The organism is Yoonia sp. (assembly GCF_030731595.1).
Taxonomy (GTDB): Bacteria; Pseudomonadota; Alphaproteobacteria; order Rhodobacterales; family Rhodobacteraceae; genus Yoonia.
The window spans coordinates 1-56,813 of the sequence record NZ_JANQTS010000008.1 but is presented as its reverse complement, the minus strand read 5'-3'; the positions used below and the strand labels follow the sequence as shown (position 1 = coordinate 56,813).

Below are 56,813 nucleotides of genomic sequence, written 5' to 3'. Positions count from 1 at the left end.
CAGGTCCATCGCGCCAAAGCGGCGGGCATCATTAAAGGTAATCCGTGCGCCACCCTCCATGTGAAAGACGACGTGATCATGTTTGGCAGGAGCCGGATGGGGGTGGTGGAATTCTCCGATCATTTGCCCAGAGATGAGCATGCGGCCCGACATGCCCAGATGGATCAAGAGGGTTTCAGCACTATCAAGATCAACAAGAATATATTTGGACCGCCGCCGCAGCCCCAGCACACGCTTGCCGGTCAGCCTTTCTGCCATGCGTTCCGGGAAGGGCCAGCGCAGATCGGGGCGGTTTACATCCGCGCGCGCGATGACATGGCCTTGCATGACTGGGGCAATGCCTGATTTGACAGTTTCAACTTCGGGCAGTTCGGGCATTATTGGCTTTCGTTGCGGGCGATGCTGGTTTGCACGGTTTCCACAAACCCTTCAATCCCCACCAAGTGTTTGGGGACATAGGCCTTGGCCCGCCTCTTCATACGGATCTCATAGAAGTATGCGTTGTCATCCCTAATAGAACGAATTTCTGACCAATGAAATTCCCGCCGCTGGTAAAACCAATTGCGATGGGCAAAACGGTCTCTGTCATAACGTAACTCATAGGTGTTGGTGTAAACGAGGACATGCACCATCACAGCCAAAATGCCGCCATTCATGGCAAGATCTACAGCCGGGAATGCCAAGTCGCCCGTCGTCCTTGTTTGCGCCAGGAAATAAATCGCCAGAGCAGGGATACCCAGCGTGATCAGCCGCAAGCCCCACGTCGGGCGCAAGAACTTTTCACCCAATGTTTCATGAGCCGGACCTCCGGCACCCGCGCCTGCAAGCAGGCTTAATTCAGGGGCGATGCCCCCTGACAGATTGCCTGTGGCTGTCGTCTTTACCAGGTCAGACGGATTAACTTGCCCACGCACGGTGCGGCGAAATCTCAGAACGACCAGAATTACAAAAGCCACGAATGTTGGCGCAAGAGCCCATACAATGATCCGATAAATATCAGACTGTGTGATTGGTTCGAAAGGGAGCGTCTCCATGTAGCGCCTCCGTGGCAGAATGACGGTTTGTCACTTGGTTCAGATCGGTATAACTCCTTCTGGGAAAGTATTCAGGCGAAAGCATGGCATGACCGACAAGTCCGACACCACCACCCACTTCGGGTTCGAAACCGTCCGTGAGGACGAAAAGGCCGGCCGCGTCCAAGGCGTGTTTTCTTCGGTCGCGAGCAAATACGATATCATGAATGACGTGATGTCAGTCGGTATTCACCGGATCTGGAAGGATGCGATGATGGACTGGCTGGCCCCGCGCCCCGGCCAGCGGTTGTTGGATGTGGCAGGTGGGACCGGCGACATTTCCTTTCGGTTCCTCAAGCGGGCCGGTCGGGGCCATGCGACAGTTCTTGATATTACCGAATCGATGCTGGTCGAAGGACGGAAACGGGCCGAAGCTGCACAGATGTCAGACAGTCTTGATTGGGTTGTGGGCGACGCGATGGCGCTGCCGTTCGAGGCCAATACCTTTGACGTCTACACGATCAGCTTTGGCATCCGGAACGTGACCCGCCCGCAAGAGGCTTTGAACGAAGCTTACCGCGTTCTGAAACCTGGTGGGCGTTTGATGGTTCTGGAATTCAGCCAATTGCCGAACCCGATGATGCAGGCCGCCTATGACGCCTATTCCTTCAACGTGATTCCGCGCATGGGGCAATTGATTGCGGGGGATCGTGACAGCTATCAGTATCTGGTCGAATCCATCCGCAAGTTTCCTGATCAGGACACGTTTTTGGGCATGGTACGCGATGCAGGCTTTGGCAATGCAAAGTACCGCAACCTGACGATGGGTGTGGCAGCATTGCATTCGGGGTGGAAACTCTAAGGTGCGCGGCCCTCACAACATTATTCGCCTGATCCGCACAGGTGCCACTTTTGAACGTACAGGCGCGATGAAGGTCGTGCTGGACGCATTCGACGCAGGCCCATTGCTGCGGATCACGTTCCGCACATTGGTCTGGCCCTTTCAATGGCTGGGATACAAAGGCGATGTGAGCACGCCACCTGCGGTCCGCGCTTTGACGGCACTGGGCCCTGCCTACATCAAGTTCGGGCAAATTCTTTCGACGCGCCCTGATGTGGTGGGCGATGAACTGGCGGTACAGTTGCGCGTTTTGCAGGACAAATTGCCGCCGTTTTCGATGCGTGAAGCAAAAGAAGCGATCCAGAAAGAGCTGGGACAATCGTTCGATCAACTGTTTACGTCCTTCTCCGAACCGGTCGCTGCCGCCTCGCTTGCGCAGGTGCACAAGGCGCATCTGGCCGAGAATGGCGATGCGGTCGCGGTCAAGATCCTGCGCCCCGGGATCGAAAAAGCCTTTCGCAAGGACATTGACGCCTTTTACTTTGCGGCTCGCGCGATCGAGTTTCTGTCACCCTCTTCGCGGCGCCTGCGGCCGATGGACGTGATCACCCACTTCGAAGGCGTTGTGATGGGCGAGTTGGACTTGCGGCTCGAAAGCTCTGCTGCGGCCGAGTTTGCCGCAAACACAGAGACCGATACCGGCTTTCAGGTGCCAAAGGTGCGCTGGCATCTGTCCGGTCGGCGCGTCATGACCCTTGATTGGGCCGAGGGCACAAATATCGGCGTGAATGATGCGCTGGATGCGGCGGGTCATGATCGTAAGGCGCTGGCGACACGGGTTTTGCAGCTGTTTCTCAACCATGCGCTCCGCGATGGCTATTTTCATGGTGACATGCACCAAGGCAATCTGAAGGTCGCGGCCAATGGTGATATCATTGCCTTTGACTTCGGGATCATGGGCCGGATCGACGAATATACCCGCCGCGTCTATGCCGAGATCCTCTTTGGTTTTATCCGCAAGGATTATCAGCGGGTCGCCGAGGTGCATTTCGAGGCGGGCTATGTGCCTGCCGATCAGGACGTTGATGAATTTGCCCGCGCCTTGCGCGCGGTCGGCGAGCCGATTTTCGGGATGGATGCGAGCCGGATTTCGATGGCGCGGCTTCTGAGCTATCTTTTCGAGGTGACGGAACGCTTTGGCATGGAAACCCGCACCGAGCTGATCTTGTTGCAGCGCACTATGGTTGTGGTGGAAGGGGTGGCCCGCTCGCTTGATCCACGCATGAACATCTGGGAGGTCGCCAAGCCCGTTGTGGAAGACTACATCAAGCAAAGCATCGGGCCAAAAGCGCTCTTGCGCGATCTGGCGAAAACCGCCCGCATCCTCGCGCGGTTTGGTCCACAATTGCCGCGGATCGCAGAAGAGGCGCTGATCCGGCAGAACAATCCTGCACCGCCACCCAAGCCGCAGCGGCGGATTGCACGACTGTCTTGGATGGCTCTAGGTGGTGTACTTGTTGGTGGCGCCGTCTGGATCAACAGCCTGTTTTAGGTTGCGGCACCTCGAATTGCTGTCACCTCCCCACTGGGGACGGATGCCCCGCCTTGCAAGATCAATAGCGTTTGCGCACCTTCCAGCCGGACTTCGGTCACTTTGCTGTAAACCTCGACAGGCGTCTGCGCGATAACCTGCTGATTGGATTTACTAATCAACTCAAAACTATAAAGCCCCGCAGGCATAGGTGCCCCTTCAGCCCCGACACCTGCCCAAACGGCAGACTCTGCGGTTGGCGGAATCACGATGCGCTGGACTTCGCTGCCCGTGGCATCGCGGACAATGATTTCAGCTGAATCCGCCAGAACAGTGTTTTTTGGGAACAGTGTGATGGGTTCGCCGTCGAAATACGCCGGTGCTGCGACCCGCGCCTCTTTGCCGACCCAGGCCGCCATATCGGTCAACCCGTTCACGCTCATTTGTGCGCCAAGTGACTTGAGCAAATCATTTGTCAAAACCGCCTGCTCGACCCCCGAAAAAGTGGCCAATTGCGTTGCATAATCGGTAGAATCAACAGGGTTCAAAGGGTCCTGATACCGCATCTGTGCCGTTAGCATTTTCAAGAACATCTCGAAATCCGAGTTGACCTGCGCTGTGTCAGCATTGACGTCATTGGCGGGTGGGGGCGCCGTTACGGTCGGCGTCATTGTTTGCAAAATATCCATTTTCAGTTCCTCAGATACGTAAATCCAACCCGGACACCGGCCCCGGGTGCGGGCGAAAGACGGGCGTGTTTGCTTCATGTGGTTCGGCAATCTTTTCTTCGCGATGGAAGTCTTGATCTGCCCGGTCTCCGGACTGGCCTTCATGGCCGAACGAGAATGAGATCGTGCCATAGCCCAAGGCCCGGAATTCTTGCGCAAGCACGTCCATGTGACGGCGCAACAGATCCTGCGTCTCGGGCCTTTCTGCGAGTACGGCGAGGGTAATCACACCATCTGCTGCCGTCAGACTGAGGCGGACGCGCCCAAGCTCTTCGGGGTTCAGCGCAATCTCGGTCGCTTTGCCGGGGGTGTTCATGACAGAGACAGCAATCTGTTGTGCGACATGCCGCGCTGTTTCTGTGGTCGCCGTTGCAGGGGTTCCAGTCACCGATTGCGTGCTTGAAAGACCGCGTTCAATCCCGCCCAGACCAATCGACACCTCTGCATCCAGGGATTTTGTCACAATCTCAGCTTGGCCCCCCTGCATAAAGGACGCTACCGCAGTAGCCGTGAGTGGCTGGGTGCTGTGTCCTACTCCCAAAAGCGGCACGAAAGCAGTACTCGCCTTTGCCTGTCTGCCTTCGATTTTCACGTCCTCGGCGGGCTGCGCCTTTGCGCGCTTGTCAGCCACGGGTGTTGCGCCTTGGGCCTCAACCATTGCTACAGGCGCCAAACCGGTTTGAGCCGGTGCAGGCTGCGCAATGGTTATGGCAGCTTTGGCGGGTTCAACCTTGCCTGCTGTATCTGGTGCTGATTTGCGCACATCCACTTCGGACGTTTGCGCTGCAGAAGGGGCGACCGGCAACCGCCCTTCGACAACGGATTGCGCGACAGACGACCGCGGCGCGCTCATCTTTTCCATTGGACCTGCCGGGACATCTGGATCGGTCGGCAACACTGTTCGATTAGCCGCAGGTTGGTCCGGTTCAATATCTTGGCCAGCAACAACCGGGACCTGTTTGTCTTGCAGCAGCAGAGGCGGCCCATCTGCGGCCGACACATTTGGGCTGATCGGGGGTTTTACCGCACGCGGTTCTTCTGCCATTGCAAAAGCCAATTCCGGGCTGTCATCAGCCGTACCAAGAAGGGGCTGGACGGCTTCAGCCTCTTCCGTTTCAGCCGATCCAAAGACGTCACCAAAAGTCTGCGTGGTTTCCGCCTCAGCCTCTTGGGTAGGTTTTGAATTTCTGGCGCTGGTCCCGCCACCGGTATCTGTCAGAATCGAGGGTATCATCGGTGCTCCGATATCATCTGCGTTCCTCTTCTTCTGACCCGAAAAACTTACTGAATGTTTAGGACTATCGGTCAATCTGCAAAAAAATCACGACGGAGAACCCGATGAACATTATCCCGGTCTTGCCTGCGCCGCGGCCTGTGGCGCAACTCCCTGACTATATAAATGCCGACAGTGAATTGCGCGCCGCAGCACAGAAACTGGAGGCGACTTTTCTGGCAGAGATGCTCAAATCTGCGGGGCTTGGCGCGCCACGTGATTCCTTTGGTGGCGGTCACGGGGAGGACCAGTTTGCGTCTTTCCTGCGCGAGGCTCAGGCCGAAGAAATGGCGAAAACTGGTGGTATCGGGCTGGCCGAGGCGCTTTTTGAAGCGATGAAGGTCAGGTTGCATGCAGGCTGAAGTGATCGACTCTTTGCACCGGACTTTGGACGCCGAGAAAGCGGCGATCCTCGATGCCGACTATGATGCTCTAGGGCCGATCGAAATCACCAAGAAGCGATTGCTGGAAGCGTTGTCGATTTCTTCGGGTCAGGCTGGAACGCTGGCCGAGATCAAGACGAAGGTTGAGACCAACCAGGCACTGTTGCGCGCTGCAATCAACGGCTTGCAAGCAGCAAGGGCGCGTGTGACGGCACTCCAAGAAGTGCGCGATGGGTTGAGTGTTTACGATCAATCCGGGCGCATTGAAAACGTGGCAAACCGTCGTGGTGGTTTGGAAAAGAAGGCCTGATTTCGCTCAAATGCTTTGTATTTGCGATGAGGGAATTAAGGAATTGTTCAACCTGCATTGGTTTAGACGAGGGTAACGCCAAAACGGCGGGCCGTGACATCAAGGATCGGCCAGTTCCGTCAGAAAGACGCTTCAACTCGCAGAAGATCTGCGAATTCCCGAACCAACCCGGTGCAAAGCACCACATCCAAAGGACCAAAACGAATAGCCACTTTCCATGCGCCACCATGATGCCCGCCGCCCGCGATGATCTTTTTGCGTTTGATGATTGTTGGTGCGTTTGTTCCCGTGCTCATCCTACTACCTCGTGTCTTCACCCATGGGCGGTGATAAATACGAAGACGTGAAAGTAGGCTTAACGAGACAATTCGATGAAAATAGTATCTGAGTTCCTGCGCTAGATCACCTGATCAAGCGCGCTTTGTTGATCCGAAACAATCGCAAGATCCAAGACGCGCTGCAGCGCGGCACCGCGGGCAAAGTCGGGCGCAACTTGCCGGCCCGCGCGAATGGCTGCGACAAAGCGGTGATAGTTGGGGATAACCGGTTTTGGTACAACATCAACCCAAGTAGCACTTTGTTTGTTGGGCCCGGCGCAAACAGACAGGTGGCTTTTTGCATTCTCAAAGCGGACGTCCAAACCGCCTTCGGTCCCGAAAAGACGCAAGCGCAAATCGTTGACATGACCCGTGGCAAAGCGGCTGGCGTGAATGACGCCGATCGCCCCGTTGCGTAGCGACAGATGCATCGCCATGCTGTCGTTGGCATCGAGCGTATAGTCTCCGATGCGGTTATCCTTTGCCTTGTCGAAGGTCTTGAGACGGCACGACACGCGGTCAGGCTCTGATCCTGCGGCAAAGCTGGCAAAATCGACGATATGTACACCCACATCCCCCAGCACACCCGTGGACCCATGCGCAGAGGACAAACGCCATAGCCATTGATCCTCTGTCCTCCAGTCACCCCATGCAGCTTGGGTGAGCCAGCTTTGCAGATAGGAGGCTTCAAAATGGCGTACTTCGCCGATCACACCATCCGCGACCATCTGTGCGGCTTGCATGAGGGCAGGGACATTCCGGTAGGTCAGATTGACCATATTCACGACGCCCGCCGCATGTGCGGCCTGGGCCATCTGACTGGCTTCGGCCTCGTTCTGGGCGAGCGGTTTTTCACACAGCACATGTTTGCCAGCGGCGAGCAGCGGCATTGTCGTGCGAAAGTGGACAGAATCGGGGGTGACGTTCGACGCGGCGTCAAATTCTCCCCAGGCCAGCGCATCGGCAACGCTGGTAAAAGTATGGGTCACACCAAAGGCTGCCTTGAAAGCTGCAAGATTGTCCGGGTTCGGGTCCACACCCCCCACCAGCGTGACACCGTCCATCTGGGCATAGGCTTCAGCGTGGCTATTGGCCATGCCGCCGGTTCCGACGATCAGAACGCGGATCAACGATAGCCCTCCTCGCCATCGGCATGCAGACGCGCACCACGTTGCTGGATTGGCTCAAGCGCCTGCTCGACCGGCACATTGGGTGCATCGTTCACGCCAACCACACGCGGGGCGGGGTTATAGGCCCAGCGCACGGCGTTGCGCAGAACGGTCTGGACGTTGGGATCGTGGTAGGTCGGATAAGTTTCGTGTCCCGGACGAAAATAGAACACATTGCCCGCGCCGCGCTTGTAGGTCAGGCCAGAGCGGAACACTTCGCCCCCTTGAAACCAACTGATGAAAACGGTTTCCAAGGGTTCCGGCACACCGAAGGGTTCGCCGTACATCTCTTCGTTTTCCAGTTCGAAATGGTCGGGCAGGCCAGCGGCGATGGGATGATTGCGGGACGTGACCCACAGGCGTTCACGCTCGCCCGCCTCGCGCCACGTCAGGTTGCAGGGAGTGCCCATCAGACGTTTGAATATCTTGGCAAAATGGGCCGAGTGCAGCAGGATCAGGCCCATGCCCGCATTCACATGATCCGCGACGCGCTCTACCACCTCGTCCGCGACGTCGCCATGTGCGGCATGGCCCCACCACAAAAGCACATCCGTCTGGGCAAGGCGGGCTTCGGGCAGGCCATGTTCAGGCTCTTGCAAGGTTGCTGTTGTCGCATCAATTCCATCGGCGCAAAGCGCCTCTGCAATCGCAGCATGCATCCCCTCGGGGTATAGATCGGCTACGACTTTGTTGGTCTGTTCATGGACGTTTTCGCCCCATACAACCGCACGTATTGGCATGACTACCCCTTCCCAAAGCGCTTTGGAATAGCTCTGCATGATCCGACAAACCGTGGCAATAGTGGAAATGTAGATTGGCGAACGGCGAATGAAACCAAGGGAAATCTGCTGATCCACAGTCATCCATTAACAGGTGACAAGATGGCGCAGTGTCAACACACGTTTACACTTGCCCAAAGGCAATGTGTCATCTTAAACTGACACTATGAGTGTAACAGATAACTTACATGCCCAAGCAGACATGCGGCGCTGGCCAGAGCCGCGCGCTATGCTGCGTTTGATCAAACCGGTCACGTGGTTTCCACCCATGTGGGCCTATCTGTGCGGTGTTGTCTCTTCTGGCGTAAGCCCTTCTGGCCAATGGTTTTTTGTCATCCTTGGGGTGGTGCTTGCGGGGCCGATTGTCTGCGGGATGTCGCAGGCGGCCAATGACTGGTGCGACAGACACGTCGACGCGATCAACGAACCTGACAGGCCGATTCCATCAGGGCGCATTCCGGGGCGCTGGGGCCTCTATATTGCCCTTGCGATGACAGTCTTGGGCTTGGCGGTCGGTTATCAACTGGGGCCTTGGGGCTTTGGGGCGACGATTCTGGCCGTTGCCGCCGCCTGGGCCTATTCGGCTGAACCGTTCCGGGCAAAAAAATCCGGTATCTGGGGGCCAGGGCTTTGCGGGCTTGCTTACGAGACATTGCCCTGGATCACCGGCGCTGCCGTCGTTGCAGCAGGCGCACCCACGGCGCAAAACATCCTGATCGCGGTCCTTTACGGGCTGGGCGCGCATGGCATCATGACGTTGAATGACTTCAAGGCTATCGAAGGCGACCGGCAAATGGGGCTGCGGTCCTTGCCAGTTGTGCTTGGGGCAGATCGGGCCGCGCGGGTTGCCTGCTGGGTCATGGCCATTCCGCAGGTCGTTGTGATTGGATTGCTGTTCTTTTGGGACAAGCCGTTTCATGCGCTGGGCGTGACTGTCTTGCTGGCTGTGCAGGTCGCAGCGATGCGGGTTCTGTTGCGTGACCCCGAAGGCAAGACACCATGGTATCAGGGCGTCGGAATCCTGTGTTATATCAGCGGGATGATGATCGCCGCCGTCGCATTACGCAGTATCGGAGGGTGACATGACACTTTCATGGTTCCAGATCGTTCGACTTGGCTTTGTGCAGATGGCGCTGGGGGCGATTGTCGTTCTGACAACATCAACCCTGAACCGGCTGATGGTGGTCGAACTGTCACTGCCTGCCCTGCTTCCCGGCCTATTGGTCGGACTGCATTATAGTATTCAGCTGACGCGGCCGCACTGGGGTTTCTATTCAGACGCGGGCGGACACCGGACGCGCTGGATCATTGGCGGCATGGTGGTACTTGGGCTTGGCGCCTTTACCGCAACCTGCGCATTGCTGGCCTTCCCACAGTCTTTTGCACTTGGTCTGACAATTTCGATCATTGCCTACACAATGATCGGGCTTGGCGTTGGGGCATCCGGCACATCGCTGCTGGCGCTACTGGCCACGACGACGGCACCACATAGACGCGCTGCTGCTGCGACGATCACTTGGCTGATGATGATCTTCGGGATTGCAATGACTGCGGGCATCGTCGGTCAGTTGATTGATCCATATTCCCCCCAGCTTTTGATCGAGATCGTCGGCATCGTCGTGACGATCGCGGTTGCAGTGACCTGCCTTGCCGTTTGGCGGGTCGAGCGCAACCTGATCGCTGTGCGCGAACCCGATCCGACACCTTTCCGCGAAGGTCTGCGCGAGGTTTGGCAAGAGCGCAAAGCGCGCAACTTTACTCTTTTCGTGTTCCTTTCGATGACCGCCTATTTCATGCAGGAACTTATCCTTGAACCCTACGCGGGGCTGGTCTTTGGCTTTACCCCCGGACAGTCCACATCACTGTCCGGCGCGCAGAATGGCGGCGTTTTTGTCGGCATGCTGACCGTTGGGATCATGGCGACCGGCCTTAAAATCGGAGCCTTGCGCAATTGGGTCATGGCGGGCTGCATGGGTTCGGCGGCTGCTTTGGCGCTGATCACTTTCCTTGGTCCGATGGGACCAGGCGCACCGCTCGTACCCGCAGTCGTCCTGCTGGGTTTCTTCAACGGCATGTTCGCGGTCGCAGCCATCGGTTCCATGATGGCGCTCGCCGCCCAAGGGAAAGAGCGCCGCGAAGGCACACGTATGGGCCTTTGGGGTGCAGCCCAAGCCATCGCCGCTGGGTTTGGCGGTTTGATCGGCGCGGGCATGGTCGATCTGTTGCGCGTCAGCCTGACCGACACCCAAGCCTTCGGCACAGTCTTTATCGGCGAAGCCGCTCTTTTCATCGCTGCCACAGCCATGGCCGCCAAAATCATGGATCGCAAAATGCCGTCCGCCACACTCGTACCGGGAGAGTAACACATGCAATATGATGTCGTCGTCGTCGGCGCAGGCCCATCCGGGGCCACAGCCGCAGAAGACCTTGCAAGATCCGGCCATAAGGTCGCTTTCATTGACCGCGACGGGCGGATCAAGCCCTGCGGCGGCGCGATCCCGCCAAGGCTGATCGAAGATTTCTTTATCCCTGACGAACAGATCGTTGCGAAAGTCACGACGGCGCGGATGATCTCGCCCTCTGGACGGCATGTGGATATCCCGATTGAGAACGGCTTTGTCGGCATGGTTGACCGTGAATCTTTTGATCCCTTCTTGCGGGATCGGGCCGTCAAGGCCGGGGCGCACCGTTATACAGGGACGTTCACCAAGATCACCCGCGATGCCGAAGGGACCCACGTCCTTTACCGCGACAAAATCAGCGGCAATGAACTGAAACTGGACACCAAGATGGTGATCGGGGCAGACGGCGCGCGATCAAACGTAGCGCGCCAATGTGTGCCGGGGGGTGACAAAATCCCCTATGTGATCGCCTATCATGAAATTATCGAAGCGCCCGAACGCACGGAATCTTACGATCCCGCGCGATGCGACGTGATCTATGACGGTCGCATTTCCCCCGATTTCTACGGCTGGATTTTCCCGCACGGCGGTCAGGCCAGTATCGGCATGGGATCACTTGTCAAATCGGTGGACGTGAAACAGGCAACCGCCGATCTGCGGGCCAGCGCAGGACTGACCGATTGCAAAACAATCAGGCGCGAAGGCGCACCCATCCCGCTGCAACCGCTGGAACGCTGGGACAACGGGCGCGACGTTGTGCTGGCTGGCGATGCCGCGGGTGTTGTGGCACCATCATCAGGCGAAGGCATCTATTATGCCATGATCGGTGGGCGTGTCGCGGCAACCGCTGTGGCTGCAAAGCTCAAGACAGGCCGGATCAAGGATTTGCAATTGGCGCGCAAACTCTTCATGCGAGAACACAAACAGGTATTCAGGGTTCTCGGCGCCATGCAAAATGCCTATTACCGCAGTGACGAACGGCGCGAACGGTTTGTGTCGCTCTGTCACGATGTGGATGTCCAGAAACTGACCTTCGAGGCCTACATGAACAAAAAGCTGGTCGCGGCCCGCCCGATGGCGCACCTGAAGATTGGGGTGAAAAACCTTGCACATTTGACACGGTTGGTGTCTCCCCTTCGGACATGACGATCATGATCCCGGCCTGGGAAAACGGCATCCTCAAACCTGTTGAAAAGCTGGAAGCGCATCAGCGCGGCCTGAAGCACAAAGCCGTCAGTGTCTTTGTGATAAACCGCGGTCGCGTGCTGATCCAACAACGCGCGATGGGCAAGTATCACACACCGGGCCTTTGGGCGAACACCTGCTGTACGCACCCCGAATGGGACGAAGACGCTACAGATTGCGCAGTGCGGCGCTTGGAAGAAGAGCTGGGCATTTCCGGTGTCTATCCGACGCATCGCGACCAGATCGAATATCGTGCGGATGTGGGTGGTGGCCTGATCGAACATGAGGTTGTCGAAGTCTTTGTGGCAGATGCACCCAATGGCCTTCGGATCGCGCCAAATCCTGACGAGGTCATGAACACCCGCTGGGTCGATTTTTATGATCTGACAGCAGAGGTGGCGCGGCACCCGATGCAGTACACACCTTGGCTCCGGATTTATCTGCAAGACCATACCGCGACGATCTTTGGAGATCTGATAAGCGCCGGCTGACCCCTTTTCGTTTTGTCGATTCCAGTGTTTATGGACACTTGGCAAAAGGGGACAACAGCATGGCGTTTTGGGTTTTTGGATATGGGTCACTCTTGTGGAACCCCGGATTCACACCAAAACAGACGGTCAGAGCGCGCCTGCACGATTACCATCGCAGCTTTTGCATGCTCTCGATTCATCATCGTGGCTCGGAAGAAGATCCGGGCTTGGTGCTGGCACTTGATGCACAAAAGGGCGGGCAATGTACCGGTGTTGCTTTTGAAGTCGCCGAAGACGAAGAGGACGCAGTTCTTACCATGCTGCGCGAACGCGAGCTGATCTCTTCGGCCTACTACGAAGATACGGTCAACCTCATCAGCGATGAGGGGGAAACGATTCCCGCGCTGGCCTACATTATCAACCGCGACCACGTGCAATATTGCCAGTTTGACCTCGAAAAGCAGGCGCAGATCATCGCTTTTGCCGTCGGCGGGCGAGGACCAAATACCGAGTACCTGTTCAATACCGCCGATCACCTGACGCAATTGGGCATCCATGACGCGGATATGGATTGGCTTGTGCAGCGCGTGCGTGCCTTGACTGCAACATAAGCCGAGGCTGATTTTATTTGGGTTTGCGGCAGCGCAGCTATATGATGCTATGCGAGCATAATAGTCACACAATATGAGGACTCCCATCCGTGTCGGACAAACGGGAACCCAAGGCACCGCCACAGTTTTCACAGCCTATCCGCCAACTTCTGTTCATGTTGATCGTGATCGGTTTGGTTGGTGCTGGGTTTTACCTCGGGCTGGAGCAGATCACCGCGATCTACCAATCGAACCCATATTTGAACGGGGTCATCCTGGGCGTCTTCGTTCTGGGGGTGCTGTCCTGCTTCAATCAAGTCTTCTTGCTGATGAACTCGGTGCGCTGGATCGAGCGGTTCGCGAAAGACTCAGGCGGGCATTCCTACAGTACTGCACCATCATTGCTGGCACCTTTGGCGACATTGCTCCGCTCGCGCGGCGCACGCACGCAGATCTCATCTTCGTCCGGCAGATCAATTCTTGATTCGGTGGCGCAACGGATCGACGAAGACCGCGAGATCACACGGTACATCGGCAACGTGCTCATTTTTCTTGGTCTGTTGGGGACGTTCTATGGCCTTGCAACCACAGTACCCGCACTCGTCGAGACGATCCGCTCACTCAATCCAGCCGAAGGCGAATCCGGTGCAGATATCTTTGCGCGCCTGCAATCCGGCCTTGAGGCCCAGCTTGGCGGCATGGGAACGGCCTTTTCAAGCTCTTTGCTGGGGCTAGCTGGATCGCTGATCGTCGGCCTGCTGGAGCTCTTTGCCGGGCATGGCCAAAACCGTTTTTACCGGGAGCTGGAAGAATGGATGTCAACGATCACTCGGGTCGGTATCGACGGTGAAGAGGGCAGCGGCGCTGATATGGGTGTCATGGGTGCCTTCGTCGACCAGCTTGGCGAATTGATGGATACGATCCAGATGATGATGGGCCAGACCGACGCCGACCGCGAAGACAACGACCGCCGGTTCGGCGCGCTCGCAACCGCGATCGAAAAAATGACCCAGTCAAATACCGCGAATGCCAGCACCGCAATGCTTGAACGCGTGGCAATCGGCCAAGAAGCCTTGATCAAGAAGCTGGATGACAGCGGCATGGAAGGGATCGATGCCGAAAGCCGGATGCGGCTGCGGTCGATTGATGTGCAACTGCTGCGTATCCTCGAAGAGATGTCTGCGGGCCGGCAGGAAAGCATTGGCGACCTGCGCGGCGACATCGCAAACCTGACGAGCGCGATCAAGGATAGAGGCTGATCCATGGCGCTGAGCCGCAGATCATCGAACAGGTTCCAAAACGCGATCTGGCCCGGCTTCGTGGATGCGATGACAGGCCTCTTGCTGGTTCTGATGTTTGTCCTGACGATCTTTATGGTGATCCAGTTTGTCCTGCGCGAACAAATCACCGGACAGGAAACAGAACTGGACGCGCTGAGCGGTCAGTTAGCCGCCCTCACAACGACACTCGGTCTTGAAAGGGATCGGACTGCCGCGCTCACGACCGACCTTGAAGATGCAAATGCGCAGGCTGAACTGCAAGCAGGGCGGATCGCCGCACTGATTGCTGAGCGCGAAGCGCAGGATCAGGCGCTTGCAAGGGCCCAAAGCGAGATTACGCAATTCGAGGCGCAGGTCGCAGGGTTATTGACCGAACGCAGCGAAGCCCGCGCCAGCATCGCGGGTTTGGAAGCCGAACAGGAACGGCTTTTGACCCAGCAAGAGGCGCTGAACCTCGCACTCGCCCAAGCCCGAACCGAAATTGATGCAGGTGCCGAAGCGGCACGGCTCGCGGCAGCGCGCCGTGAGGCCTTGGAAGCGCTTATCGCTGATCTCGAGATCGAGAATGACGCGAACGCAGCGCAGATTACAGCGCTGGAGGCGGACCAGTTGACCAGCGCCGCCGCCGCTGAAGCCTTGCGCGAGCGTTTGGCGAACGCAGATACTGAACTGACCGCAATGACCCTCAATCTGGAACGGCAGCGCCAAGAGGCAGAGGATACGCTGACGCTTCTGGCGGCTGCACGTGCCGCGCAAGGCAACATCGAAACCGAGGCCGAACGGCAAGCGGCCCTGCTTGCAGTCGCCAATGAACAGTTGGCCGCAGAACAAGCACTTTCGGCCGAAAGCCAAAGGCAAGTAGCATTGTTGAACGAGCAGATTGCGGCCCTGCGTATGCAGGTCGGCAATCTCCAGTCCCTGCTGAATCTTGCCGAAGAAGCAGACCGTGAAGCGCAGGTGCAAATCGAAACGCTCGGCGCGCAGTTGAACACGGCCCTTGCCCGCGTTGTGGCGGAAGAACGCCAGCGGCGCTTGCTGGAAGAAGCTGAACGGCAGCGCCTCGAGGCCGAAACCGCCCGACTGGAAGAAGAGGCCGAACGCCTTGCAGCAGAGGCAGAGGACCTGTCTCGGTTCAAATCCACCTTCTTTGGTGAACTGCGCCAGATCCTCGAAGGTCAGGACCGGATTCGCATCGAAGGCGACCGGTTCATCTTTAACTCCGAGGTCCTGTTTCAGCCGGGGAGTGCCACCCTGTCACCCGCAGGCGAAGACGAGATCGCAAACATCGCGGATATCTTGCGCAGTATCGCAGATGATATCCCTGACGGCATCGATTGGGTGATCCGAGTTGACGGACATACCGACAATATCCCTGTCAATTCCGGCGGACGTTTCGCTGACAACTGGGAGCTAAGCCAAGCGCGGGCACTTTCGGTTGTGCGCTTCATGTCGAATGACCTCGGTATTGATCCGCAAAGGCTGGCTGCAAACGGATTTGGCGAATTCCAGCCCCTCAATCCGGCAGATACACCAGAGGCCCGCGCCCAGAACCGCCGGATCGAATTGAAGCTGACCGAAAGGTAGCAAGCGCGACATGTGCTTTGCGACACCCTGTTGAAAACGGGCGCGCCAAGGGTGTCATATGCAGATAGGCTTAGGCTGGGATAGCCGCCGCATTTGTATATTTCCCAAGATACCCCGACAGGTCGACCTGCGCGCCCAATAGGCTCGCCAGCAAAAATATCCCGCCAAACTTGCGCTGCAGAAGCAGCACGTCAATCGGTAAAGGTGGCGGCACAAAACCGTCTTCGGCCAAGGCAATGCCCGCGGCCTGCATCGCACGCGGCAGGGTCTTATCGGTAAAGTCAAACGGTCCGTTCTGCCGCAAGGCATCAAAGGCCATCTCCATCATGTGCATGATCGCGTCACGATGGCGCGGCGCTGTATCTGCCCCGACAAATCCCATCTCGATCGCGATCTTTGCCAGTGTTTGCTGGTCATCCGCCAAGCCGGCGGCAAGCAAGCGGCGGTATTGGTCCACGATGACCGGATCAAGGGCGCGGGTTGCGCCGAAATCAAGCAAGATGATCTTTCCCGTATTTGGATCATAGCGGTAGTTGGCAAAATTCGGGTCTGTCTGCATCAAACCATAGTCGAACAACTCTTTCAGGGTCAGGCCAATCAGCGCGTCCGCAATCCGGTGCCGCTCGGCTTGCGATTGGTTGTTTACCGCTTCGATCGGGACACCTTCGACAAAAGACATCGTCAGAATCTGGCCCGTGCTCCATTCCGGTTGATAGGTTGGAACGACAAAATCAGACTGACCCGCCAAAAGCGCGCCAAATCGCGCAAGGCTCTCGCCCTCCAGTGCATAGTCGGTTTCCTGATGCAATTGCTTGCGCGCTTCCTCCAGATAGGGGGCCAATTCAAACCCTTTGGGCAGCAAGCCGGACATCCGCATCAGCACGCCCACATTGGCAACATCACTGTCGATGCTCTTGGCCACCCCGGGATACTGCACTTTGATGGCAAGATCAGTGCCGTCTTTCAGTTGCGCGCGGTGCACTTGCCCGATGGAGGCCGCCGCAATGGGCCGCACATCAAATTTCTGAAAAGAGCGCAACCAGTTCTCGGGCCAGTTGGCATTTAACACCTGCTTAAGCTGGGCAGGCGGCATGAAATGCGCATCGTCGCGCAAGCGGGCCATGATCTGTGCCATCTCGGGGGGCAGAAACTCGCCCGTATCCATCGACACCAACTGCCCGATCTTCATTGCGGCACCGCGCATCTGGGCAAGCTTTTCCGTGATCCGCGCGATATTGCGCGGTGTCACCAGCAAATCGCGCATTGCAGGCTTTTGGCCTTGCGCCAACTGCGCAAGACCGTTGATCGCCATGTTACCGGCAACCCCTGCCGTCATCGTGCCAAGCCCGCTAAACCGGGAAAACCGGCTGGCGGGCACTGCAAGTGCGCGGGCGTCTTTGTGTTTCTGGTTCATCGACTACAGATAGACGCGCCAAGCCGCAGGGCCAGCTTTTTATCAGGCGCGTTTACTTATAGTTTTCGCGGCGATCCCCAAAATCGCGGACCCGCTTGCGCCAAGCACGGTAGCTGCCGGTTTTCAGCGTCTGACGCATTAACGCTTTCACGTCTTTTTCCGCCATCCCGTATTCACGGCGGATGTCGTGAAAGCTCACATGATCCGACAATGCCATCTGAACGATGTCACTCACATATTCGGGCGAGAGTGCAGGGGTCTTGGTCATGCGACGTAAACTAGCTGTGACCAGCCCCAAGGCAATGCGGAACGCACATCCTGAGGCGATTCCATTCTTCCATGCCTTTATGACAAGATGCGCCACGCCCCTTTGCCAGGCGTTCACGAAGCGGCAATACTTTAGGCATCTGCCCAAATCAATGGCGTTGAATTGAGCGCTTCAGGCCGCACCCCAGTCCAAAGGCGGTCTGGTCTGGCACATCTTCGTCCAGTGAAGCCAACTGTGTTTGCCGCACTTCGGCATAAACGCCGCGCGAAGGGCCATCCTGCAAGATTGCACCCTCCACGCGACTACAACATCACTGTTGCGGGCCCTGCTTAGAGAGTTGGCTCACGGTTTTAAAGGGGCACAAACGTCCCCCAAACCGCCCGCAGCGACAACGGGGACCAAAGACTTATGAAAATGAAAACCTCTGCTCTTGCATTGACTGCCCTCTTGGGCACCACTGGCATGGCTGCCGCCCAATGTGCCGACCCGATCAAGGTTGGCGTGCTGCACTCTTTGTCCGGCACCATGGCGATTTCCGAAACAACCTTGAAGGACACAGTCGAGCTGCTGATCGAAAACCAGAACGCCGCAGGCGGTCTTTTGGGCTGCCAGATCGAGGCAGTTGTCGTTGACCCTGCTTCCGACTGGCCGCTCTTTGCCGAAAAGGCCCGCGAACTGCTGACCGTCAGCGAAGTTGACGTGATCTTTGGCAGCTGGACATCGGTCAGCCGTAAATCCGCGCTGCCTGTTCTGGAAGAACTCAACGGCCTGATGTTCTACCCTGTGCAGTACGAAGGCGAAGAAAGCTCCAGAAACGTATTCTACACCGGTGCTGCGCCAAACCAGCAGGCCATTCCTGCAACGGACTACTTCCTTGAAGAGCTTGGCGTCGAAAAGTTCGCCCTGCTTGGCACCGACTATGTCTATCCACGGACAACCAACAACATCCTCGAGGCCTATCTGATCTCCAAGGGCATCGCGCCTGAAGATATCTTTGTGAACTACACCCCATTCGGTCATTCCGACTGGGCCACAATTGTTGCTGACGTTGTCGCCCTTGGCGCCGACGGCAAGCAGGTTGGTGTGATCTCGACCATCAACGGCGATGCAAACATCGGCTTCTACAAGGAACTTGCGGCCGCTGGCGTATCCGCCGACGATCTGCCTGTCATCGCCTTCTCGGTGGGTGAAGAAGAGCTTTCCGGCCTCGACACTTCCGACCTTGTCGGTCACTTGGCCGCTTGGAACTACTTCCAGTCTGCCGAATCCGAGTTGAACGACGCATGGGTCGCCGCTTGGAAAGCCAAAATGGGCGAAGATCGTGTGACCAACGACCCAATGGAAGCCCACTATATCGGCTTCAACATGTGGGTGAACGCAGTCACCGAAGCAGGCACAACTGATGTCGATGCTGTGCGCGCAGCCATGTACGGGCAGGAATTCCCGAACCTGACAGGCGGGACAGCGGTCATGCTGCCGAACCACCACTTGGCCAAGCCAGTGTTGATTGGCGAAATCACAGCAGATGGCCAGTTTGACATCGTCAGCCAGACAGCAGAAGTCCCGGGCGACGCATGGACAGACTATCTGCCTGAATCGGCTGTTTTGATGTCTGACTGGGAAACGCTGGGTTGCGGTATGTATAACACCGAAACGCAGACCTGTGTTCAGCTGACATCGAACTACTAAGACACTGACGGCACGGGGCTTTCTGTCCCGTGCCATTCCTCTGTCTGACAGATTGGCCCCCTTTACATGTTCCGACTGCTTTCATTGGCCCTTACCCTGTGGCTGACCATCCCTGCCGTGGCAGTGGCACAGTCTTTGCAGGACATCCTGCAAACCCACAACGAAGAGGTTCTCAACCCCGGCCGTCAAAGCGTCAGCGTTGTTCTGGACGATCTGATTGCCAGCGGGTTGCCCCAGGCTTTGCCGTTTCTTGAAGCATGGCGCGACCGCGAAATCGTGCAACGCAGTACGGATGGCCTGTTCTTTCGCGCAGCCGAAGCGGGCGGCACAATCACGTTGACAGATTTGGATACAGCCGAAGTCGTCGGCACATCCGTTAGCGCGGAGCTGACTGAATCCCGCCCCAATGGTGGTGTCCGCCGCGCGATTGGCGATGCTTTGGTTCAGTTCCAACTGTCTGACCCTGACATCTCAAGACGCCAGGCAGCCGTTGATGCGATTGCACGCAGTATGGACGCCAGCCAGCTTGCCCCCCTCGCGGCCTCTATCGCGGCGGAACCTGACCCCGATCTGAAAGAGGTCAAGACCCGCCTGGCCGGTATGCTTGGCGCGCTGTTCGCCGAGACGCAAGAGGCGCGCATCGCAGCGATTGAAGCGCTCTCCGGTGATCTTTCGGTTGATGTGCGCGCGGTCCTGAATACGATCCTTGCAACATCTCCCGGCGTTGCCGTCAGCGTCCCTGAGGGCGCAAATATCGCCCAAGTGCTGGTCGTCGGCACAGACCTGAGCGCGACTGACGCTTACACCCGTCTTGTCGCGGCGGAACTGGCCCCCGCGCTCATCCCGAACAACGCTATCCGCGATGCACTGGTCGCCAATATCGACGGCGGCATGGTTGGCGGTCTGCCTGTTGCAAGCCTTGATACCGACGCGGCACGCGCAACAGCCTATGACACGCTGGCGGCTGCCGGTACCGTGGCTCCAAGGGTGACAGCGGAACAACAGGCAGAAGCCGTCGCTGCCCATACTTTCTATCTGCAATATGCCGAACCTGATCCGGTCATCACCGATGCGGCACGCTTTGCACTGGATGCGATCGAGACCAAAGTCGCCCTCAGCCAGACCGTTGATCTGGGGCTGGACGCGCTTTCGCTCGCGTCGATCTATTTTCTGGCTGCCATCGGACTTGCCATTACCTTTGGCGTGATGGGCGTGATCAATATGGCCCATGGCGAATTTATCATGATGGGGGCCTATACCGGCTTTGTCGTGCAGCAGTTTGTGCCCGATTACACGCTGTCGATCATCATCGCCCTGCCGTTGGCCTTTGCGATCACCTTTGGCGCAGGGGTCACGATGGAGCGACTTGTCATTCGCCACCTCTATCACCGCCCACTGGAAACCTTGCTGGCGACTTTCGGCATCTCGATTGCGCTACAGCAGTTGGCCAAGAATATCTTTGGCACCCAAGCCCGCCCGCTGACATCGCCAGAGTGGTTGGACGGGGCGCTGGTGTTCAACGATGTCATCGCGATCAGCTATATCCGCATTGCGATTTTCGTGCTCGCGCTGTTGTTTCTGGCACTCATCCTCTTTGTGCTCAAGCGCACCCGTCTGGGGCTGGAGGTGCGTGCCGTGACCCAAAACCCCGGCATGGCGGCCTCGATGGGGATCAACCCCGACCGGATCAACATGCTCACCTTTGGTCTTGGGTCCGGGATCGCGGGGATCGCAGGGGTCGCCATTGGCCTTTATGCCAAGGTCACCTCGGAAATGGGGGCCGATTACATCGTGCAAAGCTTCATGACCGTGGTTGTGGGCGGTGTGGGCAACGTCTGGGGTACGCTGGCCGGTGCCTCGCTGATCGGTTTCCTGCAAAAAGGGATCGAGTGGTTGAACCCGTCAAATACACTTGCCGCGCAGACCTATATGATCCTTTTCATCATTCTGTTCATCCAATTCCGGCCCAAGGGCATCGTCGCCCTCAAGGGTCGGGCGGCGGCGGACTAAGCGATGCGCAAAACTTTTATCTCTCAAAACCCTTCGGTGCTCTGGTTCATTCTGGCGCTGGCGATCTTTACGGTCGTGGTCACCATCCTCTCCGAAGTCACGGGTATCGGTCTTATCTCAACCTCTTTCGTCAAGACGCTGGGCAAGACGCTCTGCCTGTGTCTGGTAGCCATCGCGATGGATGTTGTCTGGGGCTATTGCGGGATCCTGTCGCTGGGGCATTTCGCATTTTTCGGGATCGGCGGATATGCCGTGGGCATGTGGCTGATGTATGCCCGCACCGAAGGTATCGTGATCGAAAGCTTGGCAGGGCAGCCGCTCCCGCCCACACCGCAAGAGATATCGGATGCCATCGGAAACCAGATTTTCGGGGTTGTCGGCAGTTCGGAGTTTCCGCTGATCTGGGGCTTTGCCGACAGTCTTTTCCTGCAACTGCTGATGGTGATCCTGGTACCCGGCTTGCTGGCGCTGGTCTTTGGCTGGCTGGCTTTCCGAAGCCGTGTAACAGGGGTCTACTTGTCGATCCTGACGCAGGCGATGACGCTCGCATTGGCGCTTTATCTCTTCCAGAACGACAGCGGGCTGCGCGGCAACAATGGTCTTTCGGGGCTTCAGAACATCCCCGGCTATGAGGATACATCGCAGGCGGTGATCTCGATTGTCTTCTTTATCGCCTCGGCCATCGCGTTGGCGGCAGGATATATTTTCTTTGCCTGGATCGTGTCGGGCAAAATGGGCAGCGTCGTCAAAGGCATTCGCGATAACGAAGCGCGGGTGCGGTTTCTGGGCTATCATGTGGAAAGCTACAAACTGTTCATTTTCACAACGACCGCGGTCGTCGCGGGGATTGCGGGCGCCCTCTACTATCCGCAGGCAGGCATTATCAACCCCGGTGAAATCGCTCCGATCGCGTCGATCTATCTGGCGGTCTGGGTCGCCATCGGCGGGCGCGGGCGGCTTTACGGCGCAGCCATCGGGGCGGCTTTCGTCTCGCTTCTGTCCAGCTGGTTCACGGGGGGCGGTGCGCCGAACATCAACCTTGGTTTCTACGTTATCCAATGGACAGACTGGTGGCTCGTCCTGCTGGGGTTTTCCTTTGTTGCGGTCACGCTCTTCTTTCCCAAAGGGATCGGCGGGCTGTTTGATCTGCTGGTCAGGAAACAACAATGAGTATGCTGCTTGAAGTCTCTGGCGTGACAGTCACCTTTGACGGGTTCCGCGCCATCAACAACCTATCGATCAATTTCGCCAAAACCGAATTGCGGGCCATCATCGGCCCCAATGGAGCGGGCAAGACGACTTTCATGGACATCGTGACCGGCAAGACCAAACCGGACGAGGGCCGCGTTATCTGGGGCGACAAGAACATCTCGCTGCTTGGCATGTCCGAAAGCCAGATTGCGCGCGAAGGGATTGGGCGGAAATTCCAAAAGCCAACGGTGTTCGAGGCGCAGACCGTGCGCCAAAACCTCGCGATGGCGCTGAAAACCCCGCGTGGGCCCTTTGCGGTGCTGATGCACAAGAAAACCAAGACCAATGCCGAAAGGATCGAGGCCGTCGCCGAACAGATCGGCCTGACAGATAGCCTGACCCGTGTCGCGGGAGAGCTGAGCCACGGGCAAAAGCAATGGCTGGAAATCGGTATGCTCTTGGCGCAGGAACCGCGGCTGATGCTGGTGGATGAACCCGCAGCGGGGATGACACCGGAAGAGCGTGAAAAGACGACAGATATCCTCAAGGAAGCCGCGAAAACCCGCGCGGTCGTTGTTGTCGAACATGATATGGAATTTGTGCGGCGGTTGGATTGCAAAGTCACCGTGCTACACGAAGGTGCAGTACTGGCCGAGGGTAGCCTTGACCATGTGACCTCGAATCAAACGGTGATTGATGTCTATCTGGGGCGCGCCCATGCTTGATGTGCGCAATGTCGATCTGAAATATGGGCAAAGCCAGATCCTCTTTGACATCTCGCTTGGGGCCGAGGTGGGCAAGATCACAGCTGTGATGGGCAATAACGGGGTGGGCAAGACCAGCTTGTTAAAGGCGATCTCTGGCCGTCATCCAATTGCCGCGGGAACCGCATCGGTCAACGGCAGCGCTGTCCAGCTTGCTTCGGCTTATCACGCTGCGCGCGCAGGGATCGCCTATGTCCCACAAGGGCGCGAAGTCTTCCCGATGATGACGGTGCGCGAGAATCTTGAAACCGGGTTTGCCTGCCTGCCGAAGTCTGACCACGAAATCCCCGATTTCGTTTTTGCCTTGTTCCCAGTGCTGCGCGAAATGCAGACGCGGCGCGGTGGCGACCTCTCTGGCGGGCAGCAACAGCAGTTGGCTATTGCGCGCGCACTGATCACACGGCCCAAGGTGCTTTTGCTTGACGAACCCACCGAAGGGATCCAGCCCAACGTGATCCAGCAGATCGGTGACGCACTGGAACTACTGCGCGATCAGGGGGAAATGGCGATTGTTCTGGTCGAGCAGAACGCCGACTTTGCCTATCGGATTGCTGATACGTTTACAGTGATGGAGCAAGGCAGAGTAAAGCGCAGCGCACCCAAAGAGAGCTACAGCAAAGAGATGCTGATGCAGGATCTGGCGCTTTAAAGGCGCTCAATCTGGACGCGCTACAAACTACCCTGTCACACAAAGAAAAAAGGCCGCCACCTGTCAGGATGACGGCCTTTTCGTAATTGCGCGAGATGGGCTTTAGTCTGCGGTTAGCAAGGGCGGTTTGTTTCCGCTGTTCGCGATCCGCCCTTGGGCGGGCGCCTCGAAGGTAAGCTCCAATTCGCCCTTCTTCACGCCAACCTTGACAATCCCGCCTTTGACCAGCTTGCCAAACAGCAATTCCTCGGCCAGCGGCTTTTTGATGTGTTCCTGGATGACACGACCCAAGGGACGCGCACCCATCTTTTCATCATAGCCTTTGTCGGCCAACCATTCGGCTGCTGCACTGGTCAGTTCGATGTGGACATTACGATCAATCAACTGCGCCTCGAGCTGGAGCACGAACTTTTCAACCACCTGCATGATGACCTGCTTTGGCAATGCGCCAAAGCTGATGATCGCATCCAGACGGTTGCGGAATTCCGGCGTAAAGATCCGTTCAATTGCCGCCGTATCTTCGCCTGTCCGTGCCTCGCGGCCAAAGCCCAAAGCATTCTTTGACATCTCTGCCGCACCGGCGTTCGAGGTCATGATGATGATCACATTGCGGAAATCCGTGGTCCGGCCATTATGGTCGGTCAGTTTGCCGTGATCCATGACCTGCAGCAGGATGTTATAGACGTCAGGGTGCGCCTTCTCCATCTCGTCAAGCAGCAGAACGCAATGCGGGTTCTGATCCACGCCGTCTGTCAACATGCCGCCCTGATCAAAGCCGACATAACCAGGAGGCGCACCAATCAGGCGTGAAACCGCGTGCTTTTCCATGTACTCTGACATGTCAAAGCGCATCAGTTCGACACCCAGCGTGTCAGCAAGTTGCTTTGCAACTTCCGTTTTGCCCACGCCTGTTGGCCCTGCAAACAGATAGTTGCCAATCGGCTTTTCGGGTTCACGCAAACCGGCACGCGCCAGTTTGATCGCGGAGGATAGCGCCTCGATCGCTTTATCCTGACCAAATACAACGCGCTTGAGCGACTTCTCAAGATCCTTGAGCACCTCTGCATCGTCCTTGGACACGTTCTTGGGAGGGATGCGGGCTATTTTTGCCACGACATCTTCGATCTCTTTTGCGCCGATTGTCTTGCGGCGCTTGGATTCGGCCACCAGATGCTGGGCAGCGCCCGCCTCGTCGATCACGTCAATCGCCTTGTCAGGCAATTTACGGTCGTTGATATAGCGCGCAGACAGCTCGACCGCCGACTTGATGGCTTCGGCCGTATACTTGATGTGGTGATGCTCTTCGAAATAGGGCTTGAGGCCCTGCAGGATCTTGATCGCATCCGGGACCGATGGCTCGTTTACGTCAATCTTCTGGAACCGGCGGGCAAGGGCGCGGTCCTTTTCAAAGTGCTGGCGGAATTCCTTATAGGTCGTCGATCCCATGCAGCGCAGCTTGCCGCCCTGCAACGCAGGCTTAAGCAGGTTGGATGCATCCATGGCCCCACCAGAGGTGGCACCGGCCCCGATAACGGTATGAATCTCGTCGATGAACAGCACTGCGTCTTTGTGATTTTCCATCTCGGTCATCACAGCTTTCAGCCGCTCTTCGAAATCGCCGCGATACCGTGTACCAGCCAGCAAGGCGCCCATATCCAGCGAATAGATTGTCGCCTTTGACAAGACCTCTGGCGTTTCACCATTCACGATCTTGAAGGCAAGACCTTCGGCAATCGCGGTTTTGCCAACGCCCGGATCACCCACCAAGAGCGGGTTGTTCTTGCGGCGACGGCAGAGGACTTGAATACAACGCTCGACCTCGTGAGCGCGGCCGATCAAGGGATCAACATCGCCTTTGGTGGCTTTGGCATTCAGATCGACACAATATTTCGCCAATGCACTTTCTTTGTCTTCGCCATCGTTCGGGGCAATCGTTTCAGTCTCTTCGGCAGCGCCTTTGACAGAGCGCTGTTCGCCAAAGGCCGGATCTTTCGCCACGCCGTGGGCGATAAAGTTCACAGCGTCATAACGGGTCATGTCCTGCTCTTGCAGGAAATAGGCTGCATTGCTTTCGCGTTCCGCGAAGATCGCGACAAGCACATTCGCACCGGTCACTTCACTGCGACCAGACGACTGCACGTGGATGGCAGCACGCTGAATGACGCGCTGAAAAGCGGCTGTTGGCACAGCTTCAGACCCTTCGACGTCTGTGATCAGCGAAGATAGCTCTTCTTGAATGAAGTCTTCGAGATCCTTGCGCAGATCATCCAAGTTCACAGAGCAGGCGCGCATGACGCGTGCGGCGTCGGGTTCGTCGATCAACGCCAGCAGCAAATGCTCCAGCGTGGCAAGTTCATGTCTACGTTCATTGGCCAGCGCAAGCGCGCCGTGAATGGACTGCTCTAGTGTGGTCGAAAATGATGGCACCTGCTGTGCTCCTTCATATCGGGGGTCGATGCCTGCGTCGCACACATCTACCGTGGCCTCTTATCCTTAAGGTTTGGTTTTATTTGCCAACCTTCAAGGACTTTCTTCGATTTTGGCTTCACATTCTGCGTGATGCCTGTCTTTTGACCTGCTTTTCACCAGCGTTTCACAACAACGTGGTCAAAACTTGTCTTTCCGGGAGCGTACTTCAGCAAAAACATCCACGTCGGATATGTCAGCCATGCCCAAAACGGCCTTAAGTTCCGGATCATCTGCGCGCAAAAACGGGTTTGTGCGCTTTTCAACGGACAAGATCGAAGGGACCGTAAACTGCCCTGCTGCACGTGCCGCTGTGATCCCCTCAATACGAGACATAAGATCAGGATTGTCCGGGTCAAGGGAGGCCGCGAAACGCGCGTTCGCGGCGGTGTATTCGTGGCCCGAACAAATCAATGTTTCGTCAGGCAAGGCGCGCAGCTTTTGCATGCTGTCCCACATCTGCGCAGGCGTGCCTTCAAACAGACGCCCGCAGCCCAGCGCCATGAGGCTATCGGCGGTAAACACCAAAGCTGCATCAGGCATATGAAATGCGATGTGGCCAACCGTATGGCCGGACACATCAAGGATTTGCGTCATCTGCCCGCAGACGGTGACCATATCGCCCTCTGCAACGGCCAGATCAAGCGCGGGCAGACGATGCGCGTCAGCGGCAGCACCGATCACACGGGCAGAGCCACGCAAGGCATCCACGCCAGCGATATGGTCGTCGTGGTGGTGGGTGATCAGAATATCGCTTAGCTGCCAGCCGCGCGCGGCCAGTGCCGCCTGTATTGGGGCAACCTCTGGGGCATCGACTAAGGCAGTCTGCCCGGTTTCATGGTTATGAACCAGAAAAGCATAGTTATCCGTCCTGCAGGGAACCACGACTAATTCAACGGGTGATGTCTTTGTCATGGAATACCTGCCTTCTCTTGTTATGCTTACCCCACAGCTTTGCCCAAGGAGCCGCAAACCGCAATGCATCTGGACGTTCTTGATCTCCGAAATTTCTACTATCGCAGCGCGCTGGGGCGCGCGGCGCAAAAGGTGATCCGGGATGAACTGGTCGCGATGTGGCCCGATACCAAAGGACATATGGTGGTGGGGTTCGGCTTTGCCCTGCCGTTGCTGCGGCCTTTCCTGAAAGACGCGCGGCGGGTGATCGGGCTGATGCCCGGACCACAAGGGGTCATGCCTTGGCCTGCGGATGGAAAGAACGTCAGCGTCCTGTGTGAAGACACGCTTTGGCCGATTGAAACCGGCAAGGTGGACCGGCTCGTCATGCTTCACGGGCTGGAAACCACAGAACAGCCCTCGGTCTTGTTGGACGAGGCATGGCGCGTGCTGGGCCCGGGCGGGCGGGCAGTGTTCATCGTGCCCAACCGCGCAGGGCTTTGGTCACGGTCGGATGCGACGCCCTTTGGCTACGGCCGGCCTTATTCGCTTGGCCAACTCGAGGCACAGTTGCGCCGCCATCAATTCGTGACCGAGCGGACGATGTCCACGCTCTACCAACCGCCGTCGGCCAGGAAGGTCTGGCGTAAATCGGCAGGTTTTCTGGAAACGGTCGGGCGCAAGATGCCTGTTGTCGCGGCAGGTGGTGTGTTGATCGTCGAAGTCAGCAAGCAGATGGCAGCCCCCACAAGGCCAGGCCTGACCGAGGCCGTACGCAAACCTTTCAAAGCGTTGGAAGGCATTGCAAAGCCCAACCCAAAACCAGAGGCCGCACCTTCACGGACGATGGTCAGGGATGTGCCGCGCTAAAGCTCTCTTGCTTTGTTTTGCGATAGACCGGGTCACAAATGGGGTCGGCTCCCAAGGCAAGGGCGGGGAATTGCGATTGCCCTCTGGATCGCAATGCTCTCTAGAATTCTCTGGCAAGGACCAGGACCCAATATTGCTGCGATCCAGTCCCGGCTTTTGCGAGCGCGAAGTCTTCAAAACGCGGGTCAACATTGTTGGCTTGATGGCCCGAAGAATTCACCCAAGCGCGCAAGATATCTTCCTCGTCGTCCTGACCCCGCCCGATGTTTTCGCCTACGCGCTGCCAGTTATAGCCTGCAGCCGTCACGCGCGTCCCTACTGTTGATCCATCGCTACCGGTGTGGCTAAAGAAATTCCCTGCCAACATATCATCGGCATGCCTTTGGGCGGCGACACCTAGTCTGGAATCGTAGGTCACAGGTGCCGCGCCATTTACAGACCGGACACTGTTCAACATGCTGGCAAAGGAACGGTCAGGGGCATTGCTGATCGCGACAAGCGATCGTGCGGTGGCGCTCGCACTGGTGTCGATGCTATCATCGGTACCGGTACCGGTACCGGCACTACCGCAGGCCGCGAGTATGGATATCGCAAGGATGCAGACTGCTCTTTTCATTGCCTAAACCTTTCAGTCAACTGTTGCGGACGGTGTTTGAAGAAACAAAAAGACTACTCACTCAATGACATGCAGACCAGAGTTCCCACTTAACGACCCAGTCCGGCGATCTGCCTGCAAATAAAGGAACGCTTTGGTTGTTTCAGCAGGACATCCCCAGGCAGGCCGCAAAGAGACCCTGTAGACCACTCCGCTTTTCTACTGCGGATCTACCAGCAAGAGTGCCCAACGCACATCAGCTCCTGTTCCCGCTTTTCCAAGCCCGAAGAGCTCATAGTCTTCACTGGCCAAGGCATTTGCCAAATCAACCTGATTGCTGCCCTGACTTCCCGCTGCGCTGCCGGTGGTTGCAAACCCTGTCATAACTTCGCTGACCGCTAAATCACCCTGAGCAACCATCTGGACAATCTCATCCCATGGCAGTCCTGCATCATTGAGATCATCGCCGAGATCGCGCTCCACACCACCTCCAACGTCAGAGCCGGCCTCAAAAATGCTCAGATAGTTTCGGTTGAACATGTCGTTGGCGTGATTCTGCACGATAAGACCGACCCTTGAATCGAATTGGAGCGAAGCGAGATTTGCAGCGCGCAGGCCATCCAACGACGCTTGCGCTTGACTGGTCACGTCTTCCACCGGACGGGTTGGTGTCAGATCGACCCCGTTGCCCACGCCAAAACACGCGGGCAGCGCCATCAATGCACAAACAGTCACATACTTCTTCATCATGATTCTCCTTGCCCCGACGACATTGCTAAGGCCAACCGCGTTATGACAAAATTAAAATCACACGTTGCGGCAACAGACGGCAGCATTCCGCTTATAATTTATGCAGTCTTTGCAAATGCTTGCGCAGAAGCGCCCTGCGCTTGTTGAAGATAGAAAGAATGTTCATGCTGGCGGCTGACGTAGAAAGTGTCGTGGTGGTGAAGAAGACGAATCTCAAACGGGCTGTCTTGCTATGCGCAAGTATCTGGACAACGCCCGCATCGGCTCTGCCGGACCTGCAAGAGCGGGCGGAATCAGCACTTGTTGCAGGGGATCCTGCGCAAACTGTGGTCATTGCGGGCGAAATCCTCGCAACCAGCCCAGACAGTTTTGTTGGGCTGTACCTCTTGGGTCTGGCGCAGATGGAACTTGGAAACTTGGAAGAAGCTGCTGCCACTGGGCAGCGCGCCTATGACATCGCGGCCACAGAGGAGGCACGGTTTCAAGCCGCACGGCTCATCGCCAGTGCACGCTTTCAGAACGCCCAATACGTCAGATCGGAATTCTGGCTGCGCCGGGCTGCGAACCACGCTCAAACCGAACAGGACGCGCAGTCAATTGTGCTTGCCTATATCAACACCGTGCGTGCCAATCCGCTTTCGGTAGAGTTTACCGCTTTCGTGGCGCCCACCGACAACATCAATAACGGCTCAAATGACGGTATCTTGCGTCTGGAGAGCATTGGATTGACCTTTGAACTACCCGAAGACCGGCGCGCTTTGTCCGGCATCGCCTTTGCAATCGGCGCAGACCTTGACTACCGCCTGTCTCAAGACGCGTCCCAAATCACTTCTTTGACCGGGCGGCTGTCAGGGGAAACCTATCTGCTCTCGTCAGAGTCCAAAGACCTGCTTGAGTCGTCGCCAATCACAGCCGTCAGGGATGTTGAAGGTCGGGATTTCGCGACCCTTGTCGCCGAGATCGGCCTCAGGCGCAGACAAAACAACATCAGCCCCTTTGGCCCCGTCAGTGCTGGCATCAGTTTCGGGACCTTTTGGGAAGGTGGTGAAAGACTGGTGGATTATCAGGATCTGGATCTGCAGCAGACGTTCCCGATTGATCCTGATACATCAATCAATCTAGGGGTCTCGTTCCGCGATCAGCAATCTTTGACACCGTTCTTGCTGGATTCAAAAACATACGATTGGACTGGCAGCTACAATCGCGGTCTGGCGAATAATGATCTTTTCCAGCTGAGTTTTCTATACCGACAGCGCGAGGCCGGACCGGAGGGCTCTTTTGATGAATACCAGATTGGCTTTGGCTATGGCCTTGCAGAGCCTATCGCTGGCACACGGCTTTCGACCTCGATGCAGGTGGGTTACCGCGACTACCCCGAGTTTACGACAACACTGGACGGGCGTCGCGACCGCTTTGTGGGTGCGGAAGTCAACGCAACCTTCGTTGAATTTACCTACTTCGGGTTCTCGCCCAGCGTGACACTTTCGGCGCGACGTACAGAATCAAGTGCCGAGGAAAACACGTCTTCGACGGTGCAGTTTCTGATGGGGATTGAATCGAACTTTTGATGCTTGCGATTGCCGTTTGCATCTGGCCCATAAACACCCCTATGCAGATCGCATGACCGAGACCTTTGAGATCTTCCTCACCGCAACACCCGGACTCGAAGCCGCCCTGTATGCAGAGGCGCTGGAGAAAGGATTTGCCGGAGCCGCCGTGACCCAAGGCGGCGTCACCTTTCAAGGCACGTGGGAAGATGTCTGGCGCGCCAATCTTGTGATGCGCGGGGCGACCCGCGTACTGGCCCGTGTTGGCAGCTTCATGGCCTTCCATCTGGCGCAACTGGACAAACGGTCTCGCAAGTTTCCGTGGGGCGATATCCTGCGGGCCGATGTGCCTGTGCGGGTCGAGGTCAGCACCTCCAAGAAATCCCACATCTATCACGCAGGCGCCGCGACCCAACGGATCGAAACCGCGCTGAAAGACAGCCACGGCATGACCATCAGCCCCGACGCGCAAATCGTGATCAAGGTCCGGATCGACGACAACCGGGTGACGATCAGCCTCGATACCTCGGGCGAAAGCCTGCACAAGCGTGGTCATAAAGAGGCTGTCGGCAAAGCGCCCATGCGCGAAACGCTCGCCGCCCTGATGCTGCGCGAATGCGGCTATACCGGGCATGAACCGGTACTGGACCCGATGTGCGGATCGGGCACCTTCCTGATCGAAGCCGCCGAGATTGCGCTGGGGCTGAACCCCGGGCGCAGTCGTAGCTTTGCCTTCGAACAACTCGCGACCTTTGATGCGGTCAAGTGGGAGGCGATGCGCAAACAGTTCCCTGTCCACCGCGCCGACATCCCCCATTTCTATGGCAGCGACCGCGATGCAGGCGCCATCCGCATGAGCCGCGCCAACGCTGAGCGGGCGGATGTCAGCGACCTGATCACGTTCGAAAACCTCTCTGCCAGCGACATCCAACGCCCCGAAGGCCCGCCGGGTCTGATCATCTGCAACCCGCCCTATGGAGGACGGATAGGTAACCCGAAACTTCTCTATGGTCTCTATGCCAGCCTAGGCGAAACGCTTCGGGACAGGTTTATAGGTTGGCGGGTCGGGATCGTGACGAGCGAAACAGGTCTGGCCAAAGCAACAGGCCTGCCGTTCAAACCGAAAGGCGCACCCATCCCGCACGGCGGGCTGAAAGTGTGGCTATTTCAAACAGACCCACTGTAAGCCGGGGCCAGCCCCGACTCTCCAAATCGCCCAACGGGTGCGCGGCTAAACGCCCACCTCGACCCGCTTGACCTCAATCCCCGCCGCCTGCATCGCGGTCGCGGCGATATCTACTGCCGTCAGACCCGCGTCCGCATACATCGCATCCGGCGCTGCATGATCAATGTACCGGTCCGGTAGGGTCATCGTCCGCACCTGGCAGCGCCCGTCCAGCAACCCGTCATTGGCCAGATCATGCAGGACCATCGCGCCAAAGCCGCCTTTTGCGCCTTGCTCCACGGTGATCAATGCTTTGTGGTTGCGCAGCAGCTGCCGGATCAGCGCGCGGTCCAGCGGTTTGGCGAAACGCGCGTCGGCGATGGTGGTTGAAACGCCCTGTGCCGCCAGCTTCTCGGCCGCTTTCTGGCATTCCGCCAGATGCGCACCAAAGGACAGGATTGCGATGTCGGACCCCTCTTGCACGATCCGGCCTTTGCCGATCTCGATGATCTCGCCGCGCTCGGGCAGTTCCAGCCCGACCCCTTCGCCGCGTGGATAGCGGAAAGCAATCGGGCCCTCGTTATAAGCCGCAGCAGTGCGGACCATATGCATCAGTTCCAGTTCGTCCCCTGCGGCCATCACCACCATATTAGGCAGGGCGGCCATAAAGCCGATATCGAATGCGCCTGCGTGGGTAGGGCCATCGGCACCGACAAGGCCCGCACGGTCAATCGCAAAGCGGACCGGCAGGTTTTGCAGGGCCACATCATGGACCACTTGGTCATAGCCACGTTGCAGGAAGGTCGAATAGATCGCACAAAAGGGCTTGAGCCCGCTGGCGGCCATGCCGGCGGCAAAGGTCACACCGTGTTGTTCGGCAATGCCCACATCAAACACGCGGTTCTTGAAGCGCGCACCCATGATATCAACGCCGGTACCCGATGGCATCGCAGCAGTGACGGCAACAATGCTTGGATCGTGCTGGGCCTCGACCGTCAGCGCGGTCCCAAAGATTTTGGTATAGCTTGGCGCATTCGGGCGCGATTTGGCCTGCGCACCGCTGACCACATCAAATTTCGACACGCCATGCCCACGGTCTGCGCTGGTTTCGGCGGGGGCATAGCCTTTGCCTTTCCTTGTGCAGACATGGATCAGCACAGGACCAGTCGCGCGGGTGCGTGCGGCCCGCAGCACGGGCAGCAGTTGCGACATATCATGCCCATCAATCGGGCCGACATAGGAAAAGCCAAGTTCTTCGAACAAGGTTCCGGTTCCACCGGTCTGCATCCCCGTCACCAGATGGCGGGCGCGGCGGGCATGATCGCGCAAAGGACCAGGCAAGGCGGCCTCGAACCCTTCGGCCATCTTGTGCAGCTCGCCCATGGGCGAGGCATAAAGACCGGAGAGATATTTGGACATTGCGCCAACAGGGGGCGCAATCGACATCTCGTTGTCGTTGAGAATCACAAACAGGCGGCGCCCTTCGGCGCCTGCGTTGTTCATCGCCTCATAAGCCATGCCCGCACTGATCGAACCGTCACCGATCACGGCAATCGCATCGCCTGTGGGCATCCCCATATCGCGACCGACCGCAAAGCCAAGGGCCGCGGAAATCGAAGTGCTTGAATGGGCCGCACCAAAAGGATCAAACTCGCTCTCGGCACGTTTGGTAAAGCCTGACAGACCGCCCTCTTGGCGAAGCGTCCGGATGCGGTCGCGCCGTCCAGTGATGACTTTGTGGGGGTAGCACTGATGCCCGACGTCAAAGATCAGTTTGTCACGCGGAGTGTCAAAGACGGCGTGAATGGCGACTGTCAACTCGACCACACCCAGCGAAGATCCCAGATGCCCGCCCGTTTCCGACACCGCCGAGATCACCTCGGCACGCACGTCGTCGGCCAGATTGGCAATCGCCGTATCGTTCATGCGCCGGATGTCAGCCGGACCAGAAATATTATCGAGAAAGGGTGTTTCAGGGCGGATAGTCATGACAGCACCTTTGTGTTAATAAAAAAGCGCCGCAAGGGGGAGAACCCGCTTGCGACGCTAGTCTCCTGTAGCCAACAGGAAGGGAACTGGGGTCAAGACCCCAATGACGGACCAGCCAGGGAGGGTAGTCCGACAGCGAAGAAACAGGCGGTGCGTCGCGCGCCGCCTGTTCCAATTTGGCTAGACGGTTGCCGTATCTTCGACCACTTCGATCGTCAGAGACGACGAGCGGTTGATCGGATCAGGCGTTTGGCGGCTTTCGTCCGGCAAGGCACGTCCGATACCGGCAATCGCCGCAATAACGAACCACACAGCCAGAACAAAGATCGCTGCATAGCCTGCACCTTTGAGCATCAGGTAAGTGATGTCGGCAGACAACCGTGTCTTTTCGCTCATTTCGAGGATGTTTTCGCGTTCACTCATCATCTCTCTCCTTAGTTTACTGGCGCATAGCCATGGATTTGTGCCCAGACAAACCAGTTGTCAACAACCGTACCGGTCAGCAGGATTCCGATACCGCCTGTCAGCGGGGTCAGAACTGCGAACCACCACGCCCAGCGGTGGATACCTTCCATGGTGGCGTTAAAGCCCATGGTCCAGCGCCAGAACAATGCTGCACGTTCGGTCGCGGTGCCGCGGTCCACAATCTGCTCGATCTCGCGCTCACCGCCAAAGCGGCTTACAGCCAGGATCGTTGCACCGTGCATCGCGAACAGCAGGGCGGAACCATAAAGGAACGCAATGCTCAGCGCGTGGAACGGATTGTAGAACAGGTTACCGTAGGTGATCGAAAACAGGTTGGTCCAGTCGAGGTGCGGGAAGATGCCGTAAGGTACAGCCTCTGACCACGATCCCATCAGGACAGGCCGGATCAGACCCAGAACGAAGATCAGCCACAGCAGGGCAGCAAAAGCCCAAGCCACATGCAGCCCCATGCCCAGAGCCTTGGCGCGGGTATAAGTCCGCATCCACCAGGCACAGCACCCGATCAGGAAGAAGAAGCTGGCAATAAGCCACCATCCACCTTCATTGAGAGGTGCAAACCCAAGCCCGTACTCTGGACCTGGAGGCTCAAGTGCCAGCCAGAACAGATCCCGCATGAACACGCCTGGGCTATAGTCTACTTGCGCCCAGAAGTTCATGCCGATGATAAAGAACCATGTGGCAAAACCGATGACGGCAACCATGCCATAGGACCCAAGATGGACCGGACCAATCTGAGCGTTGCCGAACAGACCAGCAAGGGTCGAGAACCGGGTTCCGGTGGTCCGCTCGCGCATGGTGTCTGCATCAGCAGCAACGCCCATCTCGGCCGGTCCTTGGACCTGAACTTGTGTGAAGATATTTTGATATTCAGCCATTTTTCATACCCTCCTACAGGTTTACCCACCAAGGCAGTTCATAGTACCAATCCCACCAGACGATCCATTCTTCGAACCAGACAGTGCCGGAAATCACGATACAGACCGCGCTCCAGAAACCTGCACTCAGCGCAAGGAACAGGCCCAGGCGGTGAATACCCAATGGCCCGATCGAATAGCCGATCAGATCACGGAAATAGGTGTCTTCGTGGTCAGGCGACGTGATCGGCTTGCCTTTGCCAGGATTGACCGCTGACAGAACCAGCGAACCGTGCAACGCAAGTGCCACTGCTGTGATCCAGAAGAAGCTGATCGCGATCATATGCGCAGGGTTGTAGTGAAAGTTGCCGTAGGAATAGCCCACGTTATTCACCCAATCGAGGTGGCTGAAGATACCGTATGGGAACGCATGTCCCCAAGCACCAAGCAAGACGGGGCGAATAACGACAAGCGTTACATAAGCCAGAATTGCGATGCTGAAGGCAAAGGGAACGTGATACCCGATGCCCAGTTTGCGGCAGATCTCCACCTCACGCATCATCCAACTAACAAATGCGCCAATCGCACAGATCGTGATGATCTGCCAAAGGCCGCCATCCATCAGCGGTGCGAAACCCAAGCCATATTCAAGTGGCGGAGGGTTAATCGAAATCAACCATGGGTTCCACGTGGGGCCTTGGCTGGCCCCATAAAAAATTAAAATCGTCCCTAGGACGGCGAAAAAGAACGTCGTGACTCCGAAGAAGCCAACGTAAAATGGCCCCACCCAAAAGTCGAACAGATCACCGCCTACCAATGTCCCGCCACGGACCCGGTATTTTCTCTCGAAGCTGAGCTGTGCCATCTTCCAATCTCCATTCATTGACAGGCCCTGCATCCGCATTCGGTGCGCCCTGTCATCGTCAATGTCGGTGTTTGCTACGGGCGGATCAGCAGGCCCGCCCGTAGCGTGATTTAGTCAGCAAAGCTGATTACATTCCGCCAAAGGCGAGCTGGAACCAGTTTGTGCTTTCATTGCTCAGCAGAACGAGGTGAATCATTGCTGCCAGCAAGAACAGGAATACGCCCTGTGCCACGAAAACGCGGCGTGGGTCGAATACCAGCCAGATCTTGTAGAACTGTGCCATGTGTTAATTCTCCTACCAGCTGAACCAAGGAAGCTTGATGTACGTCAGTACGTGAGCAACGACTGCAACGATCGTGAAGATCGTGAAACCGCTCATGTAAACTGCGTGCAGCTCCTGGGCCTGCTCGTCAGTGAGACCTGTGAAAGAAAGGTCAGATTTGTCAGCCATGTTTTGTCTCCAAAATAAAATACTGACGCCGCGCACCCCCCGCGGCCGGGTTACGACAGAAGCTCTTCCTCTGCCCCAATCCGTCATCCCGGGGGGGAATGACGAACATCGGATGCCCGTTTCCGGACAAATGTCTTGCCATCAGCTTCATGCGCTGAAGATCTGTGGCGTAATGATGCGGGCCTGGGTCCAGGCCTTTGCGATAGGCCCTTTTTCAGGCAGCTCCATCCGGCGTGCAGCACTCAACACCCAAGTCAGGATGCAAAGCGGCAAAGTGGCCAGAAAGATCAGCGTGAAGTAGGCATAGTACTCTCTTTTCGGTGGCGCAGTCCGTGCCCGTGAAACGGGGGCGTCTGTTGTAAAGTCAGTCATGTGCGTCCTCCAGAGGATGGTTGCAGTGCTGCGACGGTCTCCAGCACGACCCTGTCGTTGCCGGCGTCAAGTGCTGCCCGTTCGGCAGCATCCCGCAGCGATTTGGCTGCGGAAATTCGTGTCAGGATCGGGTGTGTAGCCACGATCTCGTCCAGCTTGGCCTGTGCATCCGCGTCCCAAGGGAAATCGCGGCGCAAGGGTGTCAGCGTGGCATCGGTTTTGTCCATCTCCGTGGCCAAAGGCAGGATGTGGAACAGTGCATCGAACAGGCCGTTACAGACCTCTTGCAAGATATACGTCGCACCGGCGTAGCCCATGAACGGCGTGCCGGTTGCACGGCGGATCGCAGCACCGGGGAAGCTTGCGGGAATGAACACTGGGGAGGGTCCATGTCCGGCTTTCATCTCGGCCAGATACATTTTCTCGTTGATAGACCCCATCACGATCAGCGGGCGCTTGCTATGCAGCATCGCGCGCACTTCGTCGTTGTTGGTCTTCTTGCCGCGCGTCCGCGCCACCGCAAAGGCGCAGGGGAAACCCAGATCGCCCTCAAGGAAATGCCGCACGCCACGGGCGTAAGTTTCGTTCGCGACAATGGCGAATTCAGCGGTCGCAAAGAAATCCTGCGTCACAGAGCGCCACAAATCCCAAACCGGCTTGATGGTCGAATGCTTTTCGCGCTCGATGAATGGTTCAGGGTCCAGCCCCGTCAATTCGCCCAGTTTGCGCAGGAATTTCGTTGTTGAATCAATGCCAAAGGGGGCTTGTAGATAAGGCTTGCCCAGCACTTCACACAGACCACGACCAAACTCGCGATACATCGTGACGTTGACATCGGCATTCACCAGATTGCGCATCTCGGCGACATGGGCACCAAGCGGCATGACCATGTTGACCTCGGCACCAATGCCTTCGACCAGCCGCCGTATTTCGGCCAGATCGGAGGGCATGTTGAACGCGCCATACATCGGCCCAAGGATATTCACGCGGGGGGCTGCCCCCTCTTCGCGCTTCTTCTCTGGGGGCATCCGACCTTTGGTCATGCCAAATTCGGTAAAGATCCAAGTCATCGCGCGGTCCGCACATTCCCACTGATCTTCATCAATGGTGCGGGGCAGAAAGCGTTGGATGTTCGTGCCTTGCGGGGTCACACCGCCACCGATCATTTCTGCGATCGAGCCAGTTACGACAACGGCAGGCAAAGCAGGATCAAGCGTTTCCCAAGCCCGCTTCATCGCGGTTTCGGTGCCTTCGCCCATCTCGGTTTCACCCAGTCCGGTGACAACAATCGGCAATTCATGTGGTGGCAAGCCGTCAGTGTAGTGCAGCACAGAGGTGACGGGGAGGTTTTCGCAACCAACCGGGCCGTCAATGACGACTTGCAGGCCTTTGACGGCACAGAATGCATAGATTGCACCCCAATAGCCGCCTGCGCGATCATGATCAGTGACAAGCATCAGATCATCTCCTCTGCTTTGGCGGCACGTGCCATTTTATCGAGCTTCTTCTGATGGGCGGCACGGAAATCGGGGCGCAAGTTCGGCATGCCTTCCCAGACGCCAGCAGTGTCTTCATGGCCCACGCCCTCGAAGAAGGCGCGCATCTTGTCCATCTTCTCTTTGCCTGCAATGGCAGCGTTCACGACTTGGGCCAGCGAGCCAGCACCCGCCGGCCCCATGAGTGGCCGCGCAGAAATCAGATTAGTGTAATAGAGAGACGGGATACCGCGTTCTTTGGCATGCTGAACAACGGGTGTCGTGCCAATCGCCAAATCAGGCTTGATCGCATCAACAGCAGCCAGATCATCCTCGAGCGAGGCGCGATAGACAACTTTCACGCCACGCGATGCCAGCCACTCCGCATCATCCTTGGACCAAGGCGTTTTGGGGCAAGCTGTGCCGACATAAGGCACATCCGCGCCACTTTCGATCAACAGACGGGCAACCAGAAGTTCAGAACCCTCGTAACCCGACAGGGTTACAGTCCCGTTGATCCGCGCCCCCTTCAGAGCCTCGCTTATCACTGGCAAGAAAGCGTTTTGCGCGGCAGCAATCTGCGCCTTTGGTACGTTGTACGCCTCGCCGATATTCATCAGCCACGCGGCTGTTCCATTATAGCCGACAGGGGCAGAACCAACGACCGTGCGGCCCGCCGCCTGAAATTCGCGGACAGAGGCCGTGTAGAACGGATGGATCGCCGCCACGACACCACAGTCGAGTGCAGCATAAAGTTCGCGCCACTCCCGAGTGGGAACCACCGGACCAGCGGCCAGACCCATCGGCCCAAGCATCGCGCCGATCATCATCGGATCAGCGGGGAACATTTCACCCAGCAAGGCAACGGTTGGACGGTCTGACTTGCCGCCCACAGGGCGGGCAACGGGACCTGCCTTGATCTCTTCACGGGCGTAATTCAGCATCGCACCGGCCAAAACATCCTTGGCTTCGGCGTGTGTCGGGATACCGAAACCGGGAACATCGATACCAACGATGCGAACGCCGTTAATTTCTTTGGGCAGCAACCGCAGCGGCACGCCCGACGCGGTTGGCACGCACAGGTTCGTCACCACAATCGCGTCATAGCGGTCTGGATCAGCCATATCGTGGACGCTCTCGCGAATGTCCTCGAACAGTTTACCCGTTACCAATGTCTCTGAATTGAACGGCACATAGCCAACCGAACGGCGTGCGCCATAAAAGTGAGAAACAAACGTGAGGCCGTATACACAACAAGCCGAACCGGATAGTACCGTGGCCACACGCTTCATCCGTAGGCCTACGCGTAAAGACCCGAACGCAGGGCACATGCTCTGCGGTTGATCATGGGGTCCTTTCGGATAGTCCTCGGCATATTGGTCAAGAATGTCGGATTTGCCCGCGGCACGCGCGGCAGCCTCCATCGTTCCTGCATTTGCCGTGCAACCGCCCTCAAGGGCCGTTGCCTGCTTTCCAGCATCAAGCTGCGGTGACACTTCTTCACGCGCTACACCCTCGATGATCTGGACGTTGCCAGCCTCATCATAGCCGACTTCATAGCCTTGGGTGTCGGAATCATGCGTCATATTTGGCGCTCTCTTTGACGGCGGGGGCGGATTGCATGATGTCACGCAACAGTTTTCTCATTTGCTCGGGTGTGGCACCTGCAAGCATCTGGCGGACTTCGTCCAAGACTTCTTTTCGGGGATCAGGCGTCATCATAAATGACCTCCAGGCTCTCTTTTGGCTGGGCATTCTTGCCGCGCATGTCGACGTCGGTGGCTGGAACCAACTGATAGTCGCCGCCGGTGTCTTTGGCGTCGAACAGGCCAAGCAAGCCATCTTGATCAAGCGGGTTGGGACGCACAGGTGGTGCAATACCAACTGCGTCAGCCAGAGATTCAAACATCGGACCCCATTGGCTCTGATGTGTGCCAACGATCTGGTAATTGGCACTTTTCTTTCTCAGGTCGTCGTCTTGGGGGATGGCGGCGAGAACCGGAATACTGACCGCTTCGGCAAAGGCCTTGGCTTCACCTGTTCCGTCATCCTTGTTGATGACAAGGCCCGCCACCCCAACATTACCACCAAGCTTGCGGAAGTATTCGACTGCGGAGCAGACATTGTTAGCAACATAAAGCGATTGGAGATCATTAGAGGCAACCAGGATAACTTTCTGCGCCATGTCGCGCGCAATGGGCAGGCCAAAGCCGCCGCAGACTACATCACCAAGGAAATCCAAAAGAACATAGTCAAAGTCCCAGTCGTGAAATCCCAATTTCTCGAGCAATTCAAATCCGTGAATGATCCCACGGCCACCGCAGCCGCGACCGACTTCTGGGCCGCCAAGCTCCATTGCGAAAACACCGCCGCGCTTAAAGCAGACGTCGCCGATTGCCACTTCTTCGCCCGCCAGTTTCTTCTTGGCAGATGTCTCGATGATTGTCGGGCAGGCCTTGCCGCCAAACAGCAGGCTTGTTGTGTCGGATTTAGGGTCGCAGCCGATCAACAGCACGCGCTTGCCCATTTCCGCCATCATGTGGCTGAGGTTTGCGAGCGTGAAGGATTTGCCGATACCGCCTTTGCCATAGATCGCGATGATCTGGGTCTTGGATGTGGGTGGGCCTTGTGGAACCTCAAGCGTGGGTTCTTCATTGGCTTCGTCCCGCAAGCGCTGGTCGAAATCCTTCAGGTTTGGAATTTCATCTTTCATGCGGTTCCCCAGTTCAAAATCATTTTCAGGCAAGCAGGATCAGTAAAGGCGGTCTGATAGGCTGTTGGAGCCGCCGCTGCCGGTTGTTCGTGTGTAATCAGATCGGCCAGTTCGAGCGTGCCGTCTTCGGCCAAAGCTTTCGTGGCGATCATGTCGTCCGCAGCCCATTCTGAGCTGATGCGGAAACGCGCCTCTTTCATGAAAGCAGGCGGGAAAGCGAATTGGAGCGGTGCTGTGTAAAAGCCGGCCAAGACGATCTCGCCACCTTTGGCGATGCGACCGATCCAGTCATTCAGCAAATCACCGCGGCCCGATGCGTCATAAACCGACTTATAATCGCGGCGCGGGTCGGTTTCAGGTGTCAGAACCTCATAACCCGAAGCGCCCGCCATACGGATAGGGTTCACTTCCCAGACCGTCGGCGCAGGCGCACCAGAGGCGATGGTCAAACGGGCCAGCAAACGACCCAGAACACCGTGACCGATGATAAGATCAGGCACAGCTTTGTTCGGACCTGCCATGGCATGACGCGCCGTAGCGGCAAGTGCCAGCAATGCACCCCCTGCGCCCAGACCACGGTCGATCCGTGTGACCCGTGACGCTTTGGTCACGACACGCTGGGCTGCTGCACCAAAGAGGCCAAAGGCACCTTCATAGCAGTTGGCACCCGGAACAAAGACATGCTCGCCAACACGGAAACCACTGTCGGGACCGGCCTCAACAACCTCACCCGCAGCCTCATACCCGGGGATCAACGGATAGCCCATTCCGGGGAACGGAGGCATTTCACCTGTCCAGAACAACTTTTCTGTTCCAGTCGAGATGCCGGAATACTTGATTTCAACAACAAGATCGTCCGCGGCGGGCGCCACGATTCCCACCGTATCAAGCGACAACGCGCCTGGTGCTGTAAGGATAACGGCCTGTGTTTCCAACGTTTTCTCCCTGTTGTGGCGATAGTTGAGCGATTCAACCGGCAACAACCTTGTAAAATCTAGTTTAGCCTGCCATCGCGTGGTGTCAATTAAATTAGACACTTACGGTGTCAACTTTTCCTTACACCCGTAACGACAGAGGTAATGAACGGTCGGCGCGACCTGAGCGTCTTGATGTCTTCAAAGCCTGCATTCCGTAAAAGTTCCGCGATCTGGGCCGCAGAGCGCGCGCGCCCCGTCCGCATCGCCATGCAATAGAGGGCGAAATAGGCGTCTCCAGCACGCTGCGGCGCTGCGCCACCCGTCATTGGCTCGGAAATCAGGATACGACCGCCATCGGGCAATGCGGCATGAACCGCTTTGAGCAGTTCGGCCACCGTTGCATCGGCATGATCGTAAAGCACTCGCACCAAAGAGATCATATCGGCACCTTCGGGTAACGGATCATCTCGGAAGGAACCGGGCACGATGTCGGCGCGCTCTGATAGTCCAGCGGCAGCGAATCTCTCGCGCGCGGCCGGTGCCACTGCGGGCAGATCAAAAAGGGTCATCTGTATATCTGGATAGGCCGCACCAACAGCCGTCAGGAAAGCCCCGGTCCCACCGCCGATATCTGTGATCGCCTGCACATCCTTCAAGCTGACCGCAGCAAGCGTATCCTCGGCGACAAGCGCCTGACTATCGGCCATCAACTGGGAATATGTCGCCGTCGTTGCCGGATCAGTCGCGCCGCCTGCGCCAAAAACATAGGGCCAGAATTCCGCCAGTTCGGTTTCAACTTCTCCCCGAAAGAAGGCCACGGGATCGGCCAAATCAAGATAGAGCACATCGTGGTGGTCGATCATTCCCGCTAGCCCCGGCACGCCCGCCAAGGCAGCCCCACGGGTCGTCAATGCATAGCGCCCGGAACGACGACGCTTGATCAGCCCGATGGCGGTCGCGGCCGCCAAAAGCACCGGCATCCGGTCCGGCGGAACGTCAACCTTCATGGCAAGAGCCTCTGCCGTCATTTCCTGCTCCAACAGGATCTGCGGCATATTCAGCCGGACAAAAGCTTGCAGAATCTGGCTGTGGCAAAAGCCCGCGACCAGATCGAACATCGCCTCGCCCTCCGCGCGCACAATCCGCCGCGTCAGGGGAAAGCGGGCTGCCCAAGTCTGAAACCCGCGCGATGCCAGAAGGCGCGTCAACCGTCCGGCGCGCTTTGCAGCCCCACGCGGGAGCGCAGGCCCATCTATCATAAGGTCGAGGTCGGTCATTTATTCGCCGGGAACGGTTGGCCTGGTGCGCGCGCCCGCAGGGACAAGCTTATCAGCGTAAGCCTTGACCATTTGGGCAAGTGCAGCTTCGCCCGGGCAGGCCGGGATCGACGAAATCGCACCACCAAGAATATCATCAAAGCGCTGGATGGCACCTTGGACACCATAAGAGGCAACGGCGTTGGGCCGCCCATGCAGATCGTCCTGACCGGCAGGCTTGCCAAGGGTCTTTTCATCGCACAGCGCATCACGCAGATCATCGGCCACCTGAAACGCTTCGCCGATGCGCGCGCCCAGCTCTTCCCAAGGTTCAGCCTCTTGGCCCGCGGCAACAGCACCCATTTGAGTGGCCGCAATAAACAGCGCGCCAGTCTTGGCCTGATGATAGGCCGAAAGGTCAATCGTATCTTCGCTTTCCCAGCCTTGCCCCGCACAAATGCCAAAAGGCATTCCGGTGCGGGTGCCCAGAATGTCGATCAAGCGCAACGCCCGCTCCGGCACATCAGCGGCGGCACGGGCCAGAACCTGAAATCCCATGATGATCAGACTGTCACCTGCAAGCACGGCCAAGGGCTGCGAAAACGCCTTGTGCAAAGCAGGCTTGCCCCGGCGCATATCGGCATCATCAAAGCAAGGCAGGTCATCATGCACAAGGCTGGCACAATGGATCAACTCTAGTGCAACGGCCGCCGCATTCGTCAATGTGGGACGATCATCACCGCAGGCCATGGCTACCGACGTCAGGATCGTCGGCCTGATGCGCGCGCCACCCGGGGTTACAGCATATTCCAGCGCCGCTGCCAGTTTGGCAGGGGCGACACCACCCTGACCATGCGCAATGGCCTGCGCCATTGTTGCGTCAATACGCTCGGAAATTTTCATGCGCGTCTCCTTTGTATTCTATAGTGTCAATTTTAGTTTACATATGTCAATGTAAATCAAACGTAACAGATGACTCGGATTCAGATGCGGTCGCAAACGCCTAAAATCGTCATTATCGGCGCGGGCATTGGGGGGCTGGCAGCAGCATTGCGCCTCAGCCACCATGGCTGTGACGTGACAGTGCTTGAAGCGCACGGCGGACCCGGCGGTAAAATGCGCACAGTGCCCTCTGCGGCAGGGCCGGTCGATGCGGGACCAACGGTTTTGACAATGCGGCCAGTCTTCGCCTCGCTTTTCGCGGATGTCGGAGAAGACCTGAGTTCCCATCTCACACTCAAGCCCCTGCAAACACTGGCGCGACACTATTGGGACGACGGGGCATGCCTTGACCTGAGCGCGGACCACGACCAATCCCGGGCAAACATTGTTGCGACCTTCGGCACGAAAGCAGGCCAAGAATTCGCGGCCTTCTCGGCAAGGGCAAAACGGCTGTTCGACGCATTCGATGCCCCTATGATGCAAACGCCGGAACCCGACCAGTTTGCCGTCACCAAGACAGTCCTCAAGCAACCGCGTCTGATCGGGGATATGGCACCGCACAAATCACTTGCGGGGCTGCTCAAAGCTTCGTTCAGTGATCCGCGACTGGCGCAGCTGTTCGGGCGCTACGCCACCTATGTCGGCGGTTCGCCCTATGCATCGCCTGCGATTCTCTCTCTGATCTGGCAAGCAGAGGCGCAGGGCGTCTGGTCTGTCACGGGCGGAATGCATCAACTGGCACAAGCCATCACAAGACTTGCAAAGGCACGCGGGGCGGATTTCCACTATCACGCTGTGGCCAGGCGGATCACGAAACAAGACGGCCGGATTAATGGGGTGCAAACCGATCATGCCCATTTCCCGGCCGATATTGTGCTGTTTAACGGAGACCCCCGTGCCCTTGTCACGGGCCTGCTCGGAGAGCCTGCAAAAGCCGCCTTAACGCCAGCGCAAGTCGAACCGCGCAGCCTGTCCGCTTATGTCCACGCCTTTGCGGCGGTCCCGTCCGGTCTCGATCTTGCACATCACACTGTGTTCTTCGGACATGACCCAAAGGCCGAGTTCAAAGCACTCGCCAACGGCGAGATGCCCAAAGACGCCACGCTTTATCTCTGCGCCCAGGATCACGGCACAGTCACCCCCGACGCCATACAGCGTTTCGAGATTATCATGAACGGCCCGCCAGTCCCACGCGACCCCGAGAAGGAAAAACCACCATGTCAGACACAGATTTTCGCGCGTTTCCGGGACTTCGGCCTCTCGTTCACTCCGACACCGGGACCAGAGGCGCTGACCACCCCGCAGGGGTTCGACGCGCTGTTTCCAGCGAGCAGCGGTTCCCTTTACGGGCGGAGCCCGCACGGCATGATGGCGGCCTTCAAACGCCCGACGGCACGGACCAAGATCGCGGGCCTCTACCTTTGCGGGGGCGGGGCACATCCGGGGGCGGGGGTGCCGATGGCAACCCTCTCCGGTCAGCACGCGGCCGCGGCGATCATGACGGACCTTGCTTCCATCTCGATGTCCCGCCCAACGGCTACGCCTGGTGGTACATTGACGGGATCAGCGACTGTGGGACCAAAGCGGTCTCTGTCATAGGGTTTATCGGATCGGTGTTTTCGCCGTGGTACGCATGGTCGGGGCGCAAGGACCCCGCCAACCATTGCTGCATCAACGTCGCCACCTATGGACCCGGCGGGCGCTTTACGATGACAGACCGGGGGCGCGCAGCACTCAAGACCACGCCCGACACCTTACAGGTTGGTCCCTCGTCCATGCACTGGACCGGCAAGGACCTGATCATCGACATTGACGAGATCAGCGGCCCGCCCATCATCAGCCGCGTACGCGGGCAAATCACGATCACGCCGCATGCCATGACCAACGTCGAACTGCCGCTGACCCCCGACGGCGCACACATCTGGCGGCCCTTCGCGCCGTCGTCTGACATCAAGGTCGAACTTGAGGCCAAAGGCTGGCAATGGTCCGGCCACGGCTATTTCGACAGCAACTTTGGGACAAGGTCGCTGGAGGAAGACTTCAGCTTCTGGACATGGGGGCGGTACCCGACCAAAGCAGGGGCCACCTGCATTTACGACGCAGTTCGACGGGACGGGACGACACTCGACACCGCGATCGCCTTTGACAGTGAAGGCAACGCGCAAATCGTCGATGCGCCACCCCGCACCCGTTTCAAACGGTCGCTCTGGCAGGTCATGCGCGAAACCCGCGCCGATCCCGGGGTGATGCCCAAACAGGTGCTGAACATGCTGGACGCGCCGTTTTATTCAAGGTCCGCCGTGCAAACCCAACTGGACGGAGAAGTCGTGACAGGCGTGCACGAGGCGCTGGACCTCAACAGATTCCGGTCACCGCTGATCAAGCCGATGTTGGCGGTGCGGGTGCCAAGACGGGCGGGTTGGCTAGACTGAATGACTGCTTTGAGGCCAATGAAGTCATTGCAAAGTGCCCGCTTCAGGGCGCCGTGGTACCAGTTGCGACGCATCTGCAGGACAAGCTACACGGTGCCAGATGTTTCAAGTTAAATTCTTAAAGTGTGGCAGGTAGGAACACGGCAATCAAAGTTTTAGGTCAGATGACGCACGCCTTGAAATCGGTTGAAGAAAACTGGCGTGGTGGGAAAGCATCACTGCGGTTTCTTTTGGGCGCACCTGCAGCAATGGGCAGGATAGCGCGCGGAGAACAAGTAGGCAGGCAGGCGCGCGCACCGCTTGAAAGCTTGTTCGCTACGTATCTTGAAGACTGTCGGTTTGAAGTTGCTGTCGAAGGAGATATTCCTGCTGCAGGCACAGGGTGCATCCTTTCTCACAACGAGACATCGTTCGCGGACTTGGCGGCATATTTCGTGGCGATCTGGCCGCATGTAGATCAGCTCGCCGGCGCCGATGTCTATCGGCATATCCCCTTTGCCCGCAAAGCCTGTGCAAAAATCGATATCGAGCTGGTCGCGCGGGGTAACCGAAGGTCCACCGACCTTCTTGTCGACCGCATGGTGGCCGCGGCGCAGGCTGGCAAAAGAGTTGGTTGGGGCGGTGAAGGCAGGCTTTCGGGCCGGGACGGGATCGGCCGTTTCAAGGTGGGCGGCAGCATCATTGCGATCAGGGCAAAGGTACCCATAATTCCCGTGGCGATACATGGTGGGCATCATGCCATGCAGCTTGGAACTGTCAGGGCACGTCCAGGCAAGATCAGCGTTCGGTTCTGCAAGCCCGTTTCCACAGAAGATTACGAAGAAGCCGACGCGCGGGACCTAGCAGACAAATTGCAACGGGTCGTTTCTGAAAACTACGCTCTGCTTTCCGACCGACGGGTGGATTTCAGATAGCCGCTTGTTGGGTATTCCATGACTTTTCGCAGCGAACCAAGAGCATGCTCCAGCGTGCCCAAGCCAGCATCGGGTTTGGGCAAGCAGCCATTCCCTAAAGAAAGAATCGCGGCAGAAAAAGTCCCGGAAAGCAAAGATTCACCCCCCCAGCGTCACGATCACCCCGCCCGCTGCTTGCGCATCTTCTGCGTCATGCGTCACCATCAAGACCGGCAGCGCTCTTGCGCGTGCGCGGTCGAATACCATGTCGCGCACTTGCGCGCGCAGGGCGGCATCCAGCCGCGAGAAGGGCTCGTCCAGCAGCAGCGCGCAGGGCTCTGACAGCAGCATCCGCATCAGCGCCACCCGCGCCTTTTGCCCGCCGGAAAGCGTTGCGGGGTCTCGGTCTGCGAAGCCGCTCAGGCCGACCTCATCCAACGCCTCCTCGACCTTTGCCTTGCGCTCGGCGGCACCCCCACCGGGGCGCAAACCAAACGCCAAGTTTGCCCCAACCGACAGATGCGGAAACAGCAGATCATCCTGAAACAAAATTCCCACACGCCGCTGATGCGGGGCCGCATGTGTGATGTTGTGCCCGTCCAGCCAGACTTCGCCAGTCGCTGCGAAATCGCAAGACAGCGTGCCTGTGATATAGGCAAGCAAGGTGGACTTGCCGACGCCTGATGGCCCCATGACCGTCAGCACCTCACCGGAACCAATATCATGCGTCAGCGATAACAGCGGCGCGGCGCTCTTGGAAATCGTCACATTCCGCAGGGATAGACCCTTATCCATGCTGCAAACCCCTTCTGTTGCGCCAGACCAGTGCCGGGATCAGCAAGGCCAGCGCGAATGGCACCAAAGCCGCCCCTGTCTGCATCAGACCATAAACCGCAATCGCGCGCCTGTCCCCGCCAGAGGCAAGCGCGACCGCCTCGGTTGTCAGTGTCGCGATCCGTCCGCCGCCAATCAGCAGCGTCGGCAGATATTGCCCGACAGACACCGCCAGACCAACGGCTAAGGCAGTCAGGATCGGACGCAAAAGCATGGGCAGGCGTACGCGCCAGAGCACACCATCGGCGCTGGCCCCCAAAGCGGCAGCAACCGTGCCCATGCGCCTGTCCCAAGCGCGAAACGGATCCGCCAAGGATAGAAAGACGTAAGGCAATACAAAGACCAGATGCGCCATCATCACCGGCAATCGCCCGATATCGGCCCCGAGGTTCAACATCAGCGTCTGCAAGCCCGGCAAGAACGCCGTTTGCGGGATCAGTAGTGGCAGATAAAGCAACCAGACAGCCCGCTGGCTGAACGACAGGCCATAGCGGTACTCGGCCTCCAGACAGCCGATCGTCAAGACAATCGCCACAAGTCCCACGGTCAGCGCAATCAAGGCGGTCTCGCCAAAGGCCGAAAGTGTACCGGGGCCAAAGCGGACCCAGTTGCGCGCGGTAAAGGCGTCAGGGAAAGCTTCTGGAAAGCCCCAGAACCCCGCAAAAGACCACAGCGCCAGAACAACCAGCCCCAAAAGAACGATCAGCGCGGAAGCAGAGCCACCGACAAGCGCCGCACCCGCGACAATGGTATCAAATCTGCCGCGCGCGCCTGATGCGATCCAGCGACGCCCCAGCCTTGCGACAACAGCTTCTCCGATACGCCAAACGACCAGCGCGCCAATGACCAGCGCAAGTTGCAGCAAGGCCCCGGCAGCAGCCTCCAGCCGCATCGCAAGGTCGGGATCCGACATCCACTTGACAATCTGCACCGACAGGGGCGGCGGCGTGTTGGGCCCAAGGATGACAGCCACATCGACGACGGACATGGAATAGGCCAGCACAACATAGACGGGCGGCCTGATCTGGGCATAAACCCTTGGAAAGACCGTCTTGAGCCACCCCGTCACCCGCCCATAGCCCAGCGCCTGCGATATGGTTACGCTGCGCTGCGCGTCCGCCTGTCCCAAGGCCGCTAAGGTGATCAAGAGCAGGAACGGCACTTCCTTCACGATCAAACCCGCTGTCATCGCAAGGCCCCAGGTGTCTTGCACGATCAACAGGTCTGGGGGGCGGTCCCATCCCGTCAGGCCGGGCGAGGCCAACCGAGACAACCACCCCGAAGGGGCAATCAAAAACGCCAGACCAAAGGCAGCGGCCGCATGGGGCACCGACAGAAGCGGCGACAACAGCCGCTCGAGAGCGCGAAAAGGCCGTGTGCCAGACCAACCTGCGGTGACCAAGATTACGATGGCGAGCGAGATCACGGTCGCCAGAAGGCCGGTAGAGAGCGATAGAAACACCGCACGCGGCAAACCTGCCCATGCAATCAGATCGCGAAACGGGTCAAGCGACGGGCCGGTCAGCCCCGCCGCAGGCAAATGACCGAACGCAGGCAACACCGTCCCCCAAAGCCCAGCCGCCACCGGCCCCAACATTGCAAGCAACGTCAGGATCGGCAGGACCGGCAGAAAAAGGCGGCGTCTGCGTGCGGCTGTCACGTGTTACTGCGCAACACCAAAGCGCTGCATCCAGTCATCAGCGATCCGCGTCATCCAGCTTGGGTGCGGCTCGGCCTGCACAGTGCCAAGTTCCGCAGGCGACAAGGTCGCGATGCCCAGTTCCAACGCGTCAAACAAGGCACGATCCTCTGCAGACAAAGCGGCCATGTTCAGCACGGTGCCATAGCCCAAAATCTCTGGGTCCTGCGCACGGGCCTGCGCCTCGGGCGACATCAGGAAGTTGGCGACAACCATCGCGCCTGCCTTAGAGCCGGAGTTGTAGGGAATGGCCACGAACGACGCGTTCCCGATGGTGCCTTTGTCCAACACAAAAGTGCGGGCAGTGGGCGGCAGTTGATTGTTCGCAATCGCCGCTGTCGCCTCGCCCGGGCTAAAGGAAATCGCAAGATCAACTTCGCCATCTGCGATCAACTGCAACTGCGCAGGTCCCGTCGCCGGATACGCGCGACCCTGTCGCCAAAGGGTTGGGGTCAACTCGTCCAGAAACGCCCAAAGCGGGGCTGTGACAGCGTCATAATTGGCGTCTGTGGCTGGTTCCGACAGGACCGATGGATCATCCAGCAAATCCACCAAGGCCTGCTTGAGGAAAGTCGTACCCAGAAAATCCGGCGGTTGGGGATAAGTAAAGCGTCCGGGATTGGCCGCTGACCAGTCCAGAATAGCCTGCATCGACCCCAGCGGTTCCATCAGGTCTGCGGTGTCGTGAATAAAGACAACCTGCGCCATCGCCCATGGGCTTTCAAACCCTTCGACGGGGACGGTAAAATCGGTCTGCACAGTCTTGCCTTCGACATCGACCAAAGCCCAGTTCGGCAATTGCTCGGCATAAGGACCAAACAGTAAATCCGCCTCTTTCATCGCCGCGAAATTCGCGCCGTTTATCCAGATCATATCAATCGCGCCGTCATCATCTTCGCCGGCCTGCTTTTCTGACAAGACACGGGTGACCGCATCGGCGGTATCGGTCAGCTTCACATGCTCCAGCGTGACGCCATAATCTTCCATCACGCGACGACCGACCCATGCAATGAAATCATTGGTCGTGGTCGACCCGCCCCATGCGTTCCAGTATACCGTCTGCCCCTGAGCCTCGGCTGTCACAGCCTCCCAGTTTGCAGGGTCAACGTCGGCCAATGCAGGCAGAGGGGCCAGTAAAGCAGCCAATACGGCAAGATGTTTCATCAAGTGAGTCCTTTAGATCGTGAACATTTTTTTGGCGGCGTAAATCCGCAGTATTGCGGTCGCAAAGCAAAGGGCGCCAAAGACCCATGCCAAGAGGGAGAAATAAGTGGGCAGCAGGCAAATAAGGCCGAAAAACACGATCGTTTCGGTCCCCTCCAAGATCCCGTTAGAGTAGTAAAGCGACTTTTGCCCCTGCGCATCGGTTTTGTGGCCATGCTTTTCGGCAAGGATCGCGTAGCCCAGAAAACTGGTCCCGTTGAAATAAAACGAAGCGAGCAGGAACGCCCCCGCTGCGCCATTTGTCGCAGGATCATGCAGCACAAAGGCCATCGGGATTGCGCCATAAAACAGAAAATCAGCGGCGATATCCAGATACCCGCCAAAATCCGTCTTGCGCGTCGCACGGGCAACTGCGCCGTCCAGTCCATCGGCAACCCTGCTGGCGATCAATGGGAGCAGCGCCCACCCAGGTGCGCCGAGTGCTATGAGCGCAGCCGCAAAAAGACCCAGCGCCCCACCGATCAAAGTGACGCCATCAGCCGTAATTCCACGTGCCGCCAGAACTGCACCGATCTGGTTCAGCGGCGGGTCAATCAATCTGCGGGCATGGCGGTCAAGCATGAGGATCGGTCCAAGGGTTGGCAACTTGTGGCGCAAGCGGCCGATTGAGGCAATCAGCCTGACAATAATGTGAGAGCAATGGCGGGCATTGTCACAATTGCAAAACGAGAAACCTGCGGACCTATCCGCGGAATGCCAGAAACCGCGCACCACCAAAGTTCAAGCAGGACCCAAGGAACGAACCGACCGCAAAAGCGACGAACACGGTCGAGCTCTCAGACCCGAAAAGGCTGATAATCAGCGAATAGATGGCGTAATTTGTCAGATTTCCCGCAATCTGCACCCCTAGATACCGCCGGAACTGGCCTTTTCTGCTGGCGTGATTTGTGGCGGCAAAGGTCCAATTCCTGTTCAGCATCCAGGTCACAACCACAGCCGCCGGAAAAGACAAAGCACGTGCCAGATAGGCGGATATGTCAAACGACAGAAAAAACCACAACAAGCCCCCGTCGATCACAAAACCAACAGCGCCCACTGCGCCAAACCGCAGAATTTGCGTGATAAGTTCAGACCGCATGCGGGGCGTATTGCGCCACACCCGAAACAAATGCATGTTGCTTTGCCACGCAAAATCCTCCCCGACTGTGCTCTCCAGCTTTGTCTTTACCCGTCACATTGCGGAATGTGAACGCTTCAAGCCTCGCTCGCAATCCGGGGCCGGCCGCTGGCCTCGACCCTGATCGTCGCCTCTATAAACATCGGCCTGCCCTCGACATCAATTTCGGTCACATCGCGGGACACGACAAAACGGATCTCCTCGACACCAGAGGCCCGCGCCTGCGCGCCTGCCTGCGCCTGCAGCGCCTGCTCTAAGGCAGCCATCGCGGCGTCGCGATCTGCAAAGGTTTGTGGGCCTTGCGGCAAATGCACGGCAAAGGCGCCTTCGCCCGCACTTGTCACAGTACCCGTGGCCTGCATCTGCACTTGGCCCACAACAGCGCCAATCGCATTCGCGACGCCCGCATGTTCCGGCAAGATCATGCGGGTGCGCAACCGTTCACCGACAGCGCCATAATATGTGGATGCAGAAGCCCCCAGCCCGATCACCGGCACACCCAGCGACATCTGAACCTCAACGACACCCTGATGCTGATCCAGCCCTGCCATTGTCAGCGGATGCTTTGCCAATGCGGCAGGATCGGCCCAGTCCAGATCATCCTCGGCAAATGCAGCCTGCAAAAGACAGTCCACTGTCTGTACGGTCAGCTGGTCAATAATCTGGCGTGCGAGGGTCGGCCCATCCAGGGCCACACGCACACCGCCACCCGTGCGACGACGCGCGAAGAGAGTCAGCGCTTTCTCCGCGGCCTCCCGATCCCATGCATCCGCTAAACCCGACGCATGGGCGGCATCCGACGGGGTCACCCCCGCCAAGATCACCAGGCCGCGCCCGACCAGCCGCGCCAAGGCCGGACTTTCCATGCGCGACTGCACCACATGGCCCAGTCGCAGCGGGCCATCGACCAAGCGCTGCGCGATCACCAGTTCGCGGGCGTCCAATCCGTCGGGCAAAGTTTCCCACAACGGAATGACGAACTGTCCGCCGTCGGTGGCAGGGATATCCTGCGCCAGACCGCGATCAAGCGTAGCATGCACCAAATCGGGATAGTGATGCGCAGCAAGCGAGATCGGCATCAAACGACGCGGACCAAGCCGAAGCCCGCCATGCAGCCCCTCAACCACATGCACTTCGCTATCGCCGCCAAGGCCGGTCGTGCGCATCGCGACAGCCTCGACCATCGTACGGAACGGGCCGACACGCGCACCTTGCGGGTCGATCTTGGGACGACCGCCGCGCAGCAGGCAGACATCGGTCGTGGTCCCGCCGATATCACTGACCAAAGCATCGGTTTCCCCGGTCAGCCAACTGGCCCCGGCGATGGATGCGGCAGGGCCACTCAGGATCGTTTCAATGGGTTTTTCGCGGGCAATCGCGGCAGAGACCAAAGCACCATCGCCGCGCACGACCATCAGACGGGCGGCGATCCCCACTTTTGCAAGGTGATCCTCGCAGGCGGTGATCAGACGGTCGATCATCCCGATCAAGCGGGCATTCAAGACCGCCGTCAGCGCCCGCTTTGGCCCGCCCAGCGCTTGGGATAATTCATGCGAACAGCTGACAGGCTTGCCGGTCTGGTCGCGGATCAGGTCACGCACGGCAACCTCGTGGGCGGGGTTGCGGGTCGCAAAGCTTGCGGCGACAGCAAAGCCCGTGATGCCTGCATCAAGGCCCGCCAAAGCACCACGCAAATGCTCCAGATCAAGCGCTGCTGCCTCACCGCCTGCATGATTATGGCCACCCGAGAGCCGGATCACTGGATCGCCACGCAAAGCATCAGACAGGCCCGCGCGGCCAAGCTCGGCGTCGTCAAAGCCAATCGCGATCAGGGCAATCCGCCCGCCCTGCCCCTCGACAAGTGCATTGGTGGCCAAAGTCGTTGACAGCGACACCATCGCAATATCGGCCACGTCCACGGCAGCCTTTGCAATGGCCGCATCTATCGCTGCCCCGACACCAACAGCCAGATCAGGACGCGAGGTCAGCGCCTTGGCTGCGGCCACAACAGAGTCGGTCACCTCATCCAGAACAACCGCATCGGTATAGGTTCCACCAGTGTCCACACCCAAGAGATAAGCCATAGCCTTGTTCCGATCGTTTTTCGCCCAGCAGATAAGCGACGTTGCAGACCAAATTGCAACGCCCATTCACGACCGTTGCACGATGAATTGTGTCGCACAGGTCGCATCGCTAGGGTGCGCACCCCGCGCGACGACCGCACTTGCAGCAAGGCGAACCATGGCTGATAGTCGTCGCATGATTGAAAATTCGAAATTGATGCAGGCCGTGACAGACCGGCGCGATGACCTGATCGCGTTGACCCAAGACCTGATCCGCATGCCGACGCTGAACCCGCCGGGGCTGAACTACCGCGAGATTTGCGAGTATCTGGACATACGCCTGCGCAAGTCGGGGTTCGAGACGGAATTGATCCGCGCCCATGGCACCCCCGGCGACAGCGACAAATACCCCCGATGGAACATCGTGGCACGGAGATCAGGCACGCGCCCCGGCGATTGCGTGCATTTCAACAGCCACACCGATGTGGTCGAGGTGGGCCACGGCTGGACCAAAGACCCCTTTGGCGGGGAACTCAGCGACGGCAAGATCTACGGACGCGGGGCCTGCGATATGAAAGGCGGGCTGGCGGCATCCATCATCGCCGCCGAGGCATTTCTGGCCACCTATCCCGATTTTGCCGGCGCAATCGAGATTTCCGGCACCGCAGACGAAGAATCCGGTGGCTATGGCGGCGTCGCCTATCTGGCTGAACACGGGTACTTTGACCCCGCCCGCGTCCAGCACGTCATCATCCCCGAACCGCTGAACAAGGACCGCGTCTGTCTTGGTCATCGCGGCGGCTGGTGGGCGGAAATCGAAACCTTTGGCGAAATCGCCCACGGCTCCATGCCGTTCTTGGGCGATTGCGCGGTGCGGCACATGGGGGCGGTGCTGAACGCATTCGAAGAGACACTCTACCCTGCCATGGCTGCACGGCACACCGACATGCCCGTGGTTCCAGAGGGCGCGCGATCCTCGACCATGAACATCAACTCCATCCACGGCGGACAGCCCGAACAAGACGACGACTATACCGGCCTGCCCGCCCATTGCGTGCCTGACAGCTGCCGGATCGTGATCGACCGGCGCTTTCTGGCAGAAGAAAACATCGACGACGTGCGCGGCGAGGTACGCGCGCTTTTGGACGGTCTGAAGGCAAACCGCGACCGGTTCGACTATGACCTGCGTGAAATGAATGTGGTCCTGCCCAGCATGACAGACCGGGACGCGCCCGTCGTGCAGGTCATCGCGGCCGAAATCGAGAAAGTCCTCGGCAAACCGGCCGAGTTCGTCGCCTCGCCCGGTACCTACGACCAGAAACATATTGACCGGATCGGCAAGCTGAAGAACTGCATCGCCTACGGACCGGGGATATTGGAACTGGCACATAAACCCGACGAATATATCGGGGTGGAAGACATGATCGACAGCGCCAAGGTGATGGCAGGGGCGTTGGTGAAAATCCTGACGTAGGATGGGTGATTTCACCCATCCTTAACCAAAACCCACCAAACAGGTCTCATGACCCGTTACCGCAGATACCGCAGGCAGGGCGGCACTTATTTCTTTACCGTGAACCTTTCGGACCGCAGTGCATCGCATCTGACAGACCATATCGGCGCATTGCGCCAAGCCTTGGCAGTGACACGGGCAGAGCGTTGGATGCAGATCGACGCAATGGTCATCCTACCCGATCACCTGCATGCCATCTGGACACTACCTGCTGGCGATGCCGACTTTTCAACGCGGTGGCGCCTGATCAAATCGCGATTCTCGCGCGCTGTCGGGCTGAAGCAACCCCGTAATGCGTCACAGGCTTCAAAGAACGAACATGGGCTGTGGCAACGCCGTTTCTGGGAACATTGCATCCGCGATGAAGCCGATTATGCGGCACATCTTGCCTATTGCTGGGGAAATCCGGTCAAACATGGTCTGGTCACAAGGGCTGTGGATTGGCCGTATTCGTCATTGCACAGGGATATCAGAAATGGCTTGGCGGGGGAGGAGTGGCAGGGCTAAGCATGGGTGCAAGCACCCATCCTACGCTTGCTAAGCATGGGTGCTACGCTTGCTCTGCTTCTGCTGGTGGAATGTTCCCTCTGG

Annotated in this window: 56 protein-coding genes and 1 pseudogene (1 of these 57 running past the window's edge); 24 read left to right on the top strand and 33 right to left on the bottom strand. The window is 58.0% G+C overall.

Going from position 1 to position 56,813, the window contains the following annotated elements:
• Both mutM and NWQ23_RS00605 read right to left on the bottom strand, forming a co-directional pair.
• Window positions 1-378, bottom strand: partial view of a bifunctional DNA-formamidopyrimidine glycosylase/DNA-(apurinic or apyrimidinic site) lyase gene (gene mutM / locus NWQ23_RS00610; RefSeq protein ID WP_306164262.1) — the beginning only. It extends 474 nt beyond the left edge of the window; the window shows 378 of its 852 coding nt (coding positions 1-378); it begins with the start codon at window positions 376-378; the stop codon falls past the left edge of the window.
• Window positions 378-1,034 carry a hypothetical protein gene (locus NWQ23_RS00605; protein WP_306164261.1) on the bottom strand — a complete coding sequence of 219 codons (657 nt, stop codon included), beginning with the start codon at window positions 1,032-1,034 and terminating at the stop codon, window positions 378-380. The genes mutM and NWQ23_RS00605 overlap by 1 nt, the downstream gene beginning before the upstream one ends.
• 88 nt (window positions 1,035-1,122) lie before the next feature.
• Between NWQ23_RS00605 and ubiE the strand changes: the two genes are divergently transcribed.
• Together ubiE and ubiB are read left to right on the top strand one after the other, a co-directional pair.
• Entirely contained in the window at window positions 1,123-1,875 is a 753-nt protein-coding gene (gene ubiE / locus NWQ23_RS00600) for a bifunctional demethylmenaquinone methyltransferase/2-methoxy-6-polyprenyl-1,4-benzoquinol methylase UbiE (protein WP_306164260.1), read from the top strand.
• Window position 1,876: 1 nt separating this feature from the next.
• Window positions 1,877-3,406, top strand: a complete 1,530-nt coding sequence (gene ubiB / locus NWQ23_RS00595; RefSeq protein WP_306164259.1) for a 2-polyprenylphenol 6-hydroxylase — start codon at window positions 1,877-1,879, stop codon at window positions 3,404-3,406.
• Here ubiB and NWQ23_RS00590 read toward each other — a convergent pair.
• Complete coding sequence (locus tag NWQ23_RS00590; protein WP_306164258.1) at window positions 3,403-4,074, bottom strand: flagellar hook capping FlgD N-terminal domain-containing protein; 672 nt, start codon at window positions 4,072-4,074, stop codon at window positions 3,403-3,405. The two genes, ubiB and NWQ23_RS00590, sit on opposite strands and share 4 nt — an antisense overlap.
• 10 nt (window positions 4,075-4,084) lie before the next feature.
• Complete coding sequence (locus NWQ23_RS00585; protein WP_306164257.1) at window positions 4,085-5,347, bottom strand: flagellar hook-length control protein FliK; 1,263 nt, start codon at window positions 5,345-5,347, stop codon at window positions 4,085-4,087.
• 104 nt (window positions 5,348-5,451) lie between these two features.
• On the opposite strand from NWQ23_RS00585, the gene NWQ23_RS00580 reads away from it, so the two are divergent.
• The gene (locus tag NWQ23_RS00580; protein WP_306164255.1) at window positions 5,452-5,748 is read left to right on the top strand and encodes a rod-binding protein; all 297 of its coding nucleotides are present in this window, start codon (window positions 5,452-5,454) and stop codon (window positions 5,746-5,748) included.
• On the top strand, window positions 5,738-6,079 hold the full coding sequence (locus NWQ23_RS00575; RefSeq protein ID WP_306164253.1) for a flagellar protein FlgN: 342 nt from the start codon (window positions 5,738-5,740) through the stop codon (window positions 6,077-6,079). Before NWQ23_RS00580 ends, NWQ23_RS00575 begins: the two co-directional genes overlap by 11 nt.
• Before the next feature lie 206 nt (window positions 6,080-6,285).
• Here NWQ23_RS00575 and NWQ23_RS00570 read toward each other — a convergent pair.
• From NWQ23_RS00570 to NWQ23_RS00560, 3 genes and pseudogenes are all read right to left on the bottom strand, one after another.
• Window positions 6,286-6,375: pseudogene (locus NWQ23_RS00570) on the bottom strand (chemotaxis protein MotB); the annotation flags it as partial.
• Window positions 6,376-6,476: 101 nt separating this feature from the next.
• Window positions 6,477-7,526, bottom strand: coding sequence for a Gfo/Idh/MocA family protein (locus NWQ23_RS00565; protein WP_306164252.1), 1,050 nt, complete (start codon window positions 7,524-7,526; stop codon window positions 6,477-6,479).
• A complete protein-coding gene (locus NWQ23_RS00560) occupies window positions 7,523-8,305 on the bottom strand; it encodes a ThuA domain-containing protein (RefSeq protein ID WP_306164251.1) in 783 nt (260 codons plus the stop codon). Before NWQ23_RS00560 ends, NWQ23_RS00565 begins: the two co-directional genes overlap by 4 nt.
• Window positions 8,306-8,510: 205 nt before the next feature.
• Here NWQ23_RS00560 and chlG point away from each other — a divergent pair, with 205 nt between their 5' ends.
• The 7 genes from chlG to NWQ23_RS00525 all read left to right on the top strand — a co-directional run bounded on the left by chlG (window position 8,511) and on the right by NWQ23_RS00525 (window position 15,855).
• A complete protein-coding gene (gene chlG / locus NWQ23_RS00555) occupies window positions 8,511-9,425 on the top strand; it encodes a chlorophyll synthase ChlG (protein WP_306164249.1) in 915 nt (304 codons plus the stop codon).
• A 1-nt stretch (window position 9,426) separates the two neighbouring features.
• Complete coding sequence (locus NWQ23_RS00550) at window positions 9,427-10,707, top strand: BCD family MFS transporter (RefSeq protein WP_306164248.1); 1,281 nt, start codon at window positions 9,427-9,429, stop codon at window positions 10,705-10,707.
• Between the two features lie 3 nt (window positions 10,708-10,710).
• The gene (locus NWQ23_RS00545) at window positions 10,711-11,892 is read left to right on the top strand and encodes a geranylgeranyl diphosphate reductase (protein WP_306164246.1); all 1,182 of its coding nucleotides are present in this window, start codon (window positions 10,711-10,713) and stop codon (window positions 11,890-11,892) included.
• Window positions 11,889-12,422, top strand: coding sequence for an isopentenyl-diphosphate Delta-isomerase (idi, locus tag NWQ23_RS00540; RefSeq protein WP_306164244.1), 534 nt, complete (start codon window positions 11,889-11,891; stop codon window positions 12,420-12,422). The genes NWQ23_RS00545 and idi overlap by 4 nt, the downstream gene beginning before the upstream one ends.
• 38 nt (window positions 12,423-12,460) lie before the next feature.
• The gene (locus NWQ23_RS00535; protein ID WP_306164279.1) at window positions 12,461-13,012 is read left to right on the top strand and encodes a gamma-glutamylcyclotransferase; all 552 of its coding nucleotides are present in this window, start codon (window positions 12,461-12,463) and stop codon (window positions 13,010-13,012) included.
• Window positions 13,013-13,167: 155 nt separating this feature from the next.
• Entirely contained in the window at window positions 13,168-14,250 is a 1,083-nt protein-coding gene (locus NWQ23_RS00530; RefSeq protein WP_306164277.1) for a biopolymer transporter ExbB, read from the top strand.
• A 3-nt stretch (window positions 14,251-14,253) separates the two neighbouring features.
• Window positions 14,254-15,855, top strand: a complete 1,602-nt coding sequence (locus tag NWQ23_RS00525; protein WP_306164243.1) for a peptidoglycan -binding protein — start codon at window positions 14,254-14,256, stop codon at window positions 15,853-15,855.
• A gap of 70 nt (window positions 15,856-15,925) precedes the next feature.
• On the opposite strand, the gene NWQ23_RS00520 is transcribed toward NWQ23_RS00525, so the two are convergent.
• Window positions 15,926-17,269 (bottom strand): AarF/ABC1/UbiB kinase family protein, encoded by a 1,344-nt coding sequence (locus NWQ23_RS00520; protein WP_306164242.1) that lies wholly within the window; start codon window positions 17,267-17,269, stop codon window positions 15,926-15,928.
• Between the two features lie 52 nt (window positions 17,270-17,321).
• A complete protein-coding gene (locus NWQ23_RS00515; RefSeq protein ID WP_306164241.1) occupies window positions 17,322-17,537 on the bottom strand; it encodes a DUF2805 domain-containing protein in 216 nt (71 codons plus the stop codon).
• Window positions 17,538-17,999: 462 nt separating this feature from the next.
• On the opposite strand from NWQ23_RS00515, the gene urtA reads away from it, so the two are divergent.
• From urtA to urtE, 5 genes are all read left to right on the top strand, one after another.
• Window positions 18,000-19,226 (top strand): urea ABC transporter substrate-binding protein, encoded by a 1,227-nt coding sequence (gene urtA / locus NWQ23_RS00510; RefSeq protein ID WP_306164276.1) that lies wholly within the window; start codon window positions 18,000-18,002, stop codon window positions 19,224-19,226.
• 66 nt (window positions 19,227-19,292) lie between these two features.
• Window positions 19,293-21,236: an urea ABC transporter permease subunit UrtB gene (gene urtB, locus NWQ23_RS00505; protein ID WP_306164240.1), complete on the top strand. Its 1,944-nt coding sequence runs from the start codon at window positions 19,293-19,295 to the stop codon at window positions 21,234-21,236.
• 3 nt (window positions 21,237-21,239) lie between these two features.
• Window positions 21,240-22,406, top strand: coding sequence for an urea ABC transporter permease subunit UrtC (urtC, locus tag NWQ23_RS00500; protein ID WP_306164239.1), 1,167 nt, complete (start codon window positions 21,240-21,242; stop codon window positions 22,404-22,406).
• Window positions 22,403-23,152: an urea ABC transporter ATP-binding protein UrtD gene (urtD, locus tag NWQ23_RS00495; RefSeq protein ID WP_306164238.1), complete on the top strand. Its 750-nt coding sequence runs from the start codon at window positions 22,403-22,405 to the stop codon at window positions 23,150-23,152. Before urtC ends, urtD begins: the two co-directional genes overlap by 4 nt.
• Entirely contained in the window at window positions 23,145-23,840 is a 696-nt protein-coding gene (urtE, locus tag NWQ23_RS00490) for an urea ABC transporter ATP-binding subunit UrtE (protein ID WP_306164275.1), read from the top strand. Before urtD ends, urtE begins: the two co-directional genes overlap by 8 nt.
• A 102-nt stretch (window positions 23,841-23,942) precedes the next feature.
• On the opposite strand, the gene clpA is transcribed toward urtE, so the two are convergent.
• Both clpA and gloB read right to left on the bottom strand, forming a co-directional pair.
• Window positions 23,943-26,267, bottom strand: a complete 2,325-nt coding sequence (gene clpA, locus NWQ23_RS00485; protein ID WP_306164236.1) for an ATP-dependent Clp protease ATP-binding subunit ClpA — start codon at window positions 26,265-26,267, stop codon at window positions 23,943-23,945.
• A gap of 180 nt (window positions 26,268-26,447) precedes the next feature.
• Window positions 26,448-27,221: a hydroxyacylglutathione hydrolase gene (gene gloB, locus NWQ23_RS00480; protein WP_306164235.1), complete on the bottom strand. Its 774-nt coding sequence runs from the start codon at window positions 27,219-27,221 to the stop codon at window positions 26,448-26,450.
• 63 nt (window positions 27,222-27,284) lie between these two features.
• Between gloB and NWQ23_RS00475 the strand changes: the two genes are divergently transcribed.
• Window positions 27,285-28,070 carry a class I SAM-dependent methyltransferase gene (locus NWQ23_RS00475; RefSeq protein ID WP_306164233.1) on the top strand — a complete coding sequence of 262 codons (786 nt, stop codon included), beginning with the start codon at window positions 27,285-27,287 and terminating at the stop codon, window positions 28,068-28,070.
• Between the two features lie 100 nt (window positions 28,071-28,170).
• On the opposite strand, the gene NWQ23_RS00470 is transcribed toward NWQ23_RS00475, so the two are convergent.
• Both NWQ23_RS00470 and NWQ23_RS00465 read right to left on the bottom strand, forming a co-directional pair.
• Window positions 28,171-28,686: a CAP domain-containing protein gene (locus NWQ23_RS00470; protein ID WP_306164231.1), complete on the bottom strand. Its 516-nt coding sequence runs from the start codon at window positions 28,684-28,686 to the stop codon at window positions 28,171-28,173.
• 198 nt (window positions 28,687-28,884) lie between these two features.
• Complete coding sequence (locus NWQ23_RS00465; protein ID WP_306164229.1) at window positions 28,885-29,412, bottom strand: hypothetical protein; 528 nt, start codon at window positions 29,410-29,412, stop codon at window positions 28,885-28,887.
• 146 nt (window positions 29,413-29,558) lie between these two features.
• Here NWQ23_RS00465 and NWQ23_RS00460 point away from each other — a divergent pair, with 146 nt between their 5' ends.
• Window positions 29,559-30,983 (top strand): M48 family metallopeptidase, encoded by a 1,425-nt coding sequence (locus NWQ23_RS00460; protein ID WP_306164227.1) that lies wholly within the window; start codon window positions 29,559-29,561, stop codon window positions 30,981-30,983.
• 52 nt (window positions 30,984-31,035) lie between these two features.
• Window positions 31,036-32,148 carry a class I SAM-dependent RNA methyltransferase gene (locus NWQ23_RS00455; RefSeq protein WP_306164226.1) on the top strand — a complete coding sequence of 371 codons (1,113 nt, stop codon included), beginning with the start codon at window positions 31,036-31,038 and terminating at the stop codon, window positions 32,146-32,148.
• 45 nt (window positions 32,149-32,193) lie between these two features.
• On the opposite strand, the gene dxs is transcribed toward NWQ23_RS00455, so the two are convergent.
• The 14 genes from dxs to NWQ23_RS00385 all read right to left on the bottom strand — a co-directional run bounded on the left by dxs (window position 32,194) and on the right by NWQ23_RS00385 (window position 44,408).
• Entirely contained in the window at window positions 32,194-34,116 is a 1,923-nt protein-coding gene (gene dxs, locus NWQ23_RS00450) for a 1-deoxy-D-xylulose-5-phosphate synthase (RefSeq protein WP_306164225.1), read from the bottom strand.
• A gap of 180 nt (window positions 34,117-34,296) precedes the next feature.
• Window positions 34,297-34,539, bottom strand: coding sequence for an RC-LH1 core complex protein PufX (gene pufX, locus NWQ23_RS00445; RefSeq protein ID WP_306164224.1), 243 nt, complete (start codon window positions 34,537-34,539; stop codon window positions 34,297-34,299).
• 11 nt (window positions 34,540-34,550) lie between these two features.
• Window positions 34,551-35,477 carry a photosynthetic reaction center subunit M gene (pufM, locus tag NWQ23_RS00440; RefSeq protein WP_306164222.1) on the bottom strand — a complete coding sequence of 309 codons (927 nt, stop codon included), beginning with the start codon at window positions 35,475-35,477 and terminating at the stop codon, window positions 34,551-34,553.
• A 13-nt stretch (window positions 35,478-35,490) separates the two neighbouring features.
• Window positions 35,491-36,321, bottom strand: coding sequence for a photosynthetic reaction center subunit L (gene pufL, locus NWQ23_RS00435; RefSeq protein ID WP_306164221.1), 831 nt, complete (start codon window positions 36,319-36,321; stop codon window positions 35,491-35,493).
• Between the two features lie 127 nt (window positions 36,322-36,448).
• Complete coding sequence (gene pufA, locus NWQ23_RS00430; RefSeq protein WP_019954421.1) at window positions 36,449-36,604, bottom strand: light-harvesting antenna LH1, alpha subunit; 156 nt, start codon at window positions 36,602-36,604, stop codon at window positions 36,449-36,451.
• 12 nt (window positions 36,605-36,616) lie between these two features.
• On the bottom strand, window positions 36,617-36,772 hold the full coding sequence (gene pufB, locus NWQ23_RS00425; protein WP_008231906.1) for a light-harvesting antenna LH1, beta subunit: 156 nt from the start codon (window positions 36,770-36,772) through the stop codon (window positions 36,617-36,619).
• 147 nt (window positions 36,773-36,919) lie between these two features.
• A complete protein-coding gene (pufQ, locus tag NWQ23_RS00420) occupies window positions 36,920-37,144 on the bottom strand; it encodes a cytochrome PufQ (RefSeq protein ID WP_306164220.1) in 225 nt (74 codons plus the stop codon).
• Window positions 37,141-38,601, bottom strand: coding sequence for a chlorophyllide a reductase subunit Z (gene bchZ / locus NWQ23_RS00415; RefSeq protein WP_306164219.1), 1,461 nt, complete (start codon window positions 38,599-38,601; stop codon window positions 37,141-37,143). Before bchZ ends, pufQ begins: the two co-directional genes overlap by 4 nt.
• Entirely contained in the window at window positions 38,601-40,205 is a 1,605-nt protein-coding gene (gene bchY, locus NWQ23_RS00410) for a chlorophyllide a reductase subunit Y (protein ID WP_306164217.1), read from the bottom strand. Before bchY ends, bchZ begins: the two co-directional genes overlap by 1 nt.
• Window positions 40,195-40,338 carry a hypothetical protein gene (locus NWQ23_RS00405; RefSeq protein WP_306164216.1) on the bottom strand — a complete coding sequence of 48 codons (144 nt, stop codon included), beginning with the start codon at window positions 40,336-40,338 and terminating at the stop codon, window positions 40,195-40,197. The genes bchY and NWQ23_RS00405 overlap by 11 nt, the downstream gene beginning before the upstream one ends.
• The gene (locus NWQ23_RS00400) at window positions 40,328-41,332 is read right to left on the bottom strand and encodes a chlorophyllide a reductase iron protein subunit X (RefSeq protein WP_306164215.1); all 1,005 of its coding nucleotides are present in this window, start codon (window positions 41,330-41,332) and stop codon (window positions 40,328-40,330) included. Before NWQ23_RS00400 ends, NWQ23_RS00405 begins: the two co-directional genes overlap by 11 nt.
• Complete coding sequence (gene bchC / locus NWQ23_RS00395; RefSeq protein WP_306164214.1) at window positions 41,329-42,267, bottom strand: chlorophyll synthesis pathway protein BchC; 939 nt, start codon at window positions 42,265-42,267, stop codon at window positions 41,329-41,331. The genes NWQ23_RS00400 and bchC overlap by 4 nt, the downstream gene beginning before the upstream one ends.
• 110 nt (window positions 42,268-42,377) lie before the next feature.
• Window positions 42,378-43,526, bottom strand: a complete 1,149-nt coding sequence (locus NWQ23_RS00390; RefSeq protein WP_306164213.1) for a methyltransferase — start codon at window positions 43,524-43,526, stop codon at window positions 42,378-42,380.
• On the bottom strand, window positions 43,527-44,408 hold the full coding sequence (locus tag NWQ23_RS00385) for a polyprenyl synthetase family protein (protein WP_306164211.1): 882 nt from the start codon (window positions 44,406-44,408) through the stop codon (window positions 43,527-43,529).
• An 84-nt stretch (window positions 44,409-44,492) separates the two neighbouring features.
• Here NWQ23_RS00385 and crtD point away from each other — a divergent pair, with 84 nt between their 5' ends.
• The 3 genes from crtD (at window position 44,493) to NWQ23_RS00370 (ending at window position 47,793) form a co-directional block, all read left to right on the top strand.
• Complete coding sequence (gene crtD, locus NWQ23_RS00380; protein WP_306164210.1) at window positions 44,493-46,046, top strand: 1-hydroxycarotenoid 3,4-desaturase CrtD; 1,554 nt, start codon at window positions 44,493-44,495, stop codon at window positions 46,044-46,046.
• A complete protein-coding gene (gene crtC / locus NWQ23_RS00375) occupies window positions 46,010-46,879 on the top strand; it encodes a carotenoid 1,2-hydratase (protein WP_306164274.1) in 870 nt (289 codons plus the stop codon). Before crtD ends, crtC begins: the two co-directional genes overlap by 37 nt.
• Before the next feature lie 230 nt (window positions 46,880-47,109).
• Window positions 47,110-47,793 carry a 1-acyl-sn-glycerol-3-phosphate acyltransferase gene (locus NWQ23_RS00370; RefSeq protein ID WP_306164209.1) on the top strand — a complete coding sequence of 228 codons (684 nt, stop codon included), beginning with the start codon at window positions 47,110-47,112 and terminating at the stop codon, window positions 47,791-47,793.
• 138 nt (window positions 47,794-47,931) lie between these two features.
• On the opposite strand, the gene NWQ23_RS00365 is transcribed toward NWQ23_RS00370, so the two are convergent.
• From NWQ23_RS00365 to NWQ23_RS00340, 6 genes are all read right to left on the bottom strand, one after another.
• Complete coding sequence (locus NWQ23_RS00365; protein WP_306164208.1) at window positions 47,932-48,567, bottom strand: ATP-binding cassette domain-containing protein; 636 nt, start codon at window positions 48,565-48,567, stop codon at window positions 47,932-47,934.
• Complete coding sequence (locus NWQ23_RS00360; protein WP_306164273.1) at window positions 48,560-50,203, bottom strand: ABC transporter permease; 1,644 nt, start codon at window positions 50,201-50,203, stop codon at window positions 48,560-48,562. The genes NWQ23_RS00365 and NWQ23_RS00360 overlap by 8 nt, the downstream gene beginning before the upstream one ends.
• 66 nt (window positions 50,204-50,269) lie before the next feature.
• Window positions 50,270-51,469 (bottom strand): ABC transporter substrate-binding protein, encoded by a 1,200-nt coding sequence (locus NWQ23_RS00355; protein ID WP_306164207.1) that lies wholly within the window; start codon window positions 51,467-51,469, stop codon window positions 50,270-50,272.
• Between the two features lie 12 nt (window positions 51,470-51,481).
• On the bottom strand, window positions 51,482-52,090 hold the full coding sequence (locus NWQ23_RS00350) for a CDP-alcohol phosphatidyltransferase family protein (RefSeq protein WP_306164206.1): 609 nt from the start codon (window positions 52,088-52,090) through the stop codon (window positions 51,482-51,484).
• Between the two features lie 121 nt (window positions 52,091-52,211).
• Entirely contained in the window at window positions 52,212-52,607 is a 396-nt protein-coding gene (locus NWQ23_RS00345; RefSeq protein ID WP_306164205.1) for a GtrA family protein, read from the bottom strand.
• Window positions 52,608-52,723: 116 nt separating this feature from the next.
• A complete protein-coding gene (locus tag NWQ23_RS00340) occupies window positions 52,724-54,730 on the bottom strand; it encodes a hydantoinase/oxoprolinase family protein (protein WP_306164204.1) in 2,007 nt (668 codons plus the stop codon).
• 175 nt (window positions 54,731-54,905) lie between these two features.
• Here NWQ23_RS00340 and NWQ23_RS00335 point away from each other — a divergent pair, with 175 nt between their 5' ends.
• Together NWQ23_RS00335 and NWQ23_RS00330 are read left to right on the top strand one after the other, a co-directional pair.
• Window positions 54,906-56,183 carry an acetylornithine deacetylase/succinyl-diaminopimelate desuccinylase family protein gene (locus tag NWQ23_RS00335; protein WP_306164203.1) on the top strand — a complete coding sequence of 426 codons (1,278 nt, stop codon included), beginning with the start codon at window positions 54,906-54,908 and terminating at the stop codon, window positions 56,181-56,183.
• 48 nt (window positions 56,184-56,231) lie between these two features.
• Window positions 56,232-56,729, top strand: coding sequence for a transposase (locus tag NWQ23_RS00330; protein ID WP_306164202.1), 498 nt, complete (start codon window positions 56,232-56,234; stop codon window positions 56,727-56,729).
• The last annotated feature ends 84 nt before the right edge of the window (window positions 56,730-56,813 follow it).

Bases quoted from the DNA above. Each gene is read 5' to 3' on its own strand.
- NWQ23_RS00605 (WP_306164261.1), bottom strand. From the start codon at position 1,034: ATGGAGACGCTCCCTTTCGAACCAATCACACAGTCTGATATTTATCGG.
- ubiE (WP_306164260.1), top strand. From the start codon at position 1,123: ATGACCGACAAGTCCGACACCACCACCCACTTCGGGTTCGAAACCGTC.
- NWQ23_RS00590 (WP_306164258.1), bottom strand. From the start codon at position 4,074: ATGGATATTTTGCAAACAATGACGCCGACCGTAACGGCGCCCCCACCC.
- NWQ23_RS00585 (WP_306164257.1), bottom strand. From the start codon at position 5,347: ATGATACCCTCGATTCTGACAGATACCGGTGGCGGGACCAGCGCCAGA.
- NWQ23_RS00580 (WP_306164255.1), top strand. From the start codon at position 5,452: ATGAACATTATCCCGGTCTTGCCTGCGCCGCGGCCTGTGGCGCAACTC.
- NWQ23_RS00575 (WP_306164253.1), top strand. From the start codon at position 5,738: ATGCAGGCTGAAGTGATCGACTCTTTGCACCGGACTTTGGACGCCGAG.
- NWQ23_RS00560 (WP_306164251.1), bottom strand. From the start codon at position 8,305: ATGCCAATACGTGCGGTTGTATGGGGCGAAAACGTCCATGAACAGACC.
- chlG (WP_306164249.1), top strand. From the start codon at position 8,511: ATGAGTGTAACAGATAACTTACATGCCCAAGCAGACATGCGGCGCTGG.
- NWQ23_RS00550 (WP_306164248.1), top strand. From the start codon at position 9,427: ATGACACTTTCATGGTTCCAGATCGTTCGACTTGGCTTTGTGCAGATG.
- NWQ23_RS00545 (WP_306164246.1), top strand. From the start codon at position 10,711: ATGCAATATGATGTCGTCGTCGTCGGCGCAGGCCCATCCGGGGCCACA.
- idi (WP_306164244.1), top strand. From the start codon at position 11,889: ATGACGATCATGATCCCGGCCTGGGAAAACGGCATCCTCAAACCTGTT.
- NWQ23_RS00530 (WP_306164277.1), top strand. From the start codon at position 13,168: ATGTTGATCGTGATCGGTTTGGTTGGTGCTGGGTTTTACCTCGGGCTG.
- NWQ23_RS00525 (WP_306164243.1), top strand. From the start codon at position 14,254: ATGGCGCTGAGCCGCAGATCATCGAACAGGTTCCAAAACGCGATCTGG.
- NWQ23_RS00520 (WP_306164242.1), bottom strand. From the start codon at position 17,269: ATGAACCAGAAACACAAAGACGCCCGCGCACTTGCAGTGCCCGCCAGC.
- NWQ23_RS00515 (WP_306164241.1), bottom strand. From the start codon at position 17,537: ATGACCAAGACCCCTGCACTCTCGCCCGAATATGTGAGTGACATCGTT.
- urtA (WP_306164276.1), top strand. From the start codon at position 18,000: ATGGCTGCCGCCCAATGTGCCGACCCGATCAAGGTTGGCGTGCTGCAC.
- urtB (WP_306164240.1), top strand. From the start codon at position 19,293: ATGTTCCGACTGCTTTCATTGGCCCTTACCCTGTGGCTGACCATCCCT.
- urtC (WP_306164239.1), top strand. From the start codon at position 21,240: ATGCGCAAAACTTTTATCTCTCAAAACCCTTCGGTGCTCTGGTTCATT.
- urtD (WP_306164238.1), top strand. From the start codon at position 22,403: ATGAGTATGCTGCTTGAAGTCTCTGGCGTGACAGTCACCTTTGACGGG.
- urtE (WP_306164275.1), top strand. From the start codon at position 23,145: ATGCTTGATGTGCGCAATGTCGATCTGAAATATGGGCAAAGCCAGATC.
- gloB (WP_306164235.1), bottom strand. From the start codon at position 27,221: ATGACAAAGACATCACCCGTTGAATTAGTCGTGGTTCCCTGCAGGACG.
- NWQ23_RS00475 (WP_306164233.1), top strand. From the start codon at position 27,285: ATGCATCTGGACGTTCTTGATCTCCGAAATTTCTACTATCGCAGCGCG.
- NWQ23_RS00470 (WP_306164231.1), bottom strand. From the start codon at position 28,686: ATGAAAAGAGCAGTCTGCATCCTTGCGATATCCATACTCGCGGCCTGC.
- NWQ23_RS00465 (WP_306164229.1), bottom strand. From the start codon at position 29,412: ATGAAGAAGTATGTGACTGTTTGTGCATTGATGGCGCTGCCCGCGTGT.
- NWQ23_RS00455 (WP_306164226.1), top strand. From the start codon at position 31,036: ATGACCGAGACCTTTGAGATCTTCCTCACCGCAACACCCGGACTCGAA.
- dxs (WP_306164225.1), bottom strand. From the start codon at position 34,116: ATGACTATCCGCCCTGAAACACCCTTTCTCGATAATATTTCTGGTCCG.
- pufX (WP_306164224.1), bottom strand. From the start codon at position 34,539: ATGAGTGAACGCGAAAACATCCTCGAAATGAGCGAAAAGACACGGTTG.
- pufM (WP_306164222.1), bottom strand. From the start codon at position 35,477: ATGGCTGAATATCAAAATATCTTCACACAAGTTCAGGTCCAAGGACCG.
- pufL (WP_306164221.1), bottom strand. From the start codon at position 36,321: ATGGCACAGCTCAGCTTCGAGAGAAAATACCGGGTCCGTGGCGGGACA.
- pufA (WP_019954421.1), bottom strand. From the start codon at position 36,604: ATGGCACAGTTCTACAAGATCTGGCTGGTATTCGACCCACGCCGCGTT.
- pufB (WP_008231906.1), bottom strand. From the start codon at position 36,772: ATGGCTGACAAATCTGACCTTTCTTTCACAGGTCTCACTGACGAGCAG.
- pufQ (WP_306164220.1), bottom strand. From the start codon at position 37,144: ATGACTGACTTTACAACAGACGCCCCCGTTTCACGGGCACGGACTGCG.
- bchZ (WP_306164219.1), bottom strand. From the start codon at position 38,601: ATGCTTGTCACTGATCATGATCGCGCAGGCGGCTATTGGGGTGCAATC.
- bchY (WP_306164217.1), bottom strand. From the start codon at position 40,205: ATGACGCATGATTCCGACACCCAAGGCTATGAAGTCGGCTATGATGAG.
- NWQ23_RS00405 (WP_306164216.1), bottom strand. From the start codon at position 40,338: ATGACGCCTGATCCCCGAAAAGAAGTCTTGGACGAAGTCCGCCAGATG.
- NWQ23_RS00400 (WP_306164215.1), bottom strand. From the start codon at position 41,332: ATGAAAGATGAAATTCCAAACCTGAAGGATTTCGACCAGCGCTTGCGG.
- NWQ23_RS00390 (WP_306164213.1), bottom strand. From the start codon at position 43,526: ATGACCGACCTCGACCTTATGATAGATGGGCCTGCGCTCCCGCGTGGG.
- NWQ23_RS00385 (WP_306164211.1), bottom strand. From the start codon at position 44,408: ATGAAAATTTCCGAGCGTATTGACGCAACAATGGCGCAGGCCATTGCG.
- crtD (WP_306164210.1), top strand. From the start codon at position 44,493: ATGCGGTCGCAAACGCCTAAAATCGTCATTATCGGCGCGGGCATTGGG.
- NWQ23_RS00365 (WP_306164208.1), bottom strand. From the start codon at position 48,567: ATGGATAAGGGTCTATCCCTGCGGAATGTGACGATTTCCAAGAGCGCC.
- NWQ23_RS00360 (WP_306164273.1), bottom strand. From the start codon at position 50,203: ATGTTGGGGCCGGTGGCGGCTGGGCTTTGGGGGACGGTGTTGCCTGCG.
- NWQ23_RS00355 (WP_306164207.1), bottom strand. From the start codon at position 51,469: ATGAAACATCTTGCCGTATTGGCTGCTTTACTGGCCCCTCTGCCTGCA.
- NWQ23_RS00350 (WP_306164206.1), bottom strand. From the start codon at position 52,090: ATGCTTGACCGCCATGCCCGCAGATTGATTGACCCGCCGCTGAACCAG.
- NWQ23_RS00345 (WP_306164205.1), bottom strand. From the start codon at position 52,607: ATGCGGTCTGAACTTATCACGCAAATTCTGCGGTTTGGCGCAGTGGGC.
- NWQ23_RS00340 (WP_306164204.1), bottom strand. From the start codon at position 54,730: ATGGCTTATCTCTTGGGTGTGGACACTGGTGGAACCTATACCGATGCG.
- NWQ23_RS00335 (WP_306164203.1), top strand. From the start codon at position 54,906: ATGATTGAAAATTCGAAATTGATGCAGGCCGTGACAGACCGGCGCGAT.
- NWQ23_RS00330 (WP_306164202.1), top strand. From the start codon at position 56,232: ATGACCCGTTACCGCAGATACCGCAGGCAGGGCGGCACTTATTTCTTT.